Source organism: Mangrovivirga halotolerans (assembly GCF_026241165.1).
Taxonomy (GTDB): Bacteria; Bacteroidota; Bacteroidia; order Cytophagales; family Cyclobacteriaceae; genus Mangrovivirga; species Mangrovivirga halotolerans.
The window spans coordinates 1-57,671 of record NZ_JAPFQN010000013.1; the positions used below are offsets into that span (position 1 = coordinate 1).

Annotated in this window: 53 protein-coding genes (1 of these 53 running past the window's edge); 29 read left to right on the forward strand and 24 right to left on the reverse strand. The window is 36.2% G+C overall.

Annotated features, from left to right (window positions below; all coding sequences use genetic code 11):
- The first annotated feature begins 416 nt into the window (after positions 1–416).
- The gene (locus tag OO013_RS18950; protein WP_266058593.1) at positions 417–1,604 is read left to right on the forward strand and encodes a dipeptidase; all 1,188 of its coding nucleotides are present in this window, start codon (positions 417–419) and stop codon (positions 1,602–1,604) included.
- Positions 1,605–1,657: 53 nt separating this feature from the next.
- Positions 1,658–2,344, forward strand: a complete 687-nt coding sequence (locus OO013_RS18955) for a YceI family protein (protein WP_266058594.1) — start codon at positions 1,658–1,660, stop codon at positions 2,342–2,344.
- Positions 2,345–2,495: 151 nt separating this feature from the next.
- Here the strand turns inward: OO013_RS18955 and OO013_RS18960 are convergent, their stop codons facing one another.
- Both OO013_RS18960 and OO013_RS18965 read right to left on the reverse strand, forming a co-directional pair.
- A complete protein-coding gene (locus tag OO013_RS18960) occupies positions 2,496–3,023 on the reverse strand; it encodes a coiled-coil domain-containing protein (RefSeq protein WP_266058597.1) in 528 nt (175 codons plus the stop codon).
- A gap of 5 nt (positions 3,024–3,028) precedes the next feature.
- The gene (locus OO013_RS18965; RefSeq protein ID WP_266058599.1) at positions 3,029–3,265 is read right to left on the reverse strand and encodes a hypothetical protein; all 237 of its coding nucleotides are present in this window, start codon (positions 3,263–3,265) and stop codon (positions 3,029–3,031) included.
- Positions 3,266–3,385: 120 nt separating this feature from the next.
- Here OO013_RS18965 and OO013_RS18970 point away from each other — a divergent pair, with 120 nt between their 5' ends.
- From OO013_RS18970 to OO013_RS18995, 6 genes are read left to right on the forward strand one after another with little or no spacing between them, the layout of a single operon-like run.
- Complete coding sequence (locus OO013_RS18970; protein ID WP_266058601.1) at positions 3,386–5,368, forward strand: BatA domain-containing protein; 1,983 nt, start codon at positions 3,386–3,388, stop codon at positions 5,366–5,368.
- 10 nt (positions 5,369–5,378) lie between these two features.
- The gene (locus OO013_RS18975; protein ID WP_266058602.1) at positions 5,379–6,650 is read left to right on the forward strand and encodes a dihydroorotase; all 1,272 of its coding nucleotides are present in this window, start codon (positions 5,379–5,381) and stop codon (positions 6,648–6,650) included.
- A 3-nt stretch (positions 6,651–6,653) separates the two neighbouring features.
- Positions 6,654–7,157, forward strand: a complete 504-nt coding sequence (locus OO013_RS18980; RefSeq protein WP_266058604.1) for a DUF4199 domain-containing protein — start codon at positions 6,654–6,656, stop codon at positions 7,155–7,157.
- Positions 7,158–7,182: 25 nt separating this feature from the next.
- Positions 7,183–7,725: a DUF4199 domain-containing protein gene (locus OO013_RS18985; RefSeq protein ID WP_266058606.1), complete on the forward strand. Its 543-nt coding sequence runs from the start codon at positions 7,183–7,185 to the stop codon at positions 7,723–7,725.
- Positions 7,722–8,714 (forward strand): glycosyltransferase family 2 protein, encoded by a 993-nt coding sequence (locus tag OO013_RS18990; protein ID WP_266058607.1) that lies wholly within the window; start codon positions 7,722–7,724, stop codon positions 8,712–8,714. Before OO013_RS18985 ends, OO013_RS18990 begins: the two co-directional genes overlap by 4 nt.
- The gene (locus tag OO013_RS18995; RefSeq protein ID WP_266058608.1) at positions 8,707–9,699 is read left to right on the forward strand and encodes a glycosyltransferase family 2 protein; all 993 of its coding nucleotides are present in this window, start codon (positions 8,707–8,709) and stop codon (positions 9,697–9,699) included. Before OO013_RS18990 ends, OO013_RS18995 begins: the two co-directional genes overlap by 8 nt.
- Positions 9,700–9,702: 3 nt before the next feature.
- Here the strand turns inward: OO013_RS18995 and OO013_RS19000 are convergent, their stop codons facing one another.
- Entirely contained in the window at positions 9,703–10,476 is a 774-nt protein-coding gene (locus tag OO013_RS19000) for a class I SAM-dependent methyltransferase (RefSeq protein ID WP_266058609.1), read from the reverse strand.
- A gap of 96 nt (positions 10,477–10,572) precedes the next feature.
- On the opposite strand from OO013_RS19000, the gene OO013_RS19005 reads away from it, so the two are divergent.
- From OO013_RS19005 to OO013_RS19050, 10 genes are all read left to right on the forward strand, one after another.
- Entirely contained in the window at positions 10,573–11,157 is a 585-nt protein-coding gene (locus tag OO013_RS19005) for a TetR/AcrR family transcriptional regulator (RefSeq protein ID WP_266058610.1), read from the forward strand.
- Position 11,158: 1 nt separating this feature from the next.
- Positions 11,159–11,584 (forward strand): YkvA family protein, encoded by a 426-nt coding sequence (locus tag OO013_RS19010; RefSeq protein WP_266058611.1) that lies wholly within the window; start codon positions 11,159–11,161, stop codon positions 11,582–11,584.
- 64 nt (positions 11,585–11,648) lie between these two features.
- Complete coding sequence (locus OO013_RS19015) at positions 11,649–12,260, forward strand: thioredoxin family protein (protein ID WP_266058612.1); 612 nt, start codon at positions 11,649–11,651, stop codon at positions 12,258–12,260.
- 48 nt (positions 12,261–12,308) lie between these two features.
- Complete coding sequence (locus OO013_RS19020) at positions 12,309–13,334, forward strand: metal-dependent hydrolase (protein WP_266058613.1); 1,026 nt, start codon at positions 12,309–12,311, stop codon at positions 13,332–13,334.
- A 3-nt stretch (positions 13,335–13,337) separates the two neighbouring features.
- A complete protein-coding gene (locus OO013_RS19025) occupies positions 13,338–13,997 on the forward strand; it encodes an NAD-dependent epimerase/dehydratase family protein (protein WP_266058615.1) in 660 nt (219 codons plus the stop codon).
- A gap of 7 nt (positions 13,998–14,004) precedes the next feature.
- Positions 14,005–14,460 carry a D-aminoacyl-tRNA deacylase gene (gene dtd, locus OO013_RS19030; RefSeq protein ID WP_266058617.1) on the forward strand — a complete coding sequence of 152 codons (456 nt, stop codon included), beginning with the start codon at positions 14,005–14,007 and terminating at the stop codon, positions 14,458–14,460.
- Positions 14,461–14,808: a nucleotide pyrophosphohydrolase gene (locus tag OO013_RS19035; RefSeq protein ID WP_266058619.1), complete on the forward strand. Its 348-nt coding sequence runs from the start codon at positions 14,461–14,463 to the stop codon at positions 14,806–14,808. It abuts the gene before it with no gap.
- A gap of 78 nt (positions 14,809–14,886) precedes the next feature.
- Positions 14,887–15,969, forward strand: coding sequence for an efflux RND transporter periplasmic adaptor subunit (locus OO013_RS19040; protein WP_266058621.1), 1,083 nt, complete (start codon positions 14,887–14,889; stop codon positions 15,967–15,969).
- Positions 15,970–15,976: 7 nt separating this feature from the next.
- Positions 15,977–19,036, forward strand: a complete 3,060-nt coding sequence (locus OO013_RS19045) for an efflux RND transporter permease subunit (protein WP_266058622.1) — start codon at positions 15,977–15,979, stop codon at positions 19,034–19,036.
- Positions 19,037–19,047: 11 nt separating this feature from the next.
- A complete protein-coding gene (locus OO013_RS19050; RefSeq protein WP_266058624.1) occupies positions 19,048–20,403 on the forward strand; it encodes a TolC family protein in 1,356 nt (451 codons plus the stop codon).
- Here the strand turns inward: OO013_RS19050 and OO013_RS19055 are convergent.
- The 10 genes from OO013_RS19055 to OO013_RS19100 all read right to left on the reverse strand — a co-directional run bounded on the left by OO013_RS19055 (position 20,396) and on the right by OO013_RS19100 (position 31,675).
- A complete protein-coding gene (locus OO013_RS19055) occupies positions 20,396–21,559 on the reverse strand; it encodes a lycopene cyclase family protein (protein ID WP_266058626.1) in 1,164 nt (387 codons plus the stop codon). The genes OO013_RS19050 and OO013_RS19055 overlap by 8 nt on opposite strands.
- Positions 21,556–22,209 carry a carotenoid biosynthesis protein gene (locus OO013_RS19060; RefSeq protein ID WP_266058628.1) on the reverse strand — a complete coding sequence of 218 codons (654 nt, stop codon included), beginning with the start codon at positions 22,207–22,209 and terminating at the stop codon, positions 21,556–21,558. The genes OO013_RS19055 and OO013_RS19060 overlap by 4 nt, the downstream gene beginning before the upstream one ends.
- A 2-nt stretch (positions 22,210–22,211) precedes the next feature.
- Entirely contained in the window at positions 22,212–23,672 is a 1,461-nt protein-coding gene (gene crtD, locus OO013_RS19065) for a 1-hydroxycarotenoid 3,4-desaturase CrtD (protein WP_266058630.1), read from the reverse strand.
- Between the two features lie 23 nt (positions 23,673–23,695).
- Entirely contained in the window at positions 23,696–24,580 is an 885-nt protein-coding gene (locus OO013_RS19070) for an SDR family oxidoreductase (RefSeq protein WP_266058632.1), read from the reverse strand.
- 246 nt (positions 24,581–24,826) lie between these two features.
- Positions 24,827–25,765 (reverse strand): D-2-hydroxyacid dehydrogenase, encoded by a 939-nt coding sequence (locus OO013_RS19075; protein WP_266058635.1) that lies wholly within the window; start codon positions 25,763–25,765, stop codon positions 24,827–24,829.
- The gene (locus tag OO013_RS19080; RefSeq protein ID WP_266058637.1) at positions 25,758–26,816 is read right to left on the reverse strand and encodes a hypothetical protein; all 1,059 of its coding nucleotides are present in this window, start codon (positions 26,814–26,816) and stop codon (positions 25,758–25,760) included. The genes OO013_RS19075 and OO013_RS19080 overlap by 8 nt, the downstream gene beginning before the upstream one ends.
- 66 nt (positions 26,817–26,882) lie before the next feature.
- Complete coding sequence (locus tag OO013_RS19085; RefSeq protein WP_266058639.1) at positions 26,883–28,229, reverse strand: PhoH family protein; 1,347 nt, start codon at positions 28,227–28,229, stop codon at positions 26,883–26,885.
- An 87-nt stretch (positions 28,230–28,316) separates the two neighbouring features.
- On the reverse strand, positions 28,317–28,991 hold the full coding sequence (locus OO013_RS19090) for an AlbA family DNA-binding domain-containing protein (protein ID WP_266058641.1): 675 nt from the start codon (positions 28,989–28,991) through the stop codon (positions 28,317–28,319).
- A gap of 56 nt (positions 28,992–29,047) precedes the next feature.
- Entirely contained in the window at positions 29,048–30,565 is a 1,518-nt protein-coding gene (locus OO013_RS19095; RefSeq protein ID WP_266058642.1) for a P-loop NTPase family protein, read from the reverse strand.
- Positions 30,566–30,577: 12 nt separating this feature from the next.
- A complete protein-coding gene (locus tag OO013_RS19100) occupies positions 30,578–31,675 on the reverse strand; it encodes a vWA domain-containing protein (protein ID WP_266058643.1) in 1,098 nt (365 codons plus the stop codon).
- 241 nt (positions 31,676–31,916) lie between these two features.
- Here OO013_RS19100 and OO013_RS19105 point away from each other — a divergent pair, with 241 nt between their 5' ends.
- Positions 31,917–32,057, forward strand: a complete 141-nt coding sequence (locus tag OO013_RS19105; protein WP_175402716.1) for a hypothetical protein — start codon at positions 31,917–31,919, stop codon at positions 32,055–32,057.
- Here OO013_RS19105 and OO013_RS19110 read toward each other — a convergent pair.
- The 4 genes from OO013_RS19110 to OO013_RS19125 are packed head-to-tail and all read right to left on the reverse strand — an operon-like array spanning position 32,054 to position 37,641.
- On the reverse strand, positions 32,054–32,875 hold the full coding sequence (locus OO013_RS19110) for a Rossmann-fold NAD(P)-binding domain-containing protein (protein ID WP_266058644.1): 822 nt from the start codon (positions 32,873–32,875) through the stop codon (positions 32,054–32,056). The two genes, OO013_RS19105 and OO013_RS19110, sit on opposite strands and share 4 nt — an antisense overlap.
- On the reverse strand, positions 32,862–33,473 hold the full coding sequence (locus OO013_RS19115; RefSeq protein ID WP_266058646.1) for a sterol desaturase family protein: 612 nt from the start codon (positions 33,471–33,473) through the stop codon (positions 32,862–32,864). Before OO013_RS19115 ends, OO013_RS19110 begins: the two co-directional genes overlap by 14 nt.
- A 30-nt stretch (positions 33,474–33,503) precedes the next feature.
- On the reverse strand, positions 33,504–34,637 hold the full coding sequence (gene bshA / locus OO013_RS19120; protein WP_266058647.1) for an N-acetyl-alpha-D-glucosaminyl L-malate synthase BshA: 1,134 nt from the start codon (positions 34,635–34,637) through the stop codon (positions 33,504–33,506).
- Positions 34,638–34,692: 55 nt separating this feature from the next.
- The gene (locus OO013_RS19125; protein WP_266058648.1) at positions 34,693–37,641 is read right to left on the reverse strand and encodes a serine hydrolase domain-containing protein; all 2,949 of its coding nucleotides are present in this window, start codon (positions 37,639–37,641) and stop codon (positions 34,693–34,695) included.
- A gap of 122 nt (positions 37,642–37,763) precedes the next feature.
- Here OO013_RS19125 and OO013_RS19130 point away from each other — a divergent pair, with 122 nt between their 5' ends.
- Genes OO013_RS19130 through OO013_RS19155 form a run of 6 tightly spaced genes read left to right on the forward strand, consistent with a single transcriptional unit; the run spans position 37,764 to position 45,583 of the window.
- Entirely contained in the window at positions 37,764–38,153 is a 390-nt protein-coding gene (locus OO013_RS19130; protein WP_266058650.1) for a hypothetical protein, read from the forward strand.
- A gap of 2 nt (positions 38,154–38,155) precedes the next feature.
- Entirely contained in the window at positions 38,156–40,057 is a 1,902-nt protein-coding gene (gene mutL, locus OO013_RS19135; RefSeq protein ID WP_266058653.1) for a DNA mismatch repair endonuclease MutL, read from the forward strand.
- A 4-nt stretch (positions 40,058–40,061) separates the two neighbouring features.
- A complete protein-coding gene (locus tag OO013_RS19140) occupies positions 40,062–40,922 on the forward strand; it encodes a rhomboid family intramembrane serine protease (protein WP_266058655.1) in 861 nt (286 codons plus the stop codon).
- Positions 40,923–40,950: 28 nt separating this feature from the next.
- On the forward strand, positions 40,951–41,874 hold the full coding sequence (locus tag OO013_RS19145; RefSeq protein ID WP_369414906.1) for a rhomboid family intramembrane serine protease: 924 nt from the start codon (positions 40,951–40,953) through the stop codon (positions 41,872–41,874).
- A gap of 5 nt (positions 41,875–41,879) precedes the next feature.
- Entirely contained in the window at positions 41,880–43,904 is a 2,025-nt protein-coding gene (gene uvrB, locus OO013_RS19150; RefSeq protein WP_305067257.1) for an excinuclease ABC subunit UvrB, read from the forward strand.
- A 53-nt stretch (positions 43,905–43,957) separates the two neighbouring features.
- Positions 43,958–45,583: an amidase gene (locus OO013_RS19155; protein WP_266058657.1), complete on the forward strand. Its 1,626-nt coding sequence runs from the start codon at positions 43,958–43,960 to the stop codon at positions 45,581–45,583.
- Here the strand turns inward: OO013_RS19155 and OO013_RS19160 are convergent, their stop codons facing one another.
- The gene (locus OO013_RS19160; protein WP_266058660.1) at positions 45,584–46,453 is read right to left on the reverse strand and encodes a glycosyltransferase; all 870 of its coding nucleotides are present in this window, start codon (positions 46,451–46,453) and stop codon (positions 45,584–45,586) included.
- A 1-nt stretch (position 46,454) separates the two neighbouring features.
- Positions 46,455–47,495, reverse strand: a complete 1,041-nt coding sequence (locus OO013_RS19165) for a glycosyltransferase family protein (protein WP_266058662.1) — start codon at positions 47,493–47,495, stop codon at positions 46,455–46,457.
- Positions 47,496–47,739: 244 nt separating this feature from the next.
- On the opposite strand from OO013_RS19165, the gene OO013_RS19170 reads away from it, so the two are divergent.
- Positions 47,740–48,162 carry a hypothetical protein gene (locus tag OO013_RS19170; protein WP_266058664.1) on the forward strand — a complete coding sequence of 141 codons (423 nt, stop codon included), beginning with the start codon at positions 47,740–47,742 and terminating at the stop codon, positions 48,160–48,162.
- Between the two features lie 64 nt (positions 48,163–48,226).
- Here the strand turns inward: OO013_RS19170 and OO013_RS19175 are convergent, their stop codons facing one another.
- From OO013_RS19175 to OO013_RS19195, 5 genes are all read right to left on the reverse strand, one after another.
- A complete protein-coding gene (locus OO013_RS19175; RefSeq protein WP_266058666.1) occupies positions 48,227–49,768 on the reverse strand; it encodes a YifB family Mg chelatase-like AAA ATPase in 1,542 nt (513 codons plus the stop codon).
- 349 nt (positions 49,769–50,117) lie between these two features.
- Positions 50,118–50,696: a D-sedoheptulose 7-phosphate isomerase gene (lpcA, locus tag OO013_RS19180; protein ID WP_266058668.1), complete on the reverse strand. Its 579-nt coding sequence runs from the start codon at positions 50,694–50,696 to the stop codon at positions 50,118–50,120.
- 12 nt (positions 50,697–50,708) lie between these two features.
- Positions 50,709–51,032, reverse strand: a complete 324-nt coding sequence (locus OO013_RS19185) for a hypothetical protein (protein ID WP_266058671.1) — start codon at positions 51,030–51,032, stop codon at positions 50,709–50,711.
- 86 nt (positions 51,033–51,118) lie between these two features.
- Positions 51,119–52,963, reverse strand: coding sequence for an ABC transporter ATP-binding protein (locus tag OO013_RS19190; protein ID WP_266058673.1), 1,845 nt, complete (start codon positions 52,961–52,963; stop codon positions 51,119–51,121).
- A 47-nt stretch (positions 52,964–53,010) separates the two neighbouring features.
- Positions 53,011–54,687, reverse strand: a complete 1,677-nt coding sequence (locus tag OO013_RS19195; RefSeq protein WP_266058675.1) for a hypothetical protein — start codon at positions 54,685–54,687, stop codon at positions 53,011–53,013.
- A gap of 148 nt (positions 54,688–54,835) precedes the next feature.
- Between OO013_RS19195 and OO013_RS19200 the strand changes: the two genes are divergently transcribed.
- The 3 genes from OO013_RS19200 to OO013_RS19210 all read left to right on the forward strand — a co-directional run.
- Positions 54,836–55,081, forward strand: coding sequence for a type B 50S ribosomal protein L31 (locus OO013_RS19200; RefSeq protein WP_137089775.1), 246 nt, complete (start codon positions 54,836–54,838; stop codon positions 55,079–55,081).
- A gap of 108 nt (positions 55,082–55,189) precedes the next feature.
- A complete protein-coding gene (locus tag OO013_RS19205) occupies positions 55,190–57,232 on the forward strand; it encodes a PAS domain-containing sensor histidine kinase (RefSeq protein WP_266058679.1) in 2,043 nt (680 codons plus the stop codon).
- Between the two features lie 124 nt (positions 57,233–57,356).
- On the forward strand, positions 57,357–57,671 hold the start of the coding sequence (locus tag OO013_RS19210; protein ID WP_266058680.1) for an ATP-binding response regulator. 1,116 nt of this gene lie beyond the right edge of the window; the window shows 315 of its 1,431 coding nt (coding positions 1–315); its start codon is at positions 57,357–57,359; the stop codon falls past the right edge of the window.

The window sequence follows — 57,671 nt, forward strand, 5'->3', positions numbered from 1 at the left end:
AAAGAAGTTAAGCCCCTCAGCGCTGATGGTACTGCAGTTAAATGTGGGAGAGTAGGTCATCGCCATTTTATTATTATAACCCTGACATCGTTAGATCGTCAGGGTTTTTTTATGCCTGAACCCTACTAAGACAACTGCCCCTCCACACTCACTCCATAGTCCTGCACTCTTCAAACTTCACTCACTCATTCTCCTTCCGTTACCTGATTCATAGAATTTGATAATTTTCTTATCTACTAGAAAGTTAAATATTGATAAGACCCGGGGATTGCTGTTTTATTATTTACTATGTGGCAATGCTTTCTTTTATAGTCAATATTTACTTCAATTATAGATTAATTAATCTTTACCGTATTTGATCCTTGCTCGATCAATTATTATTATGGTTAATAATTTGTCATTAACTATTAATAATTATGAGATATTTTTCAATCGGTCTTTTGACTCTGTTTCTTTTATCATGTAATTCTTCTGACAATAAAGATGATAATAACCGTCTTGATACGACTACAGTGTCAAAGGATCAACTAGGAAATGAACTATTGATAGTTGATACGCATATAGACCTTCCCTACAGGTTGTCGTTTGAATCCGGGCCTGTTGATGTAACAAAAGACCTTTCTAAAGGACACTTTGATTATGTAAAGGCTAGAAAGGGTGGTCTTAATGTAGCTTTTATGTCTATATACACTCCCCCTTCAACTGCTGGTAAGAATGGATTTATTTTAGCTAATGATTTAATCGACCTGGTTGATAGTCTCGGTAATAAGTTTCCGGATAAATTTAAAGTTGTCAATAGCCCTGAGCAAATTGAGGATAACTTTAAAAAGGATATCATTTATTTACCTCTGGGGATGGAAAATGGTTCGCCCATTAATAATAACTTGGAAAATCTAGATCATTTTTATGAGCGTGGAATAAGATATATTACCTTATGTCATTTTAAATCAAATGAAATTTGTGATAGTAGTACTGATACCGATCAGCCAAATAATGGGTTAAGTGATTTTGGTATTCAGGTCGTTAAAAGAATGAATGAACTGGGCATCATGGTTGATGTCAGTCATGTTTCTGATAAAACTATATCCGATGTGCTTAAAATTTCTACAGATCCCATTATAGCTTCTCATTCAGGTTGCAGAGCTCTAACACCATCATTTCCTCGAAATTTACCAGATTCACTTATTATGAGGATAAAGGATAATGGAGGTGTAGTAATGATCAACTTTGGCAGTATTTTTTTAAATAAAGAAGCTTCTTCAAATTTTATGAAAATATTTAATGAATTAGAGGAACGTAATATTGAAGCTGGATCCAAAGAAGCACAGCAATTAATGGCAGAGTTAATAAAAAAATATCCAGTTAAAAGTAAAGTCTCTGATATTCTTGACCATATAGATCATGTCGTAGAAATTGCCGGAATAGATTATGTAGGATTTGGGTCTGACTTTGATGGAGTAACAAGCTTACCAGATAATATTAATAGTGTTGCAGATTATTCCCTTATACTAGAGGGCTTGAAAGAACGAGGATATTCAAATGAAGAAATATCCAAGATAGCTGGAGGGAACTTAATGAGAGTCTGGAAACAAGTTTCTAATTAATTTAATCAATAGGTTTAGTTTATATTGATTAAATTAATATAAACTAAATCTCCATGATAGCTCATTCTAGAACTACCTTGCGGTCCATAGAAAATATTTCTTTTCAAAAGTTATTTTCATTCCTGGTATTATTTAGCGCAAACCTTATTGTTGCACAATCCAATGGTGATGATGATTCACAACCATTTTTACTCGATATAAAGCTATTAGAAGAAAGTAGTCTTGGAATCTTTGTTGAGACCAATGTGAATAGTTTTGTCTGTGAATTTCAGGATGAGAATACTTATAACAAAACTCTATTTAAAGGAATCATAGAAAACGGAGGTACAGATGTTACCTTCAGGCATGGCATTATTAATTTACCTGTGGTCAAGTTTGATTGTGGTAAAAACATGATGAATAATGACTTCAGGGAATTGTTGAAGTCAGAAAAGTACCCTAATATCAAACTTGAATTTTTAAAAGCTATTTGGTACGATAGGAAAAATCTGAATGCTGAGGCTGATAACGGAGAAGAACTGGGCTATTTTTTAGTTAATTTAACTGTTGCAGGTAAGACACAACAAGAAAAGGTTAATATTTATACTACTGAAACTAAACCTGGTCAATTAAAATGCACAGGGAAGATTAAAATAAATATGAAAGAATTTGGTTTGGAACCACCAGTCAAATTTTTGGGTACTGTTAAGGTTAAGGAACATATTGAGATTAGGTTTAATCTTCACTTTATTAGGCTATAGATTTTAGCACTGTTTATATGTAAATTCAATAGTGGATTCATTATCTGTTTTTTAATGACTTTTATCTAATAATTCTATGGGCCCCATAAGTTTTAAAAAAAAAGTTCAACCAAACTGATGGTCGAACCTTTTTCTTGATTCTTGATAAAAACTAATTTTTAAAAACCTCTTTTTTAGATTTTCTTATTTCTTCAATAGTTTCTTCTGTTTTCTTAATTTCTTCACTAGAAGTATTGGTGTCATCTGGAGACTCATTTAAAACTTTTTTCCTTTCTTCCAGCTTTTCCTTAAGAGATTTGATTCGCCTGTCAACAGTTTCTATTTCTTCTTCTTTCTGTTCATATTCACGATCAGAAATTTCTCTACTTCGTTTTTTTCTTTCAAGAATCTCTCTTGCTTCTTCTATGTTATCTTCAGTTTCTTTTATTTCTCTCTCTGCTTCATCGATTTCTTTTAAAGCTTTAGCTCTTGCCTGGGCTGCACGTTGTTGTCCAAATTCACGACCACTCAGATCACCCTTGTTTTTACCGTAAGCATTTCCATTATTGGATTTATCCTTTTTATCTTTCTTTTCAGTTTTGTCTTCAAATTTTTTTGACTTCCCTTTACCTTGTGCCAGACCATCTGAAACAGATAATGCCGTTATAAGAAGTATCAAAATAAGTATTCTATTTTTCATAATTATTAGTTATTTAAATCTTCTAAAATTTCATTTGATTTTTCCTTGAGATCAGTCGCCTCTTCAGAAATTTGTGCAGCAACTGAATCAATCTCATTTATTTCAGTTATAGAATCCTGAGAAATCGAAATCTCCTGTTCTGTTTTTACTGAATCTTCTGAGTCTTCTTCAGTTTCTGTCTGTGTGTTACAAGCAAAAATTAAGCTCAAAATTAAAGCACTTAAAAAAATATTCTTTTTCATAAAGCTATGTTTTTATTTCAAGGTGTAAACATTTAATTTAAATTGCAAAAAGGTGTTATTTCACTTTGGTTTTCTGATGTAAGATTTAATTACATAGAGCGAAAAATCGCGATCCGAAATATGCAATTTTTATATCCTGCAGTCTTATGGTTTTTATTTGCCTTATCAATACCGGTGATAATTCATCTCTTTTCATTTAGGAGAGCTAAACGATTAAATTTTAGTAGCTTAAAAAACCTAAGGCTGGTAAAAAATCATTCTGATACTAAAAATAATTTGAAAAGGTACCTTATTCTATTATCGAGGATCCTTTTCCTTCTCTTGTTAATTCTTTGCTTTGCAGGACCCTATATTCCATCTGAAACCGATAGAAGAAAAAGTGAAAGTGTCGTAATATTTGTTGATAATTCACCATCGATGACTATTGAAAGCGATGACGGTATTCCTCTAATCGATAGAGCTGTAGGGCTTGGCAATCAGATTGTTCAAAAATATGATCCAAATACAGAATTTTATATAATTACTTCCGACCAACCCTTTAATAGATATAACAACCTTGGCAAAGAAGCAGCATTAAAATTTTTATCCTCTATTCAGGTCTCGGGGAAAACTGTAAAAATATCATCCCTGTTAATTTCCCTTGAAGATCCAGAAGTAAAAGATTCAGACATTTATCTTATTTCTGATTTTCAAAATCAATTCTTAGATACACAAGCGGGGATTGATAATCAGAATTTTATTTTCATGCCTCTTAAATATGGTCCGGTTGCAAATATTTCCATTGATAGCCTGTATTTAAATGAACCGGTAGGAGGAATAGCCGATGAAATAAAAATGAATGTGGATATTACCAATTACGGGAATGAAAGCAAGGAAAATATTCCGGTAAGAGTTGAGTTAAATGGTAGCCAGGTGGGGGTGACAGAAGTAAATCTTAATGCTAAAGCGACAGAAACCATTACTTTTGATATTAAAACCAAATTACAGGATATTAATAAAGGAAGAGTCGTTGTAGAAGATCTCCCAGTTAGTTTTGACAATGAGTTTTTCTGGTCCTTAAATAAACTATCTACAGTAAGCGTAAGTGTAATATCCGAAAAGAATAAGTCTGTGTTCGATGCTTTGTTTGCTGATAATCAATTGTTTAATTACAATTATTTTTCGTTTGGCAATATAGATTATCAGAATATAAATTATGCAGACTTACTGATTATAAACGGGGTTACTGAAATATCTACTTCTTTATTATCTTCTATAAGATCAAGATTATCAGATGGTGGCTCTGTATTAATTGTTGGGGGGTATATTCAGGGAGCTTCTTCACAGGTACGGCAATTTTTGTCACAATATGGGTTTAAACAAGTAAATATTAATGAAAAGGTCTCTGTAGAAAAGAAATCGTTCACTAATCCTTTTATGGAAGGAGTATTTGAAAATATTCCTGACAATCTTGATGTCCCATGGGTAAAACCTAAATTGAGATGGAGGGCTGCTGAACCTATTATTACTTTGAATAATGGGATGACGCTTTTTGGAAGAGCTGAACTTCAGAAACCAATATATTTTTTAAGTTCCTCTTTGGTAGATTCAGTCACAAATATTCATAATCATGGGTTGTTTTTACCTCTGTTATATAAAACGGCATTCTATAGCAGTAACACTATTCAAAATTTATATTACAAAATAGAAGCAACAGATGAAGGCATAACATTTGACTGGCAATCTGAAAAAGATGATATCTTAAAATTATCAAATGGAGAAAATGTTATAATTCCTGAAGTGAGATATAGTGCAAACTCTGCTTCAATCTTTCTTCCTTTGGAAGCTGAAATTAACCCTGGCCATTATGAAGTTGTATCAGGAACCGAACTGATCAGAATTTTAGCTTTAAATTTAGGAGGTGAAGAAAGTAATTTAGAACAAATTACCTCTGATTCATTAAAAGTTATTTATCCTGATCATGAAGTGCTGACTAATCCTGATGTTTCTGAAGTCAGGGCCACAATTGATCGAATGGATTATGGCCAGGATATCTGGCAATGGTTTTTAATAGGATCTTTAATATTTTTGCTTATTGAAATCATATTAATTAGAATGATTTAAATTTACCAGCATGAATTGGCTTATAAAATCAGCATTTTTAGTTTGCCCGGGCCACGAATATCACCGGAAAGAAATAGATGTTTTAATTAGTAACGGAAAAATTAAAGAATTAGGGGATAACATATCCACTCCTTCTGAAATAAAAGTTATCGACGCGAAAGATTCCCTTCTTTTTCCTGGCCTCGTTGATCTTAGAGCTGACTTGTGTGATCCTGGCCTAGAGCATAAAGAAACTTTAACATCAGGAAGAGAAGCGGCCGTTGCCGGTGGATTTACCCATGTGATGGTTATCCCAAATACCAAACCTCCTGTCCAGACTAAAAATGATGTTAAATATATTCTGGGTGGTAATAGTTCTTCCTTAGTTCAGTTATATCCTATGACAAGCATTTCCAGAGACCTCGAAGGGGAAGAACTTACGGAAATGCTGGATCTTTATACTGCTGGAGCTAAAGTATTTGGTGATGGTGATAAACCAATTTGGAATACCGATATTTTGGTTAAGTCCTTACAATATCTTCAAAAAGTTGATGCATTATTAGTTAATAAACCTTGTGATCAATGGTTGTCCAAATTTGGCCAGATGCATGAAGGTGTGAACAGTACGCGCCTGGGAATGAAGGGCATTCCTGTTTTGGCGGAAACATTAATGATAAGGCGTGATATTGAACTGCTCAAATATGCGGGTGGTAAACTGCACTTTTCAACAATATCGAGTAAAGAAAGTGTTAAGCTTATCAAAGAAGCTAAAAAAGAAGGCCTTAATATTACTTGTGATGTTGCCATTCATAATTTACTTTACACCGATGAAAAAAATATGATGTTTGATTCTAATTTCAAGGTTGATCCCCCTTTGAGAACAGAGGAAGACAGAAAAGCCTTGATAAAAGGAGTCAAAGAAGGAGTAATAGATTGCATCGTTACTGATCATCATCCTCATGACCCGGAGTCAAAAGATTTGGAATATGACCTTGCTGACTTTGGTATCACTGGTCTTCAAACTGCGATTTCAGAAGCATGGAGTTTAAAAGCAGACATTGGAGAAGATAAAATCATTGATGCAATGTCATTAAACCCCAGAATTCTTATGGGGCTTGAAGATATAAAGATTCAGAAAGGAGAAGTTGCTGATCTAACATTGTTTGACCCTGAAAAGGTTTGGGAATATAGCGATCGAACAAATAAGAGTAATAGCCATAATCACCCCAGGTTTGGAGAAAACATAAAGGGGAAAGTAAGAGCAGTCATTTTAGGGAACAATATTTTTCAGGATCAAGATTAAAAGATGATAAAATTAGCGTTAAGATACGGAGCCTTTGCAATCCTGATCACTATAATTTCATTTACCGTACTATTTTATACTGATCAAAAGCCTTTTATAAATTTTAATACCATTTTTATTGATGGATTATCGTTTTTAGTCTTGATCGGTGTTGCTACTTATGAATTTAGAAAATACAGGCAAGGGGGAGAATTGAGGTTCTGGCAGGGAATGTCTATGGGTATGATAATCTATGTAATGGCTGCAATCGGGTTTTCAGCTTTTCTTTATTTGTTTATGGCCTATATTGAACCTGAAGCTTTAATGAATTATAAAAAGGAATCCATTGATTTTTATAACAGAACAGCTGAAATGTACCCAGATAAATATTCCCCGGAAAGAAGAGAAACAGATCTGGCAAACATTAAAGAAGTTTCAATAAGTGGAATAGTTTTTAAAGAGGGAATAAAAAAGTTATTACTAGGATTGCTAGTGACCCCAATTATTGCAATTTTTATGAGAAAATAATAATCTAAACCAAACCAATTAAACAATGAAGGATACTTTTATTTCAGAAGGCGTAAAAGACGGTGTAATTATCGGTCTTATTTTTACATTATTGACAGTTATAATCTATGTTGTAGATATCAATTTCTTTGGTGGTCTATGGTATGGGCTTGGAGTATTTGTTTTATACTTAATCTTATTAATCATATTTAATAGCAGATTCAGAAACGGAATCGGAGGATACTGGAGTTTTGGTGAAGCGTTTAAATATAATTTTTTCCTGTTATTAACAGGAGGTATTATAAATACTATTGTAGGGATATTATTATTTGTGGTTATAGATCCTAATGCTTCCCAAATAATCGCTGAAAATGCAGTAGAAAATACAATTAGTATCGTTGAAAAAATGGGCGGTGATGTTAGTGAGATAGAAGGCCAACTTGACGAAACTTATGACAACACGATTGAGCAATTTACTTTAGCAGGGCAACTGAAAAGTTTTGGTATTGCAATTTTAGTTTATGCTGTAATAGGAGCTATATTTGCAGCCATATTTAAAAAGAAAAAACCTCAGGAGGAATATATATGATAAATGGAAAGGATATAGATGTATCCTTAATTATCCCAGCTTACAATGAATCAGAATCTCTTCCCGAACTCATTGAGTGGATCGATAGGGTGAATGAGGCAAATAATCTGGAATATGAAGTTATTATAATCGATGATGGCTCCAGTGATAATTCCTGGGCTGTCATCGAAGAATTATCCGATAAAAATGATTCTGTAAAAGGAATCAAATTCAATAGAAACTACGGTAAATCAGCGGCATTAGATACCGGTTTCAAAGCAGCGATGGGTGAAGTGGTAATTACCATGGACGCTGATCTTCAGGATAGTCCTGATGAAATCCCTGCCCTTGTATCCATGATTCGTGATGAAGGATTTGACCTTGTGTCAGGATGGAAGAAAAAGCGGCATGACCCGATATCTAAAACTATCCCTTCGAAGTTTTTTAATGCTGTAACGGCTAAAATCTCTAAAATCAAACTCCACGATTTTAATTGTGGTCTGAAAGCTTACAAAAATGAAGTGGTAAAATCACTTGAGGTTTATGGGGAAATGCATCGTTATATTCCTGTCATAGCTAAATGGAAAGGCTATAATAAAATAGGGGAAAAGATAGTAGAACACCGGGCCAGGAAATATGGAGAAACCAAATTTGGTCTAGAGAGGTTTGTAAATGGATTTTTAGATCTTCTTTCCATTACTTTCGTGATGAAGTACAAAAAAAGACCCATGCATTTTTTTGGAACCATGGGGACTTTATCATTTATGGCTGGATTTTTTATTACTTGCTGGGTGATTTTTGAAAAGCTTTACACAGTCTGGTTTACTCATAAAGTGGCAAGAGCTGTGACAGATCAACCACTATTTTTCCTGGCTTTAATAGCCCTTGTAATTGGAGTACAGTTATTTTTAGCCGGCTTTTTAGGAGAAATGATCACCCAAACAGACCAGTATAAAAATGATTATTTGATTTCAGAGAAAAAAGGATTTGAAGAGCGAGAAAATGTCTGAAGGTAACAGGTTCTATTCTCTAATTATCCCGGTTTACAACAGACCTGGAGAAGTTGATGAATTGTTAGAAAGCCTAACGCATCAGGAATATTCTAATTTTGAAGTTCTGGTTATTGAAGATGGTTCATCTGAGCCTTGTAATAAGATAATAGAAAAGTATTCAGATAAGTTGGATCTGAAATATTTTGTTAAGGAAAATGAAGGTCAGGGATTTACAAGAAACTATGCCTACGAAAGAGCTTCCGGAGATTATTTTATAGTCTTTGATTCAGATTGCATAATCCCTTCACACTATTTAAAAACTGTTGACGACCACCTGAATAATAACTGGCTGGATGCATTTGGTGGTCCGGACAAATCTCATCCTTCATTCACGGATGTGCAAAAAGCCATTTCCTATTCGATGACTTCTCCATATACCACAGGAGGAATTAGAGGAAGTAAACAACATGCCGGGACATTCCATCCCAGAAGTTTTAATATGGGGATTTCAGCAGATGTTTGGAAAAAAACAAAAGGGTATGTAATTACCAGGATGGGCGAAGATATTGAATTTAGCATTCGTATTATAAAAGCTGGATTTAAAGTCGGGTTGATCGAAGATGCTTTTGTCTATCATAAACGCAGAACTGACTTTAGACAATTTTATAAGCAATTATTCTTTTTTGGGCGTGCAAGAGTTAATATCGGAAGATTCTATCCAGGAGAGATTAAGATTTTCCATTTATTTCCTGTAGCCTTTTATCTAGGAATACTTACCTGGTTGATCGTTTTCCCATGGTTTTTACCTAATCTTTTCATTTTTGGAGCAGGAATGATACTGGCATATTATTTATTAATATTTACGGACTCATACTTTAAAAATGAAAAAAGTCTGAGTATTGCATCCAAATCAGTGGTTGCTTCTTTTATTCAACTATTTGCATACGGGAATGGCTTTTTTGTTGAATGGATAAAGTTTATCAAAAAACCATATAGTGGTTAATAATTATTCCGGTTTTGTACAGAGGTAAATAATCTCTTCTTTCGGAAGCGCATATCTTTCAACTTTTTCCTGATCGAGTTGTTTTGGATAAGGTATTTCTTTTACTTCAAATCCACCTTTTTCCAATCTTTCACCATAATCTAATCCATAAATACGGTAATGGTCTGATTGTTTAAAATGCTCTTCACGATCTTTTGGATCGGTGATTTCAGGATCTTCATAGGTATTTTGCATGTTCATATCCTGAGGTGATTGTAAAATTGCCCATCCTCCAGGTTTTAAAACCCTGTATACCTCTTTCATGGCATGAATATCATCAGGAATATGTTCCATTACATGGTTGCAAAAAACCATATCAAAGGAATTTTCCTCAAAAGGAATTTCATTGATATCCATTTTTACCTTAGCAAGAGGAGATTCCAAATCACCGGTGATATATTCAAGTGATTCAATCTTTTCAAATCTATCTATAAAGCATAATTCAGGAGCAATATGTAAAAGCTTAGCTTCTTTGGTAAAAAAATCAGTTTCGTTTTTAAGGTATAACCATAATAACCTGTGTCTTTCTAAGGCAAGGCAATTAGGACATAATGCATTTTTCCTAGGGGGCTTTCTGCCATAAGGCACAAACTCCCTGAAATTTGAATCGCAAACAGGGCAAGTTACATTATTACCGATATAAAAAACCTTCATCATTCTTAGTGCAAAATGACTGAAAAGCTGAAGATGTTTTCTCGGTACTTTTCTTATGACAAAACTGATAATGTGTTTAACCATTCTACAAAAATATAAATCAATGAATTATTATGTGGGTTTTCATTGTTATTTTTATTTCTTTTATTCTTTATTTTGTTTATAAAACAAGATCTGGTTATGATTAGGGATGCAGGTATATCAAAAAGAGATAATGTAATCAAGCAAGCTACCAGGCTATTCAGAGAAAAGGGGTATGCCTCTGCTTCTATGCGCGACCTTGCTAAAAAATTAGGTATTGAAGCAGCAAGTTTGTATTCGCATATTAAATCCAAAGAAGAAATTTTACAACATATCTGCTTTGAGAAGGCTGATGCATTTAATGAGAAATTGGAAGAGCTAGAGCAAATCGACAATAATAATGAAAAAAGGCTCGAGCAATTTTTGATAGGTCACATAGAAGTATTACTTTCTGATACCGACAGTAGTGCTGTGTTTTTGAATGAATGGAAGCATTTAAGCGAGCCGCATTACTCAAGGCTCAATAAAATGAAAGATGAATATGAGTCTAAACTTGTTGATATATACAGGGCAGGTAAAGTAGAAGGGAAATTCATCGACCTTAATGAAAAATTGAGTGTTTTGACCATGCTATCTTCTGTCAACTGGGTGATCAACTGGTACAGACCAACAGGAACTTTAAACCCGCATGAACTGGCCAGGGCTTTAGCTCACAGGATCATACATGGAATAATGACCAAATAATATGGATGTAAACGAAATACTTGACTCGAGTGCAATGAAGCTTGCAAAAAAGCAGGCCACTAAAATAGCATCAAGCAGAAATAAATCAGCACGGCTCGCAGGTCTTGCTTTTAGCAAGCTGGATAAGGGCATATTAAATAAAAAAACCTTCAAGGCTATAAAAGGAGATTTTCTTGCTGCACTGAGAATGATTAAAGCTTATGCTAAAAAAGAATATAAGAAAATCCCAACAAAATCTCTGATCGGAATTTTAGCGGGAATGGTATATTTCGTAATGCCTATTGATTTTATACCGGACTTTATTCCACTGGTAGGGTTTGCCGATGATATTGCCTTGCTCGCATGGATTTTCTCTAATTTTAAGCATGATATTGATGAATATCGTGCCTGGGAACAAGGTCATGAGTACGTCAATCCAACTAATTAAATATTAATTTACCTAACCTTTTTTATTACTTTGAGTATATAAGCTGTAAATACTTGTTTAAACAATGGAAGAGTTAAGAGTAATTAACGAGCAGCTTATAAAAAACGCAATGTCATTTGAAGAGTATTTTGAATTATCAAAAAAACTCGTCGATGAAAAGCGTACTACCGGACAAAATCAATCAGAAGGTATGATTGAATATACCAGGTTAAATTTCAGTCGTCTAAAAAAATGGATCAGGACAGGTGAACTGGATGATAAATTAAAAAGCACTTTATCAAAAGTAGATAGTTCAGTAATCTGGTTGGTCTTAGTTGAGCCATGGTGTGGTGATGTAGCTCAAAACTTGCCATTTATCTACAAAGCAGCTGAATTAAATTCAAACATTAATCTCAGAATAATTTTAAGAGATGAAAATCTTGAGGTGATGGATGAATACCTCACAAGTGGTGGAAGATCTATTCCTAAAATGATTGCTTTAGATAATGATTTTAAAGAATTGGCTACTTGGGGTCCACGTCCAAAAACTGTACAAAGAATGTTGGAAAAAGGGAAAGCCAGTGATGATTTTGATTATCAGGCTTTTTCAATTTCTGCTCACACATGGTATGCCCAAAATAAAGGAAAAGAAATATCAGCGGAGCTTAATGATTTTGTAGGCGAACAACTTAAATAGATTGTTAATTAAATTTTTATAACCGTCATAATTTTGACGGTTTTTTTTATGGATTCACTCACACAAGCATTGTTAGGTGCAACAGTTGGAGAAGCTGTGCTGGGAAATAAGATAGGTCGTAAAGCTTCTATTTTGGGTGCTCTTGGTGGAACATTGCCCGATCTGGATGTATTAATTCAATCATCAATGTCGACGGTTGATGGAGTTCTTTTTCACCGGGGACCCTCTCATAGTATAACCTTTGCACTAATCGCCTCAATGCTTTTCAGCTGGCTGGCTCTTAAATTGCAAAAGAAAACTTCAGTTTCTTATCAGAATTGGTTCATATTTTTCTTTCTGGTAATATTTACGCATCCATTGCTTGATGCTTTTACTAATTATGGGACTGAAATTTTCTGGCCGTTTCTTGATGCACGAGTTGCGTGGAAGACGATCTTTGTTATAGATCCTTTATATTCAATCTGGTTATTAATTGCAGTTGTATTTCTGCTTTTTTATGGTAAGACAAATAATATCAGGAAGAGAGTAGCAATGTGGGCACTAGTGCTTTCTTCTTCGTACTTGTTACTCACCGTTTATCATAAATACCATGTTGATAAAAATGTAACTGGATATCTTGAACATAGAAATGAATCTTATGATCGGATCATGACTGTTCCTTCGCCTCTTTGTAATTGGTTATGGACAGTAGTTATTGATAAGGGGGATCACTATGAGGCTGGCTATTTCAGCATGATGATTGCTGAACAGGATTTTAGAGATGTTATAATTCCTAAAAATGCTCCTGCGGATTGGATGGTGAATGAAGAAGAGTTGAGAGGGGTAAAGCATTTTGCAAATGATTGGCTTCAATACAAAAAAGAAGAAGGTGGTAAAATGATTGTAAATGATATTCGGTTTGGGCCAATGCTTGGATGGTATAATCCTGAATCAGGATTTATTTTTTCATTTGAATTTAAAAAAAGCGAAAACGGAGTTATTGTAAAACAAAACGACAGAGAACCTGAAGGAAATATAAAAGAAGAGTTGGGTAAATTGTGGAGTAGAATATGGTCGACTGATATAAATAAATGATTTATGGCTAAGAAAACTGCTTTAATACTTGGTTCAACCGGCTTAGTCGGTGAAAAACTTTTAAATATATTAATTGCTGATAATCGATACAAAAAAGTAATATCGATAGTAAGAAGACCTTCTGGTAATAAGAATGAAAAACTACAAGAAGTAATCATTGATTTTAATCAGTTGGCCAAAGAATTAAAGAAATATTACGCCGATGATATCTTTTGCTGTCTGGGAACTACAATTAAAAAAGCTGGTTCTCAGGAAAAGTTTATCGAAGTGGATTACGATTATCCCATGGTTGCTGCAAACGCGTTAAAGCGATCCGGCTCAATGCAACATTATTTAATTATTACTGCACTAGGGGCAAATCCCGAATCAAAAATATTTTATAACAGGGTTAAGGGTGAGGTTGAAAGAGACCTGAAAAGGGTAAATTATGCCTCAACATCTATATTCAGACCATCGTTACTGTTAGGTAACAGGGATGAAAGCAGGCTGGGAGAGGATATTTTTAAGGGGTTTTCAAAAATATTCGGATGGATATTTTCTGGGCCATTGAAAAAATATAAGCCTGTTAAAGCAGAAAAAGTAGCAAGGGCAATGCATAGTCGTGCTCAGCAAAATGTGGAGGGAATTGAGATAATAGAATCAGAACAAATACAGAAATATTAATTTTTTTATGAGAGCAACAATCCAAAGAGTAAGTGAATCCAGTGTAAAAGTTAACGGAAAAGTTATCGGAGAAATAGGAAATGGGCTCATGGTTCTTTTAGGAATTGAACAAGCGGATAACACTGAAGATATAGAATGGCTAGTCAGGAAAATATCTAATCTGAGAATTTTTGATGATGAGGATGGAGTAATGAATAAAAGTCTGATAGATGTAAGTGGAGAGATACTACTCATTAGCCAGTTTACTTTACATGCTTCTTACAAAAAAGGAAACAGACCATCATATATAAAAGCTGCCAAACCTGACCAATCTGTGCCGTTATATGAAGAAAGTATTGAAGCATTCAAAAAGGTGTTGGGAAGTGATAAAGTTGAGACTGGCGAATTTGGAGCTGATATGAAAGTTTCTTTAGTGAATGACGGACCAGTCACTATAAATATGGATACAAAAAATAAGGAATAGATGGCAGATCAAAAGAAAAATTTATCCTTAAAAGAAGTTCAGGAGGATGTTGATTCATGGATAAAAGAATATGGAGTCAGATATTTCAATGAGCTAACCAACATGGCTATTCTAACTGAAGAGGTAGGAGAATTAGCCAGAATTATTTCACGAAGATATGGTGAGCAATCTGAAAAGGAATCTGATAAAAACAAAGATCTCGGTGATGAGATGGCAGATATATTATGGGTTTTAGCCTGTCTTGCCAATCAAACAGGGATAGATCTGGAGAAAGCTTTTAGAAAAAATATTGAAAAAAAGACGAAAAGAGATAAAAACCGGCATAAGTCCAATCAAAAATTGTTATAACAATAATCTTTTTGTCATTAAATCTCGTTACTGAGAATTGTATAATGATATTAATCAAGCTCGGACAGCTCAACAGTTATGAGTAAAACATTCAAGAGAACCATTGCAGTGATTATAATTATCGTTCTTGCAGTGGTATTTATAATATTTCAGAAAGACATAATTTCAGGAAATAAAACTAGCCAACCAGAATTAAAGGCTGGTTCATCCACATCGAGAGCAGCACGCAAAATTCCAGTTAAATATATAATCGCAGAAGAAAAATTATTTAATAATCAGATTGCTGTAACTGGGAAGATACTAGCTAACGAATCAGTAGAGTTAAGAGTTGAAAGAGGCGGGAAAGTTGACCGAATCCTTTTTAAAGAAGGCGATTATGTTAGAAAGGGACAATTGTTATTGGCAACAAATGTTGATGATCTCAAAGCGCAGCTATCCAAAGCTCAATATAATCTTAAACTGAAGGAGCAAACAGAATATCGTCAGGATGAGCTTCTCAAACGTGAAGCAATCAGCCAGGAAGAATACGACCTTGCATTAACGGAATTAAATACAGCAATTGCTGATGTACAATTGTTAAAGGCTGAAATAGCTAAGTCAGAAGTAAGGGCTCCATTTAGTGGATATATCGGGTTAAGATACATTAGTGAAGGAAGTTATATTTCCCCAACAACTCCCATAGCTAGTCTTTATAGTTTAAACCCTGCAAAAATTGAGTTCGCACTTCCTGCAAAATATATTGGCACACTAAGGAAGGGCCAAAGTGTAGATTTTACCGTTGAAGTATCAGATAAGACATTCGAGGGAGAAGTTTATGCAATTGAGCCCGGCGTAGATCCTGCAACCGGAGCTACGACTGTGAGAGCAATTGCTTCCAATGAAAATAAAGAGTTAAGACCGGGACAGTTTACCAGGGTAAATATTATTCTTGAAGCCAGAGAAAATGCAATTTTGGTTCCTAACCAGGCAGTAATACCAGAGCTTGACGGACATAAAGTGTATGTTGTGGAAAATGGCAAAGCATCAGTTCAGAAAGTCAATATAGGTATTAGAACTCCAACCGAAATAGAAATCATGTCAGGTTTGGACGAAGGAGACAGCGTGATCACCACAGGTTTATTACAAATCAATGAAGGCACTCCTCTGGAGTTGAAAAACTAAATTTTTTATGGCTAGTCTTTCGAGTATAAGTATAAACAGACCAGTACTAGCGATTGTGATGTCTTTGATGATTATCATATTCGGTGTGATCGGGTTTAATCTTTTGGGGGTACGGGAATATCCAAGTGTTGATCCTCCAATCATTACAGTTTCAACCAACTATGTAGGAGCTAATGCAGAAGTGATCGAATCTCAGATTACCGAGCCTTTGGAAGAGGAGATCAATGGAATTTCCGGTATAAAAAAATTAACATCTGTAAGCCGTGATGGAAGAAGTACAATCACAGTTGAATTCGAATTAGGAGAAGACCTGGAGGCTGCTGCTAACGACGTGAGGGACAGAGTTGCACGGGCGAGAAGAAATATTCCTGCAGATGCTGATCCACCAACAGTTATTAAAGCAGATGCAGATAGCGAGCCGATAGTGTTTTTGAATCTGAAAAGTGATGAGAGATCCTTATTGGAATTATCTCAAATAGCTGAAACGACTTTTAAAGAACGCTTTCAAACTATCCCTGGAGTAAGTCAGGTAGACATTTGGGGAGAGAAAAAGTACTCAATGCGCCTTTGGATGGACCCCGATAAACTTTCAGCTTATAATATTACCCCTCTGGATGTTTATAGTGCTGTAAGTGAGCAAAACGTTGAACTACCATCAGGTAGGGTAGAAGGTGTTTTCTCTGAATTATCAGTAAGAACATTGGGACGATTAACCACTCCAGAGGACTACAATGACCTTATTGTAAAAGAAACTGAAAACTACATTATTAAGTTCCGCGATATCGGCCATGCAGAGCTTGGACCAGAGAATGAGCGAACTATTTTAAAAAGAGACGGAATCCCAATGGTAGGGGTTGTTTTAAGACCTCAGCCGGGTTCAAATAATATTGAGATCATCGATGAATTTTATGATCGTTTGCAATCTCTAAGGAAAGATATTCCTGAAGATATCGAATTGGGTATTGGGTTTGATGTAACTGATTATATACGTGAATCGATAAATGAAGTAGAGCAAACTATTGCTGTTGCTTTTACACTGGTTTTTGCCATTATATTTTTCTTTTTACGAGACTGGCGTACTACTATTATTCCTGTAATAACCATCCCTATTTCCCTTATCGGTACATTTTTCGTTATGTATGCCGCTGGCTTCTCTATTAATGTATTGACACTTTTAGGGATTGTCCTTGCTATTGGTCTGGTGGTGGATGATACTATTGTTGTACTTGAAAACATTTATAAAAAGATCGAGGATGGAAAAGCACCTTTAGAAGCAGGCTTTGAAGGGGCTAAGGAAATTTTCTTTGCTGTAATCTCAACTACAGTGGCTCTTGCAGCGGTGTTCCTTCCTGTAATATTCCTTCAGGGATTAACTGGAAGGTTATTTAGAGAGTTTGGGGTAGTAGTAGCATCCTCGGTGATCATTTCTTCCTTTGTAGCGCTGACTCTGGCACCAATGCTCTGCACCAAACTATTAAAGAAAAGGGAGGAAAAAGGATATTTTTACCGTAAAACTGAGAAGTTTTTTGTTGGGCTTAACAGATTATATAATCGTTCACTGGAATGGTTTATGAAATTCCGGTGGTTAGCTTTTCCATTTGTTATTCTTCTTGGAGGAATAGTTTATTATTTATTTACGAGTCTTCCATCTGAACTGGCTCCTTATGAAGACCGGAATGGATTCAGAATTTTTGCGGCCGGGCCTGAAGGAACCACCTTTGAATACATGGATAATTATGTTGATGAGGTGATTGATCTGGTTGAAGAAGAAATTCCAGAAACTGAAGCAATAATATCGGTAACCTCCCCTGGATTTGGCGCAACATCGTCAGTGAACTCAGCCTTTTGGCGGGTAATACTGGTCGATCCGGAAAACAGGGAAAGAAGCCAGCAAGAGATTGTTGATAGCTTTACCCCAAAGGTGAGTCAGCTTACAGCTGCCCGTCCTTTTGTATCTCAGGAACAATCAATAGGTGGTCGCGGTGGAGGTCAGCCAATTCAATATGTAATTCAGGCAGGAGATGTTTACCAGCTTAAAGAAGTAATCGAAGAATTTGTTAATAAGGCCAAACAAAGGAAGGAGTTTGTGTACGTTGATGTGAATTTGAAATTCAACAAGCCTGAATTAACTGTTATGATAGACAGGGAACGAGCACAAACGTTGGGTGTCTCTGTAAGAGATATCGCTCAAACACTATCTCTTGCTTTTTCTGGTCAGCGCTTTGGCTATTTCATAATGGAAGGAAAGCAGTATCAGATCATCGGTCAGATGAGTGAGCAAAACAGAAATGAACCAGTTGATCTTAGAACCTTATATATAAGAAACAACAAAGGTGAATTGATCTTATTAGATAACCTGATTCGTGTAGAAGAAAGTGCTACACCACCTCAGTTATTCAGATTTAATCGTTACGCGTCAGCTACTGTTTCTGCATCTTTAGCTCCTGGGGTTACAATAGATAAAGGAATTGATGCGATGGATGAAATTAAAGCAGATGTGCTTGATGAACGATTTACAACAAGCCTTGATGGTCAGTCTCTTGAGTTTATGGAAAGCTCAAATAGCCTGATTTTTGCTTTTCTTTTTGCTTTAGTGTTGATCTACCTTGTCTTAGCAGCGCAGTTTGAGAGTTTTAGTGATCCATTGGTAATACTATTTACAGTGCCATTGGCAATGGCCGGGGCACTGCTAGCCTTATGGTTATTTGGTGAAACTTTGAATATTTTCAGTCAGATAGGAATAATTATGCTTATCGGTCTGGTTACAAAAAACGGTATATTGATCGTGGAATTTGCTAATCAGAAAAAAGCTCTTGGTATGGGTGTGAAAGAAGCGATTATTGAAGCAGCAGAAGACAGGTTCAGACCGATTCTAATGACTTCGCTTTCTACAATTTTAGGAATACTACCTATTGCCCTTGCTTTAGGAGCCGGGTCTGAAAGCCGGGTCTCAATGGGTATTGCTGTGATCGGCGGAATGATCTTTTCAACGGTCCTTACACTTTATATTATTCCAGCGATCTATTCATACCTTACTGGGAAAGAAGCCAGAGTTTCCAGAATGTAAATTAAATGAAGATGAAAAAAGTCACATTAACCTTAATACTCTTTAGCTTTCTAGCCCTTTCTGCTATGGCACAGGAAAGGTATGCTATAATTGATTCAACAGATTTTGAAGAATTATCATTGAGTGAAGCAGTAAGGATAGGGTTGGAAAATAATTATAATCTTAAAATAGAAGATAATTACCGTGCGATCGCGTCTAATAATGTGACATTGGGAAATGCCGGATTCTTACCTACTGTTGATGGTAATGCCAGCATGTTGTGGAGTAATGAAGATGTTGAACAGCAATTCGTTAGTGGTGATTCTCAATCCAGAGATGGAGCCAGAAGTAATACTATTAATGCCAGCGTGGATGCTGAATGGATAATTTTTGATGGGCTTGGTATGTTTAAAAGGTATGATCAGCTCCAGCAACAGGAATTAACAGCAACTTATAATTGGAAAAATAGTGTAGAGACAACTTTATATCAGATTGCTGAAGCTTATTATAATTTAAGATATTCAGCTGAACAACTTCGTGTTTTAAAGGAAACGATGGCGATTAGCCGTGCCCGAATCAGAATCGCTTCAGACAAATATGATGTAGGTAAGACATCAAAAACGGAATTACTAACCGCAGAGACTGACTATAATGCTGATAGTTCAGCATATATTAATCAACTCAACCGGGTTCAGCAAGCGGCTATAGATATCAACCTGCTTCTTGGGCAAAGTACAGATCATCAGTATTATGCTTCAGATTCTATCAATGAGATTTCTCTGTATTCGTATGAAAGTTTAAGGGAAGAAGTATTGAAAAATAATAGTATGCTCAAACAGGCTGAATCTAATAAAGCCAGTACTACCTATAATGTCGATATTGTACGGTCAGAAAGATTTCCAAGGATTACAGCTTTTGGGAGTTATGGATATAGCAGGTTAGAGTCGCAAGCAGGATTTTTACTAAGTAATCAGTCAACAGGATTTAATTATGGCCTCCGTGCCACAATCCCAATTTTCAATGGGTTGAATATTAATCGACGAGAGCAGAATGCAAAGATTGAGCAAAATAATGCTGAGTTGAGCTATCAACAAATAAAGCTGGAAGTAATAGCAGATTTTGACCGTACTTATAGCTCATATCAAAGAGCGCTGGGGCTTATCGAATTGGAAATGGATAATACCTCAATTGCAAATGAAAATATTGCCATTGCATTTGACCGTTATAAACTGGGAAGATCAACTTTTCTTGAATTAAGAGAAGCTCAAAAAAATTTAGAGGATGCGAGATTAAGATTGTTGGATGCAGCTTTTGCAGCTAAAATATTAGAAATACGGTTAAAGAGACTTAGTGGAAATATTCTCGAGGAGAGGGAGAGTATCAACTAAGAAAATTCCTGTAGAAAATTCTTTTTAACACCGATTTTAAAAATGGGATTTGAGGACTGCTAAGCATTATTTTAAGTTCTTCTGAGATACTGGTTCTTTCATCCAGAAAATCAAAGATTTTTACCGGGTCATTTTTTCTAAAAAGAGAACTGAAGATTTCTCCTCCTTTTTCATTTTTATCAAACAACACATCTATAAGTAGCATATCGTAATATCTAAACCGATTTTCATTCGTTTGGATATCTTTACATTTTCCCTCCAGGTATTTCACAATATTTGCAGTATCCTCATTTATACGCTTAAATGTAAAGCCTGTCGATGCTTTGGTGCTGCCTCCCTGAGTGCCGATATTTATGATTTTATGATCGGTTACTTTTTCAAATGGAAAAGTTGTCATAGGGATGGCACCTTTTTCTTTTTCAATAATTGAATATTCCTTTATTTCTAAATCACTGGCTATATACTTTTCGATTTCTTGTTCATATTCTTCCTCATCTAATAATTCAGGAGAAAATAGAGTGTATTCTACGAGGGCTTTATTTTTCGAGAATGGTAGAACATACATAAAACGGGTATTCCCTTTTTGAGCAACAGAAAAATCCATAAATGTTACTGATGAATCATCAAACTTTTCTTCCTCTGTTTCAATGACCCAACCTATGAAATGCTGTAATAGGAGGGGGTATTTTTTATTTCTTTTAACTTCTGAAAAATCAGGTATACTATTGAAAATTATGTCTGCTTCAATTCTTATGTCATCAATAGTTGTTACCTCTGCTATATTTTGATCAGCTTTTAATGATTTAATTTTTGCATTTAGAAATTCAATATTAGAGTTATCACGAATCTTTGATTTAACGTGTTTATAAAAATCAATTCCCCGGATCATTTTATATCTGTAGGGATTTAAGTTAAACTTGAGTGAGGAACTGGAATCTTTGAATATTGCTTTTTCCCAGGATTTGTAAATAATTTCATCCCAGGGACCTGTTCCTTTTTCCCAAAAGCACCAGGTTCGATCATTTTCTGATTTATCGCTTTTATCAATTATCAGTACAGATTTGTTCTTCAGAACAGGGTTTTCAAGTATACTATTGACAAGAACGAGACCAGCAGCACCTCCACCTGCAATGATGAAATCATAATGCTTTTTCATGCAACAACATTTAGAATAACAAAAAATAGTGTTTGAATGACCAATACATTATTCGCCACGTAAAAATTCTTACTGAAATTTGATTTTTGAAAGATAATCTGAGCTAAAAAGGAGATAGAAAACCATCCTATATAATTTTGAACCTGAGCAACCCCTGCATCAAAAAACCAAAAGTCAACTTTTGGAGCGACCGGTTCAATAAACAAATCTATTCCCGTCATTATGATTGCTCCCGTTATGGCCTTGATCCACGGGTTTATTATCATATAACTGGTTAATACTGCACTACAATAAGTTAATATAGCCCAGTTAATACCGATTATTGGAGGGACTCCGCCAATTTTTGGACCTAAGTTATTTCCGTAGTGGTAGTCTCCGAAAATCAAGCCATAATTTACTCCTAAGTATTCGGCAATAAAACCAATGACAAATGCAGAACTTAAACATATAAAGGTTACCCTGTCTTTTCTGGGCAATGCATAAATAATTATAGCAGTAGTCAATAGTATAGTGAAGGGTGTCAGATCAAGAAATAATTCTCTCCAAGGAGACATAATTCCAAAAACCCCTGCAATGTGAACCAGGTACAAGAAGTAAATGATAAACCTGAGTTGATTACTTTTCTTTATTTCTTCTTCTTGAGCTTTCATTTTTAAACCAATGATGAAACAATTTTAGCACTTTGCAAACACAAAGGAATTCCACCACCGGGATGGACACTTCCTCCACAGAAGTAAAGATTTTTGATTTTGCTTGAAAAATTAGGGTGACGTAGAAAAGCAGCATTTCGGTCATTACTACCTGCACCATAAAGAGCTCCCATATAAGAACTCGTTTTCGATTCAATTGTAATGGGAGTTAGCATTTCTTCGGTTTCGATCAGCTTTTCAATATCGGCATCCAAAAATTTATTTAACCGGCTGATAATTCTCTTTTTTGTAATAGAAATCATTTCATCCCAATTCTGACCTGAGTTAGGAGGTACATTAACCATCACAAACCAATTTTCGCACCCTTCAGGAGCATGTTCAGGATCCTCTTTTGAAGTGATGTTAATATATATCGTTGGGTCATCAGGAACCTTTTTATGATCAAAAATATCAGTAAATTCCTTTTTGTAATTTCCTGAAAAGAAAATGTTGTGAAGGTCGAGCTCAGGGAATTGTTTTCTAATGCCCCAGTAGTAGATCAGAGCAGAACTTGATCGCTCCTGGGATAAAGTTTTTTCAGGTGCTTTCTGGTCAGGCATCAGTTTTCTATATGTTGGGACAATATCCATATTGGACACAACCAGATCTGCAGAGTGTTCTTCATTTTTCGTTATAATTCCTTCAACTACGCCGTTTTTGCATATAATTCTATCAACAGGACTGTTGAAGTTGAATTTCACTCCTTTTTTCTTCGCCAAAGCATATAGAGAGTCAGTAATAGAATACATTCCACCTTCCGGATAAAAAGTCCCCACATTGAATTCCAGGTGTGGAATCATCGACATAATTCCAGGTGTTTTATAAGGGGAAGAGCCATTGTATGTAGCGTACCGATTAAATAACTGCACTAATCTGGGATCTTTAAAGTGATGCCTGTTTACTTCGTCAAGTGTATCAAACAAGTCGAGGTTATTAGCGCTGGCTATTGCCTTAAGTGTATTAAAGTTTAAAAAAGAATTAACCTTATGAAGTGATCTTTCAAGGAAAAGAGGAGATGTTAATTCGTATTTCCTCTTGCTTTTGTCGAGGTATTCCAGAACTGATTTAGCATTGATTTTAAAGACCTCGGTTATTTCATTAATAAATTTATCTTGATCATCCCAGGCAGTAAACTTAGTACCATCATTAAAAAAATATTGGCAATGGATATTCTTCTTGTAGTATTTGAAATTTTCATCTGGTTTTTCTCCTGATATTTCAAACAGTTCATCTACTAAAGACGGCAATGTGAATAAAGAAGGGCCGGCATCAAATGTATAACCATTTGATTCAAGTCTTGAAAGTTTACCGCCAGGAGATTCATTAGCTTCAAATACGCTTACATCGTAATTTTTAGCTTTAAGCCTAATAGCTGTTGCTAGTCCCGCGATACCCGAACCAATAATAATTGCATTTTTTGACATAATTTCGAAACGAATTTATTGACTCATTGTTTCAGGGAAGCTTTCCTGGAATATTCTTCAAGGGTTATTGAAGGTTTCCCCAATTCTTTCCAGGTTGTTTCAGATTCAAATTTTTCAGGGTATTTATTCAGGGCGGTAATGATCTTATATATATAATTCATTTTAGCAGAGAACAGCGATAAGAACCACAACAGTCCGATTGGCATTTTCTTTATACTAAGGTCTTTTTCAGGATAATTTTTTTTGAAAATCTCAGCGGCCTGATCTGCAGTAAATGCTTCCAGGCCCTGTACTGGGTAGTGTTTATTCTCGTTAAGAAGTTTTTTAAAAGAGTATGCAACTTGTTTTCCATAATCCTCACCTGCTATGAAATACATCGGATATTTTGATTCCCCGGCAAGCATGATCTTATCATCTTGAACGTAGTCACCTTTATCAAAATTTTCCATAAACGAAGATGGGTAAAAAATAGTGAAGGGGATGCCACAAGTTTTAATGGAATTAACAGCATCTTCTTTAATATCAAAAACCCACCAATGAAATCCAGAAGATTGGTTGTGGTTTTTAACCAGCGAAGAGCAAAGAGCAATTCGCTGAATATTTGCGATCTTTGATTTCTTTATGATACTTTTTAAGCCCTCTCTTTCAGCGAGCCATTGATTCTTTTTATCCTCTGGTTTTACACTGAGATTCATATAAACTCCTTGAGCACCTACGAGGGTATTTTCTATATCTTGTTCATTTTTTAGATTACCTGTTATGAACTCAACGGAATGAGGAAGTAATCTTTTGGCTTTTTCAATATCCCTGACTAATGCCCGGACATGAAACCCTTCATTAATTAACTCTTTGACTACCGGGACACCGAGCATACCAGTTGCCCCAAAAACTGCGATAGTTTTGATCATAATTTTTCCTTTGCAGGAAGTTATCGCTAAAATATTATATTATCAACTAAGGACGAATGTTAAGAAGAGCAATAAAAAAAGCCTTCTGAAAATTCTGCAGTATGAAGAGAAGTTTACCAATATTTTATAACCTGGTAAGAATTTGTTTCAGAAGGCCTTCGTTAAATCTAAACCTAATTAAATGTAGGATATTTTTAATTCTTACACATCACCTTAATAGGGGGATATTTAGATGGTTTTTATACCTTATTTGCTTGATAGATAGGTTTTAAGATTTTCAATGCTCATTTCCATAATTCTTTTTCTTGACTCATATGCGGCCCAGGCCATGTGGGGTGTAATAATTATATTATCTAATTCTAAAAGAGGATGATCTATTTGTGGAGGCTCATTTTGCAGGACATCAAGTGCAGCTCCTGAAATATCTCCTTTCTCCAAAGCTATTTTTAAATCTTGTTCATTAATGAGTCCTCCGCGAGACGTGTTTATCAGGATAGCGGAATCTTTCATTTTTTCAAAAGTGCTATTGTCAAAACACTCTTTATTTTGATCTGTCAGGGGAGCATGTAACGAGATAATATCACTTTGAGAAATAAGTTTTTCAAAACTTACGAATTCGTGATTAGTTTCCTTTTTTGATCTGGAATGGTATATAACTTTCATTCCTAAAGATTCGCCTATCTTTGCTGTTCGCTGACCAATGTTACCATAGCCATATATTCCCAGGGTTTTATCTTTTAATTCAATAACAGATCCGATAGTATATGAAAAGTCACTTTGAGAAGCCCATTCATTTCTTCGGACACTAAGATCATGACCTGCAACTTTATTAGTTATTGCAAGCAATAGAGCTATCGCATGTTGTGCAACACAGTAGGTGCCATAACCAGGAGTGTTTTTTACTTCAATATTATTTTTTTGGCAATAATCAAGATCAATGTTATTTACTCCAGTAGCAGTTACAGCTATGAATTTAAGCTCAGGTAATTTTCGTAGAATGTCTTTTGTGAGTTTAGTTTTATTAACTACAAGGACTTCGGCATTTCTACATTTAGAAACGACTTCTTCTTCAGGCAAGTGATCATACACAGTAATGTCACCAAATTCTTTCCATGCATTCCAGTCGAGATCTCCAGGATTTAAAGCCCTTCCATCTGTTACTACAATATTTAAGTTATTAGTCATATTCGTTATAGGAGTGGAATACGAATTTACATGATCTGAAAAAGAAAAGTATGGTCGTAAGAAAAAGAATCATAGTAGCTGCAACCAAAGCCTGATGTTTTGGTTCATAATACCTGATATCATCCCTTTTTTTGATCAATTTGAAAAAAGGCTGCTGATCAAAAAGAAAAACATCAAAAAAGAATTTAGTTCTGTCAAGAAACTCATTGAAAAAGATCTTTGTATTGATTTTTCCCTGAACCGAAACGCTTAAAGGAAGTATTTCATAATACCTTGCCATAATCACAAGTTTATCGAGCAGATATTTATTCCCTACGAATATCACTCGTTTATTTCGGTTATAATCAATAAAGTTAATTAAACCATCATAGAGAGTTTTATCATTCCGGTTAACTGTAATATATCTTTCCCGAACTCCGGTTTGTCTCGAGATTTCTTTTAAAGCATAATTGGTAAATGTTGAATCTGTTAGAGAGTCGCTCATGATATAATAGTATTTTACATGACCACTATCGTAAACATTTACGGCTGCATCGACTATTGATCTTATATTATGCCATGTTTCCTCATCAGTTTCACCAAGGCCTTTTTTTATGGTAACCACAGTAGGATACCGTCCACCCTGCAGTTCTTTGTATTCGTAACTTTTTTTGACTTCATATGCCATTAAAATGAGATTACAAAAAATAAGAATTGCTCCGAGAGTTAATGTGGAAGCAGCTAATTTATGCAATAGCCAAAAACCAATTCTTTTCGACTTTTTATTAGTAAGAATATATTTTTTAAAAAATAATTCAGTGAAAATCGAAATGATAGACCATAATAAAGTGATCCCACTTAAAATCGCTACTATGGCAAGATTGTTCCATGAATCGGCATGATCCGAATATTCAGAAATTCCTGACCAGATAGTAAAATCATCTACCATTTCTGCAGGGACAGTGGAAATAGTATCACTGGAATAGAGAATCACCAGAAGTAAAAACGTAGTGGTGAGGATAAATACCAGGTTGACGAAAAAATTTAAAGCTATTTTGGGCAGATTGGACATCTGACTATTAAAATTAAAAATATGTTTACGCTAAAATATAACTTTTTATTTAAAATGTTTAATAAATCATAGCAACTCATTTGCCAGATTGGCAAGTTCTGACCTTTCTCCTTTTTCAAGAGTAACATGAGCATATAAAGGATGATCTTTTAAACGATCGATCAGGTAACTCATGCCATTACTTTGAGAATCAAGGTACGGAGTGTCAATCTGCCTGATATCACCAGTGAATATTATTTTGGTGTTTTCTCCGGCCCTGGTAATTATGGTTTTTATCTCATGCGGAGTCAGGTTTTGAGCCTCATCGATTATAAAAATAATGTTCGAAAATGATCTTCCACGAATATATGCCAGCGGGGTGATCATAAGCTTTTCTTTGTTAACCATTTCAGTGATCCGGATAAATTCCTTATCTGTTTCATTCCATTGATTTTGAATGAATTTTAGATTATCCCACAAGGGTTCCATATAAGGGTTTAACTTACTTTTAATATCGCCCGGTAAGTATCCAATGTCTTTGTTTGATAAAGGTACGATAGGTCTGGCCAGGTAAATCTGTTTAAATTCTCTTCTTGATTCTAATGCGGCCGCCAGTGCTAAAAGCGTTTTCCCGGTACCAGCGATTCCCTGGATGGATACAAGCTTTATTTCCGGATTAAGGATAGCATGTACAGCGAAAGTCTGCTCTGCATTTCTCGGCTTAATACCATAAACAGGTCGTTTTTCAACTTTTTCCAGGCATTTAGTTTCTGCATTGAAATAGCATAAAACAGAGCCTGAATCACTTTTTAATATCGAAAACTCATTATCCACAGGTTTCTTTTCAAAGATATCTTCCCATGGTATATGTTCATTTTGATGAAGAGCATCGATGAATTTATTGTCTATATTTTCATAGGCTTTTTTTCCTGTGTATAAAGTATTGAGGTTGGATACTTTTCCTGTTTCATAGTCTTCTGCGACAAGCTCCAGTGATTTGGCTTTAAGCCTTAAGTTGATATCCTTGGTAATAAATATTACTTGCTTATCGGTTTCTGACTCCTGCAGTTTTAAAGCAGCATTTAATATTTGATGGTCGTGCTTATTATCATTAAAGATCCTAAGTGCATTAATCTTACTATCAAGGTCCATGAGCACTTTAAACTTTCCCTTTTTAGAACTTTTCCCCGGTTGCAGAGGTATCCATTCATCCAGCTTATGGCCTTTGGCGAGTTTATCAAGTAATCGAATGAATTCCCTTGCTTCAAAATTTAAGGAATCATTGCCTTTTTTGAAATTATCCAGTTCTTCCAGAACGGTGATTGGAATTGCCACATCATGTTCTTCAAAATGCATGATTGCGTCATGAGCATAGAGGATTACAGATGTATCAAGAACAAATACTTTTTTAGGAGAAGGTTTCTTTTTAGCCATATGGAAAGGTTAATTGTGTAAATCAATAGCTTTCCATTTAAGATAGAAAAAGAGGTAGTAAAAGTATATTAATAATTTATCTTTTTTTTATTTAAGAGCTTTCTCATCTGCCAGTTTTTGGTCTGCTAATTTGAAAACATCCTCTTTATCAGATGGATAGACCTCGAGGACGCCTGCCAGAACAAGAGTTACTAAAATTTTAGAGGCTGGGACTTTTGGTAAACCGGCTTCTCTCATATATTCTCTCAGCGTGATCTCATTGAATTCAGCTAAATAATTCAATAAAATTCGTTCATTCTCACCATACTCAAACCATACCTCATTTTGTCGGCTTTGTTGTCGGATTATTTCAAGAACTTCTCTGCTGGCCTGAATGCTACGATCATCAACTCTTACATATGCTTTTCCGAATTTTTGTCCGGGTTTCTCAAGAGCATAGTGAGGTTTTTTATTACTTTCCTGGATATCATAGGAAAGAATAGTTTTTTGATCTCTGGTGATAATAGTTTCCAGTGTAAATGAAAGCTGTGGGCGAATTAGCTTTTTGATAGCTCCTTCCATTTCGTAAATATCTTCCTCAGGATATTTTAGACCACTGATCTCCTTTTCATCTGAGACTCCAATAAGTACCTTTCCTCCATTGGAATTAGCAAATGCTACCATTTCCCGAACAATTTTCTCAGGATGGTTTACCTTCTTTTTAAATTCAATATGCTGACCTTCTCCCTGTCGGACAAGGTTTTTTAACGTCTTAAAGTCCATTTTTTAGTATTACCAGGTACTCAAAAGAGATTGCAAATCTAAAGCAATAAGATCAATTAAATATCGTCATCTTCAAATTTATCAAAATCATCAATACTAAACATACTGCTCAGTAGATCTCCAAAGGAATGACCTCCAATTAGTTGTTTTTTACTTAGCATACTATATTCAGCCAACCCATGTAGAGCGAATTCCATGAACAGGTATTTTTCAATGTCACTAATATCCTTGATATTGTCTTCGATCAGTTTGTTGAGTCCGGGCACTTTTTCAAGTGTTTCTTTATAATCTTTTCGTGAAGCATTGATCAGCAGATCAATCTTATTTCCACCTCCAAACCATTCGGTAAGTGATTTGTACGGATTACCTTCTTTTAATTTTCTCGTCTGTTCAGGATCAGGAAAATACTCGGTAAACTGAGTTCTGATGGCTTTACCAATCAGGTTCTGTGCTACTATTCCCGGACCTTCCTGTTCTCCTTCGTAAACAAGCTCGACCTTCCCTGTGATTGAAGGTATTATTCCCGACAGATCTCCGATTCTGGCTGTAACCTGATCTTCACCCGATTTTAAACGTCTTAATTCTGCAGTGCTTACCAGATTTTCAAATGCGGTGATAGTCAATCTTGCACTAACCCCACTTTTTACATCTACATATTCACTTTGTCTTGCCTCTACCGCTACTTGCTCCACCAGGTCTTTGATTAGCTCAGGAATGACCACATTTTGTTGCTGATCCTCTGAAAGCTTAGCCTCCTGTGCAGTAATATGCTTGCTTATATCTATTGATTTAGGATAGTGTGTGATAATCTGGCTGCCAATTCGATCTTTTAATGGTGTTACGATACTTCCCCTATTGGTGTAATCTTCAGGGTTAGCAGTAAAAACAAATTGAATATCAAGGGGTAATCGTAGTTTAAAGCCCCTTATTTGTATATCCCCTTCCTGAAGGATGTTAAACAAAGAAACTTGTATCCTTGCCTGGAGGTCAGGAAGCTCATTTATTACGAAAATACCTCTGTGGGATCTTGGGATTATACCAAAATGGATTACGCGTTCGTCGGAATAGGGTAATTTTAGTGAAGCTGCTTTGATTGGATCGACATCACCGATCAAGTCAGCGACAGATACATCCGGTGTAGCTAATTTTTCGCTATAGCGATCTTCTCTGTTTAACCAGAATATTGGAGTTTCATCACCATTCTCTTTTATTAAATCTTTTGCTTTTCTGCTTAGTGGCTGCAGGGGGTCGTCATTCATTTCACTACCAGCCACTACAGGTATCCATGGATCGAGCAGTTTGACCATTTGCCTGGCGATTTTTGTTTTTGCCTGTCCTCTAAGGCCAAGCAGATTTATATTATGTCGGGATAAAATTGCACGTTCGATCTCAGGGATCACTGTTTCTTCGTAACCCCAAATACCTTCAAATACATCTTCCTTGTTTCTGAGCTTTGCAATCAGGTTTGCACGAAGCTCATCTTTTATTGAACGAGGTTGATATCCGGCTTTTTTAAGTTCGCCAAGTGTGTTTATTTTCAATAGCTCATCTTGAGCAAGATCGAAATACGACATAATGGAATTTTTTTAAAACTGTTTACGTTTATTTCTTCTATAGTCTTCAAAAATCAGATCTCCCAATCCCTTTAGACTTGAGTAATATGCATTACCCTGATTTGCTATTGTAAATTCTCTGACAAACTCCTGAAGCCAGGGGTCTGAAGCGATCATGAAGGTAGTGATTGGGATATTTATTTTTCTACATTGAACAGCAAGGTCCAGGGTTTTATTCAGGATTTTTTTATCCAGACCAAAACTATTTTTATAGTATTTGACACCAACTTTCAGGCAGGTAGGTTTGCCGTCGGTGATCATAAAAATTTGTTTATTCCTGTTTTTCCTTCTTCTGAGAATGTCCATTGCCAACTCCAATCCGGCAACAGTATTGGTATGGTATGGACCAACCTGAAGATAGGGGAGATCTTTAATTTCAATTTGCCATGCATCATTACCGAATACGATAATATCAAGGGTATCCTTTTTATATTTGGTTGTGATTAGCTCGGCAAGTGCCATTGCCACCTTCTTAGCAGGGGTAATTCGATCTTCACCGTACAATATCATTGAATGTGATATATCGATCATAAGTACAGTGGAGGTCTGTGTTTTATATTCATTTTCCACTACTTCTAGATCACCTTCAGTTAGCATGATATCACCGAATCCGTGATTTATTTGTGCATTTCTGAACGATCCGGTGAAATCTATTTGATCGGGGGTGTCGCCAAATCTGAATTCCCTTCTGTCCGTTCCTCTTTCATCTCCCTGACCACTATGGGGCGTATGGTGATTACCACTACCACTTTTTTTCAATTTCCCGAAAATTTCCTCCAGGGCATTTTTTCTTATTGATTGTTCTGATTTACCAGTTAATTCAATTTTACCTGATTGATTATCTTCGGTGATGTATCCATTTTTCTTGAGATCTTCTATAAAATCACCCATACCATAGTCATCATCGGTGAGATTATGATGCTTATCAAGATTATTCATCCAATTAAGGGCTTCAGAAACATCACCGGAGGTATAGACCATCAATTCTAAAAAGATCTTTAAAAGTTGATCGAATTTTTTTCCCCCTTGCTGAGGATCTGGTTTGTAGTCAGAAAATCGATATCCTAGCATAAACTATTGCTTTACTTAGATTAAACTAATAAAAAACTTAATAGTTACAACGGGATAATTAATATTCTAAAAATGTTTAAAAAGCACAAAAACCTTATATCTATTTGGAAAAAGTATAATATTCCTTTAATTAGAATATATTTTTTAACATTTTAGCGTTTTAATTACGACGTAAATAAAAATTTTTGTTTAATTCCTGTCTCATAAATTAGGTTGAGACCAACGACAAATACCTTAAGAAATGAAAAGAGTTAAAAAAGTAGTAGCTTTCAGTGCAGCAGTAGCGTTATTTTTTGTAAGCATGAGTTGTACTCAATATACTTGCCCTACTTATACAAAAGTAGATACTGAGAAGTCAGTAGAGAAAACTGTTGATGCTTAATTAGACCAAAATCTATTAGGATCAGGGTGTTTGAACCTGAAATCCCATTCATTCATAAGTTTTTCACCGGAGATCGTGCGACTTTCAGGAGTTAATTTTTTACCTGCAGGTGGCAGGTCGACTGATTTGCTATGAGCACTATTTTGCAATACCTCATGTTTTTGAGGGTGTTCTGGAGCAACTACATTATAGATCCCCCGATGATCTTTTTGAATGCCTTCTACAATAACATCAATCACATCATCACGGTGAACATAGTTTACAGGAGTTGGATCGATATCTAATATCTCTTTCTTTAAGTAGTATTTAGCCAGGTATCTGTCGTAGCCCATCAATCCTCCTAACCTCAGTATTAAATTGTTATCAAAATTCTCTTGTATAAGTGTCTCCGCAGAACTGATGGTTTTTTGTTTTTCTGAATTGAGTTCGAAGGAACTATTCTCAGTCCAAGATCCTTCTTGATGGGGGTAAATGCCTATTGAGCTAAGTAAAATTATTTTATTTAAACGTGGGCTGAAAAGTCTGGATTGTTTTATAATCTCCTGAAGTGATTTAAGATATTGATCTCCTTTACCCGATTTTGTTCCAGCAGGAATCGAAATGACAAGTACATCATTATTTGTAAAAAAGCGTTCATTCACCTCTTGAGGTAAATTCATTAAATAGGGAGAAATCCCGGAATCCTTGAGGTTATTTATTTTTGTCTCATGTCTTACCGAGCCTTTAACCTGGAAATTAAGTTTAGTCAGCTTTACACCCAGGGGAAAACCTGTCCATCCACAGCCAGCTATTGCTATAACAGGATTATTTTTTATCAACTGTACCGAAAATATGATCCCAGAAAGGAGAGGTCACTCCAAAATTAACTTTATCGTTATAGTGATGAACAAGGTGGTGTTTCCACCAGATCTTAAGAAAGTTTTTCGGTGGCTTGTAAATATGAGTAATGGCATGGATTACCAGGTATCCTGCGTATGCCATTAGAAAACCTGCTAGAAATGAAAAACTATAATCATTTAAGATCAGTCTGAATAACAGGAATAATACCACAGCAGTAATTACACTCATAATTGGTGGCATTGCCAAAAAGGACTTTTGTTTAGGATATTCGTGATGAAACGTATGTCCTTCTTTTAATATAGATTCAGTTTTAGCATGGTAGACTTCTTTGTGAACTACATATTCTACCAGGGTGAAAACAAAAACACCCACAAGAAATAAACCTATTGTGGTAAGAGCTGGAATGGAAGTAGTACTCGCTGCATAAACCAATAAACCGATCGAAATAATTACAAAAATCGATATTGGTACAGCAATGTGAGATTTCCTTAGTCGTTCGAGAATTGGATTATCGAACATCTTTGCAGATTGCTGGTTGTCATCCAACTTTCTACCGGTTTTAGCATTATCATTCATGCAGTGGTGATTGATTGATGTATTACAAATTTATACAGCAGTTTTTTTATTCAAAAACCGTTTATAAAAAGATTCGTATTTTGGCAATATATTTTTTATTTCGAATTCTTTCGCTCTTTTAAGAGCATTCTTTTTAAAGAGACCTAAATTTTTTGGGTCAAGAATTTCGAGAGCCTTTCCGGTCATGGCTTCAATATCTCCAACATCACATGTAAATCCGGTAACACCATTTATATTTAACTCTGGCAATCCACCTGCATTTGTACTTAAAACTGGTACTTCACAAGCCATTGCTTCTAATGCAGCCAGACCAAAACTTTCTTTTTCACTAGGCATTATGAAAAGATCTGCTACAGATAGTATTTCTTCAACTGCATCTAACTTTCCTAAGAACCTGATATCATTACAAGCTCCCAATTCCCTGCATAAGCTTTCTGTATTTGTTCTTTCCGGTCCGTCTCCTACTAATAATAACTTTGATGGAACAACTTTCCTAATATTGTTGAATATTTTAACTACATCCTGTACTCTTTTTACTTTCCTGAAATTGGAAGTATGAATTATTAACGCTTCATTTTCTGGACATATTGCTTTTCTGAAATGATCTTTTTTCTGCTTTTTAAATCTCTCAAGATCAATGAAGTTAGGGATGACTTCTATGTCTTTAGTAATGTTAAAATGTGCGTAGGTATCTTCCTTCAGGTCTTCAGAAACGGCAGTAATTCCATCCGACTGATTAATTGAAAAGGTAACCACAGGTTCGTATGTAGGATCTTTACCCACAAGTGTTATATCGGTACCATGTAGTGTAGTAATCACAGGGATATTGATTCCCTCTGTTGCTAAAATCTGCTTGGCCATATATGCAGCAGATGCATGAGGAATAGCATAATGCACATGTAGAATGTCCAAATTTTCGTATTTAACGACATTCACAAGCTTACTTGCTAACGCAAGTTCATACGGTGGATATTGAAATAGAGGATATGTTTGTATATCGACTTCGTGATAAAATAAATTTTCATTGAAGAAGTCTAAGCGGGTAGGTTGCGAATAAGTTATAAAGTGAACATTATGACCTTCCTGTGCCAGTGCTTTACCCAGTTCGGTCGCAACTACGCCACTACCGCCATAGGTTGGGTAACATACAATTCCAATATTCATGTTTTACGTTTTTTACAATAAACTTCAAAATTGCCTGTTAGGTTACAACAATTTTTCAGCTTTTGAACTTTTCATATGAGAATATTGACTCATAAATGACATCCTGAATCCGTGTTCTGATATCGTTACGCATTAAGGTCCAGTTAGATGCGTCAGGATAAATTCGGTTACTTAAAAATATATAAACAAGATCAAATTCCGGGTCTACCCATACCGTTGTTCCTGTAAACCCGTTGTGACCGTATGTTTCTAAAGAGCAATATCGTGAAGTTGGTGAATATTTATCATCGTCGGCAGGTTTATCCCAACCAAGTCCTCTTCGATTATCTTCAAAATGGGTGCTAGTGAATTCATCTATAGTAGACTGACTTAGATACCGATTTCCGCCATAAACACCTCCATTTAAATTCATTTGCAATATCACTGCTAGTTCCTGTGCAGTAGAAAACAATCCCGCATGCCCGGCAACACCTCCCATTAATGCTGCCCCTTCATCATGGACTAGCCCATGAATCTGGGTTTGCCTGAATTTTCCATCGTAAGCGGTTGGGGCAATTATTTCCTTATTTAATATAGTTGACGCTATATATTTAGTAGTCCCCAGACCCATTGGGGTATAAAAGTTCTGGTAAAGGAAATCTTCAATAGGCTGATTAATTATTGTTTCTACCAACCGGTGCATGAATATAAATGTAAGGTCACTATACTTATAATCATACCTGCCGTTTTTTTTCTTACGCATATCTGACTGCACTGTCCATTGCCAAACGCTGTCAGGTAAAGATTTATGACCATAAATCCTGTCTGATATCAATAATGGGAATTCTTCATTGGGTCGGTCAGTATAAAGTTGCGGGATCAACTTATTATTATCCATTGTTTTTACCCAATAAGGAATATAAGATTTGAGTCCTGCTTGATGAGATAAAAGATCCTTTATGATAATGTCTTCCTTGTTGGTGTCTTTTAACTCGGGTAAATATTTTGATAATTTGGCGTTAATATCTATTAACCCATAATCGTTGAGTAGCATTACCGCCTGAAGGGTAGCGACAACTTTGGTGACAGAAGCAATGTCATAAACAGTTTCGGTGGTAACTGGCGTTAAGGAGTCATAGGTCATATAACCATATGCCTTCTCGTAAACGATTTTACCATTTTTTGCTACTAATACCTGGCATCCAGGAGTTGCCTGAGTTTGAATTGCTTCTTCTGCAATGTCATCTATTTTTGTTAATACCCTCGAATCCATCCCGGCGTTTTCAGGGATATCAAACCCCAGTCTATTGAGGGTTGTGGAATTCATTCCAATTCCCTGTCTGAACTTCGAAGAAGCAGTTACTGGTAAACGTCCTTCGGCTTCAATTGCTCCAAATATTATTTGCGGAGCTATTTCCTGGGTAATGGAATTATTTTCATATGCACATAGTACGCTTTCAAAATCTTCAAAAAGCCTAAGAGAATATGGAGTGCCAAAAACTGTCAGGATCACCTTAGTTTCTTTCGCAATACTTTTAATTAATTCCAGGTGGTCAGGGTAAACGCCAAAATTAGACCGACTTCTGTCGTTTATGTCATGGTAGCCTATAATCACCAGGTCATATTGAGAAAGTTCATTCTTTAATCCATTATAAAGAGTATTTCCTCTGCCATTTTCAGGTAATTGATAATGGTCTACCTGTGCATACTTTGATAAATATTTTTGAAAAGTATTTTCTCTTGAAGGGCCAACTACCAGGGAAGCGATCTTTTTATTTTCGAGTTGTTTTACAGGAATGCTACCTTTATCATTTGCAGCTACTGTCATTGCTCCGGAATAAATTCTTCTACGAACCTTGATAGCTTCACTGCTAAAAAGTTTCATTTCAAGGTTTTCCTTGTTTGCTGGCTTGTAATCATTTAATCCAACCAGATATTTTGCTTTCAGAATTTTCTTTACACTATAATTAATTCGTTCTTCTGAAAGCTTACCCTTTTTTATTGCCTCTTTGATCTTTTCAACGCCAGTGTTGACATCTTCTGAGAACAAAAGAACATCATTTCCAGCCTGAAGGGCTTTAACTTCAACTTCACCCGGTTGATAGAACTTAGCGACTCCCTGCATGTTAAGAGCGTCGGTAATGATCAATCCGTTGAATTTTAATTCTTCTTTGAGAAGGTTAGTTACAGTATTTTTAGAGAGGGTAGTTGGAGTATTGAGAGAAGCTTCCAGTTCGGGTACTTGTAAATGAGCAACCATAACACCCTGAGCACCTTCATTGATCAATAATTTAAACGGAAACAGTTCCACGCTGTCCAGACGGTACATATTATGTTTTATGACAGGAAGGGTCAGATGTGAGTCTTTATCAGTATCGCCATGTCCCGGAAAGTGCTTGGCAGTAGCAATAATCTGGTTATCCTGAAGACCTTTCATATAGGTCATGCTTTTAAGTGCAACATTAACTCTGTCTTCACCAAAAGCTCTTTTGCCAATAACCGGGTTATCGGGATTGTTGTTAATATCTGAAACGGGAGCGAAATTTATATGAACACCAACGGCCTGGCACTGATGAGCAATTTCTGCACCCATATCGTATATATGTTGATTTTGACGTAAAGCACCAATAGTCATTTGCATAGGAAAAGTGAAAGTCGAATCGAGGCGCATACTGAGGCCCCATTCGTAATCAGCCCCTACAAGTAAGGGCACATCTGCTTTTTCCTGTAACCGGTTAAGCATATTGATTTGTCTTCCAGGACCACCCTGCATGGTTATCAGTCCACCGATATGATTCTCTTCGACCAGTTTATCAAGAAGTTGTTGATGATTTTGTCCCTTGTTGGAATAGGCTGCTACCATGAAAAGCTGGCCAATCCTTTGATCGGGAGAAAGACTGTTAAAAACACTGTCAACCCATTTATTCTGAGCCTCAACATCATCAGCGGCAAGAGGGTCTTGTGCTTTTGCGAAAAAAATAGTTAGCAGACTTAATAAAAAATACAATTGGAACTTTTTGCTCATGGTGGCGTTTTACAAATTATGTATTCAACAAATTAAAAACTAGATTTGCATTTTGTGAATTTAGTTAATTGAAATCGTAGAAGAGAAATCTTTTACCTAAATTTATTATCTAACGTAAGTGTTTGGAAAGGATTATGGCAAATATCCCTTTTTTTGGAAAGAAAAAGCCTAGATATAAGCGTTTTGACTATCAGCCCCGTATATACGACCCTGTAAAGGAAAGGATAGAAAATAAACGAAAACAGTATCTGGCAGACCTTCAGAATCCTCATGTTTCTAAAGACCCTGAAGACAGAAAAGCCTTCAGGCAGCAACTTGAGGAGAATTTGAGAAGGCATAAGCGGAATGAATTGAAAGCTCAAACATTACGTTGGGTGATCGTTTTATTATTTATTGGCGTGGGTTACGCCTGGTTAGAATGGGGCAATATTGTTTTTTATTATTTAGGATGGTCAGCCATTCCTATTTATCTTATTTACAGATTTAGAAACATTTTTAAAAGTAAAGAATAAGCATGTCAGATGTAATTCAACTGCTTCCAGATGCAATAGCAAATCAGATTGCAGCAGGTGAAGTAGTTCAGCGTCCCTCATCGGTGGTAAAAGAGCTTCTTGAAAATTCTATCGATGCCGGAGCAGATCATATCACTCTTTATATCAAAGATGCAGGCCGGGCCCTGATCCAGGTGACCGACAATGGGTGTGGTATGTCTGGTACTGACGCAAGAATGAGTTTTGAAAGACATGCCACCTCAAAGATCCGTCAATCCAATGATCTTTTTAATATTAAAACAATGGGTTTTCGCGGTGAAGCGATGGCATCGATAGCTGCAGTGGCACAGGTTGAAATGAAAACCAGGCCTGAAGGAGAAGAGCTGGGAACCATAATTAGTATTGATGGATCGGAAGTTAAAAAGCAAGAGCCGGTAGCTTGTCCCGAGGGTACGACTACTTCGGTTAAGAACCTGTTTTTTAATGTTCCTGCCAGGAGGAATTTCCTTAAATCCAATGCAGTTGAGATGAAGCATATTATCGAAGAATTTCAACGCATTGCTTTGGCTCATTTTGATAAAACATTTGTGTTGTATCAAAATGATATGGAACTATTTAACTTGGCAGAAGGCAAGCTTTCACAACGAATAGTGGGGATTTTCGGAAAAAAGTACCAGCAGCAACTGGCAGCCTGTGAAGCTGAAACTGAATTTGTATCTGTCAAAGGATATATTGGCAGGCCGGAGAGTGCCAAAAAGACCCGTGGTGACCAGTACTTTTTTGTAAATAACCGATTTATTAAAAGTCCTTATCTGAATCATGCAGTTACCAGGGCTTTTGAGCAACTCATTCCGGAAGGAAGTTTTCCTTTTTTTGTACTGTTTATGGATATAGATCCAAAACATATTGATATAAACGTACATCCAACGAAAACAGAAATAAAATTTGACGACGAAAGGGCAGTCTATGCAGTGATTCATGCTGCAGTTAAGCAAGCGTTAGGTCTGCACAATTTTAGTCCATCGCTTGATTTTGAAACTGATGTGAATTTTGATGCTGCCGCAGAACAAAGAAGTTCGGGAACAAGAACTTTTTCTTCGGGTATAAATAATTTTCAGGGCAACAGGCCCACCACCAGAGAAAGTAATAATCTTAAAAACTGGGACAAATTATTTGATTCAGCTCAATCAGAGGCCATTCCGAAACTGACAGATGAGGAAAGAAAACTGCAAGGCGATCTGAGAAGCTCTGCATTAAATTTTGAAGAATTTGAGGAGGAAGAACAAAATGAAGAATCAGCCTCCCTAACATTTGAAAGCAAAGCTTCATCAAATTGGAATCAAAGTGAAGAGAAATATGAAGGGGCCTCAACATTTCAGCTCCATAATCAATATATAATCACCCAGGTCAGATCTGGCATGATGTTGATCGATCAGCAGGCTGCTCACGAAAGGATATTGTTTGAGAAGTATATTGTATCTGCCGAGTCAGGTAATGCAGGTAGTCAGCAATCATTATTTCCACAGACGATTGAATTAAGTCCTGGTGATTTTTCACTTTACCTTGATCTTGAAGATGAAATATTAAAGCTTGGATTTGAAGTAGAGGTATTTGGGAAAAATGCATTAATTATCAGGGGCATTCCTTCAGATCTGGCAGACCGAAGCGAAAAAGATATTTTTGAGGGGTTGCTTGAGCAGTATAAACATTATCAATCAGACCTTGATTTACCTGTTAGAGAGAAGCTTGCGCGGTCGCTTGCAAAAAGATCTTGTGTAAAAAAAGGTAAAGTGATGCAAAAAGAAGAATGCGAATCCTTAATTAATCAGCTTTTTGCCTGCAAAAATCCTAATTTCACCCCGGATGGAAAGACAGTCTTCAGACTTCTTTCCCTTGAAGAGATAGCACAATTGTTAAACAGATAAATATATGTTTGGACGATTAACACCAGTTGTTAAGAACCTTTTACTGATCAATATATTGATCTTTATATTGGCTAATGTAATCAATTCATATTTTGGAGCTGATATAAATAATTTTTTAGGGCTTTACTATGTCAGGTCTGAGTATTTTGAGCCTTTTCAATTTGTGACGTACATGTTTACTCATGCGTATGCAGACCCTAGAGGAGGTTTTTATCTTTGGCACCTCTTCGGAAATATGCTTGCTCTTTTCATTTTCGGGCCAAATCTTGAGAGAACCTGGGGCGCGAAAAACTTTTTGATCTACTACATGGTATGTGGTCTTGGTGCCGGTTTAATACAAACAGCTGTTATGTATGCAGAGGTAAGACCCATCGAAGAAGGTTATAATGATTTCATCAGTCAGCCAACCCCCGAAAACTTTGATTATTTTGTTCAGGAAAATGTGACCCTGGATTATTATGTTCAGGATATGGGGAATGGTTATGGTAGAAAAATAGATCGGGTAAATATTTTTGACCTAAAAAATGAATGGTCGGAAAACCCAGATAATCTACAATTAAGACAAACTGCTATAAACGTCGCCAGAATTGTTTATGAAAGGTATGCTGACATACCTACTGTCGGAGCTTCCGGAGCTATTTTTGGTATTTTACTTGCTTTTGGGATGCTTTTCCCGAATGTGGTTTTAATGTTGTTATTTCCACCTATACCGATAAAGGCAAAGTATTTTGTCATGTTTTATGGGGCATATGAGTTATATTCAGTATTCCAAGCGGCTCCAAATGACAATGTTGCTCATTTTGCTCACTTAGGAGGTATGCTATTTGGTTTTATTATGATCAAATACTGGAATCGATACGTATAAAAATATAGTTAATAAGATTTTAAGATAAATGTTGAATTCATTTGTAGACGATTTTAAAAATGCCTGGAATCGGCCTAATAATGCCGTGATGCAGTTGATATTCATCAATGTCATCGTTTTTTTGGCTATGGCAGTGGTGACGGTTATCACTAATTTATCAGGATTTGGAGAATTTGGTAATACATTTCTCGTTGAGCTTTTTTATATCCCGGGATCATTTTCGGAATTTATTACTCGTCCGTGGACAATAATAACTTACGCTTTTGCTCATAACCTCAGTGATATCTTCCATATTCTGTTTAATATGCTTTTTCTATATTGGTTTGGAAGATTGATAACAGAGTACCTGGGAAGTGACAGAGTTATCAGTATTTATGTAAATGGAGCGATATTTGGCGCGGTACTATATCTACTCGCATATAATTTTGTCCCTTTCTACATTGAAAGAACTCCAATTCTGGGAATGATAGGAGCATCTGCTGCAGTAAATGCCATCATGGTTGGAGCAGCAACTCTTTTACCTAATTATACATTTCACCTACTCTTTTTAGGCCCCGTACGAATTAAATATATCGCTGCTTTTTTTGTGGTGGTATCATTTATTGGGTCGGTAGGAGATAATGCTGGAGGAAACGTGGCTCACCTTGGAGGTGCATTTATGGGATGGTTATATGTGAGCCAATTACAAAAAGGCACTGATCTGGGGAGATGGGTATATGCTATAATTTCATTTTTCAGGGGCTTATTTAAACCGAAACCAAAAATCAAAGTCACATATAAGAAATCGGGATCCAAATCTTCCGGGAATAAGCAAACTTCTTCAGCTTCAACATCCTCAGGGAAAGCATCCCAGGAAGAAATAGACAGAATTTTGGATAAAATATCTGAAAAAGGGTATAGTTCTCTTTCCAAAGAAGAAAAACAAAAGTTATTTGACGCCAGTAAGAAATAATTTTCATGTCATTTAAGCTACAATCTCAATATGAGCCCACAGGTGACCAGCCAAAAGCTATTAAAGAACTCACCGAGGGTATTAATAATAATGAACCTGCACAGGTGTTATTAGGTGTTACCGGATCGGGTAAAACTTTTACAGTAGCCAATGTTATTCAGAATGTAGATAAACCGACACTTGTATTATCACATAATAAAACCCTGGCAGCACAGCTATATGGTGAACTAAAGCAGTTTTTTCCAGATAATGCAGTTGAGTACTTTATATCCTATTATGATTATTACCAACCCGAAGCTTTCAATCCTGGCACGAACGTTTATATAGAAAAAGACCTATCGATAAACGATGAAATTGAAAAGCTAAGGCTGAGTGCTACATCGGCTTTATTATCCGGTCGAAGGGATGTTATTGTTGTGGCATCCGTGAGTTGTATTTATGGTATTGGTAATCCGGATGAATTTGGAAAAAATGTCATCAAAATATCGGTAGGAGACAGGATTCCAAGAAGCCAGTTTCTATATGCACTAGTCGATATTTTATATGCCCGTTCTGAGACTGAGTTTACCCACGGCAAATTTAGAGTAAAAGGAGATACAGTAGACATTTTTGTGGCCTATGCTGATTTTGCATACAGGATAATATTCTGGGGAGATGAAATTGAAGAAATACATCGTGTCGATCCCGAAACAGGGAAAAAGATTGCCTCAGAAAACCGGATCACCATCTTTCCTGCCAACCTATTTGTGACCGGGAAAGATGTACTTCAGCAGGCTATTAATGAGATTCAGGATGACATGGTCAAGCAAGTCAATTACTTTGAACGTGAAGGCCGCTTCCTGGAAGCCAAAAGATTAAAAGAAAGAACGGAGTTTGACCTAGAGATGATCAGGGAGCTCGGATATTGTTCAGGAATTGAAAACTATTCGAGATATTTTGACAGAAGAAAGCCGGGAAGCAGACCTTTCTGTCTTTTAGATTATTTTCCTGATGATTACATGATGGTCATTGACGAAAGTCATGTTACCATCCCCCAGGTAAGAGCGATGTGGGGAGGTGACCGATCCCGAAAAGTTAATCTGGTAGAGCATGGATTCCGTTTGCCTTCAGCAATGGATAACAGGCCTTTAGATTTTAATGAATTCGAAACGATGATCAACCAGGTTCTTTATGTCAGCGCTACTCCTGGAGATTATGAATTGCAAAAATCTGAAGGAGTTATAGTTGAACAGTTGATTAGACCTACTGGGCTTCTTGATCCGAAAATTGATGTCAGACCAAGTGGTGACCAGATTGATGATCTTTTACATGAGATCATCGACCGCATCCGGATGAAAGACCGGATATTGGTCACGACCTTAACAAAAAGAATGGCCGAAGAACTGACTTTATTTTTGGAAAGGGCAAATATTAAATGCCGCTATATTCATTCAGAGGTGAAGCCACTTGATCGCGTTGAAATTTTAAGAGAATTACGTTTGGGCATTTTTGATGTGCTGGTAGGGGTAAACCTGTTGCGAGAAGGACTTGACCTTCCTGAGGTTTCACTTGTGGCCATACTGGATGCTGATAAAGAAGGATTTCTTAGAAATCAGCGTAGTCTTGTTCAGACAATTGGCCGGGCAGCTAGAAATGTCAATGGAAAGGTGATAATGTATGCTGATAAGATTACTGCGAGCATGCAGTTGGCAATTGATGAAACCGATAGAAGAAGAAGTGTTCAGCAAGAGTATAATGAAAAACATGGCATTACACCACAAACTGTCGGACGAGAACGGGAACAAGTTTTAAGTTCTACTAAAGTTGCTGACGCTAAAAAAGGCACTAAAAAATATTATTCTGGCCCAGAGGAGACATCAGTAGCAGCAGATCCTGTTGTTCAGTATATGAATAAGGAACAACTTGAAAAGCAAAAGAATGCAACTATGAAAAAGATGGAAAAAGCTGCTAAAGATCTGGATTTTATGGAGGCAGCACGACTCCGGGATGAAATGATGGAGCTTGAAAAATTACTTGCTGAAAAGAAATAATGTTGGTTGAGTTCGATTTTCTAACTATTTTAAAGAAAATCGAAATTCTAATCATGAAAAGACGTAATTTTTTAAAGAATAGCCTCTCAGGATCAGTTGTTGCCGGAGCTTTAAGCATACTTCCAGGTAGCAACATTTTAGCCTCTGATATCCAAAAACCTAATACCTCTAAGAATAAATATAATAATTTTGAATTTCTCGAATGGGATATCGCCCGTATGCGGCGGTCGATGGAAAGTGGTGATTTAACTTCTTATAAGCTAACAAAAGCATATTTGAAGCGCATTGAAGAGTTAAACCATACGGGCCCAGATTTAAAAGCGGTTATAGCTGTTAATCCAAAAGCTGAAGATCAGGCCAGGCAAAGAGATGCAGAAAGAGTTGCGGGCAAAACAAAAGGCCCTATGCATGGCATCCCGGTTTTGATCAAAGATAATATTAATACCGCAGGAATGCCTACGACCGCGGGATCATTGGCTTTGAGTAATCATACCCCCGGAAATGCTTTTATTATTAATAAGCTCGAGGAGGCCGGTGCCGTTATTCTTGGTAAAGCAAACTTGAGTGAATGGGCCAACTTCAGATCTGTAAGGTCTTCCTCAGGATGGAGTGGAGTAGGCGGACAGTGTAAAAATCCTTATTCCCTGGATCGTTCTCCATGTGGTTCAAGCAGTGGTAGCGGAGTTGCAGTTGCAGCAAATATGTGTGCAGTAGCTATTGGTACAGAGACCAATGGTTCCATAATATGCCCTTCGGGTATAAATGGGGTAGTTGGAATCAAGCCAACTGTTGGATTATGGAGTAGGGAGGGGATTATTCCAATTTCTCATACTCAGGATACAGCAGGACCAATTGCCAGAACAGTTTCTGATGCAGTAGCATTACTGGCAGCCTGTATGGGTAAAGACCCTAATGATCCAGCAACTCAGGAAATGGCTATTGATATGAATTTTGATGATGCCCTTGATGAACTTTCATTAAAAGATGCTCGATTAGGAGTGGCTAAAAATTATATGGGTAAACATAAAGAAGTGGATGCTGCCATGGAAAAGTCAATCCTGGCCATACAGGAGGCTGGAGCACAAATAATAGAGATCGACAATATCCTGGGTGATGATATTGATGATGCGGAAATGACGGTTTTGCTTTATGAATTTAAAGATGGATTGAATAGATATTTGAAAACCTATGATGCCCCGTATAAATCACTTGCTGAACTGATTGAATACAATAAAAAGAACGAATCATCTGAATTAAAGTGGTTTGGCCAGGAGATCTTTGAAATGGCAGAGAAAAAAGGGTCGTTAAATGATCAGGAATATTTAGATGCACTGGTTAAGATCCGGACAAACACTCAGAAAAAAGGCATAGATAAATATATGGAAGAGCATGATCTGGATGCGATAGTAATGCCGACCAATGCTCCGGCCTGGACCATCGATCTTCTTCTTGGAGATCATGGGTATGCAGGCTCATCAGGAGCTGCAGCGATGTCAGGGTATCCAAATATTACAGTTCCTTCCGGAGATATTCATGGCATGCCTGTTGGAATTTCTTTTGTAGGTCGAGCCTGGTCAGAGAAGAAACTTATCGGTTTGGCTTACGCTTTTGAACAACTAACCAATAAGCGTATGATACCACAATATCGAGAGTCAGTAAGTGCTCAGTCAGAAGAATGATTAGTTAAGAAGGTTATAATTTCGATATTCCCAAATATGATAGCCGGTTGTTTTTCTTATGAATTGCTTAAACTTTTCTTTGAAAGATAACCGGCTATATGAAAGATCGTGTTCAAACTTCCAGTTCTTTTGGTTAATCCTATTTTGCATGACTTTGGGATGTGATCCTATAAAGCGATCAAGTGCATCAATTCTTGAATAATCATATCCTTCATCGGTAACATGCTGCTCTTTGGCTTCCTCCCCCCTGTAGAGCTTGACAAAGTTTTCTCTTTTTGCAAGCATTTTTTTGGGCTCTTTAACCCAGCCATAGTGATAGATATACGCATCGACCAGTTTGACATTCAGTTTTTCATTGTCATTTTTTCGAAAGCCCTGGGCATCTTTAAAAGAATAAATTGAAGGGTCGTTTTTAATAATCCTGATTTCCCTGCGATACCAATTAGAAGAAGTGCCTATATAGTCATAAGAAGCATAAAAATGAAGATAATTAAATAACAAACCATCTACTTTGGGATTATCTTTCCATTTCTGCATTGCCTTTTGGACTTCAGGAATATATTTTTCATGCATTACTTCATCACCCTGAATATAAAAACACCAGTCGCTATCTTTTGATATATGTTTGAATGCTTTATTTGTTTCCGCTGCCAGTACTTTACCTCCTGCTGCCAGAGATTGATCCCATACGGTATCTATGATCTTTATTTTAGGGTCTATATTTTCAATAAGTTTCCTGGTTTCATCTTCTGAATCGCCTACTGCTACGACAACCTCATCACATAAAGGAAGGATAGATTTTATTGCTTCTTCGATGGGATAATCAAATTTTATAGCATTTTTTATGAAGGTAAAACCCGAAACTTTCATATTATTTTATTTTTAATTTTTTCATTGCTTTAAGCAACATTGCTGCCGAATGCCTGAAATGATGATCACGTTCAATTTTTTTCTTAGCCATATGTCCGACCATTTGCCCCATTTCGGGATCGTTTTTTAATTCAAGGATCATTGAAGCAATTCTTTCAGCTGAATTTTCTACTGCAAGTATATCCCTGCCAGGTGTAAATACCTCTTTTAATGCTAATGAATTTTTAGAAATTATTGGCTTTCGGCATGCAGCATATTTATAAAGGTCTTTTGGAATACCCAGATTGGATTTTTTAGAATTACCGAATATGCCCAGACAAACAGAAGAATAGTTGATCAGCAAGTTAAGTTCCTTTTCATCCTCATAATTAATCAGGTTAACATTTCTGATTTCATTATCAGTCATGTATTTAATGATTTTAGTTTGCTCACTATTAATTCCGGTAAGGTCAAATCTGATATTTTGACCTTTCAGACTGGCAGCAACATCTAGAATTAACAAAATGCTGTCCAGAGGGACATTTTCTATAAGGGTAAATACCCTGAAAAACTCATCAGGTAATAAATCCTTCAGTGGATGATAGATTGAAGTGTCTATTCCAAATGGGACTACAGAGATCTTTCTTGCTTTGACTCCCATTTTTTGCATGAAATATCTTTTATATTGCTTTGTTTCAGTAAATACCAGGTCAGCATATTTAAAAGCCCTGTAATCTTTATAATAATGTTTTGCTGCCCTGGGAGTATAAGGAATTACTTGTTTTTCATCATAAACCTTTGTCAGAAAATTTGAGATTTCCGGATCAAATAACACCGGGGCAAAACTTATTTTTTTTATCTGCTTTACATTTGAATGAGTAAATCCTGGCAGGAAAACAGCGTCAACATTGTGTGATAGCAAGGCAATCTTTTTAGCAAGCTCTACCTTTAAAGATCTGTATGGTAGTTCTATAACTTTGATGCCCAGTAGTTTTAGTCCCTTTATCAGGTTTTTTGTTTTTTCATGATCTTTATGATAAGCTCCAGTAACAAGTATTTTCATTGACTATCATTTGGGTTATAAATTCAATGATCCGGAATTCGATCAGTAATAATATAATACTTTTAATTGAGGATGGCTCTTTTTATTAAGTACTTGGAGCACTTTTTTCTATAAATAATTCAAAATGAATTTAGATGAATCCTATTAAAAATTATTTCACAATAAATATTCAGAAAACCCTTACAAGAAATGTGAAATGTTGAGAGTAAAATATATTTTGCAATTGGATTAAATCAAAACAGTCATGAAAAGAATTTTATTTTTTGGGTTATTTTTATATTTAGGTTTATCTTCATCTAATGCTCAAAATACTGGTTCATGGATGCTGCATGGAGGGCTTGATATCTATAAAACAGATAATTATGGATTATTTGAAAAAGCCCAGATAGGATTGGAAGCTGATTATTTTATCAGAGACAATTTTTCTGTTTCAGGAGGTGTTGAGATCTGGAGAAATACTACACGTTTAGCATTGGGGATGAGGTTTTATCCTGTTCAACCTGTCTATATAAGATTCAGAGGGTTGATCGGTGATAATTCAGATGCGAACCTTGGTTTTGGTTATGCACACCCTATTAGTGGAAATCTGAAATGGGATTTTATTGGTGACTATTATTTTGATCAGGGAGAATTTGCAATTCGAACAGGATTAAGTGTGATTCTATAAGATAATTTATTAAGATATTTTTAAACCGGCCATTGGCCGGTTTTTTTATGTTATTATATATTTACTATACTCCAATTCCCATCATCCTATCCAGCGATCGATACTGAATTGCCTCTGCTAAATGGGCTGGTTTAATGGTTTCACTTTGATCAAGATCAGCGATAGTTCTGGCTACTTTTAATATTCTGTCATATGCCCTGGCAGAAAGGCCTAATCTTTCCATTGCAGATTTTAATAATTCTTTTCCGGTTTCATCTACACGACACATTTTTTTGATTAGTTGTGATGGCATCATCGCATTATTATGGATGCCTTCCATATCTTTAAACCTGTCCAATTGAATATGCCTGGCCAGGAGGACTCTCTCGCGAATTGATTGACTGCTTTCTGCTTTACGCTGGGCGGTCATTTCGTCAAACGATACAGGAGTAACTTCGATATGAAGATCAATCCTGTCAAGAAGAGGTCCGCTGACTTTGTTTAGATATCGTTGAACTGCCATTTCAGAGTCCGGGTGCTCTTCTTCAGGATTGTAAAAGTCACCCGACGGGCTTGGGTTCATCGAGGCTATAAGCATAAAGTTAGCCGGAAAATCTACCGTAGCCCTGGCCCTGGAAATAGTTACCGTTCTTTCTTCCAATGGCTGCCTCATGACTTCCAAAACAGTTCTTTTGAACTCCGGAAGTTCATCGAGGAACAAAACACCATTATGAGCCAAAGAAATCTCACCCGGTTGGGGATGACCACCACCACCGACCAAAGCTACGTCACTAATAGTATGATGGGGGGACCTGAACGGACGGCTATTGAGCAATGAAGTTTTTTCTCCAAGCTTTCCGGCAACAGAATGAATTTTTGTTGTCTCGAGTGCTTCACTCATGGTCATTGGAGGTAGAATAGATGGTAATCTTTTGGCCAGCATGGTTTTACCTGATCCCGGAGGGCCTACCATGAGAACATTATGTCCACCGGCAGCAGCGATTTCCATTCCTCGCTTTATGTTTTCCTGACCCTGAACATCTGAAAAGTCTACGCCATATTCATTGTTATTTGTGAAATAAGCTTCATTTGGGTCTACTTCAATCGGTTCTATCTTTTCATAACCTTCAATGTGATCGATAGCCTGCCTGAGAGATTTCACAGGTAATACTTCGATGCCTTCTACAATCGAAGCTTCATGAGAATTTGCTTCGGGAAGCATGAAATATTTGAAGCCTTCATTTCTGGCCTGGATGCAAATCGGGAGAGCACCTTTTATTGGTCTCAAGGAACCATCGAGAGCCAGTTCACCCATTATCAGGTAATCTTCCAGTTTATCAGCAATTATTTGTCCTGAGGATTTCAACATTCCCATAGCGATAGTCAGGTCATAGGAAGAGCCTTCCTTTCGAATATCCGCTGGTGCCAGGTTCACAACGACTCGCTGCCTGGGAAAGTAATAGCCATTGTATTTAAGTGCGGCTTCTACTCTTTGTTCACTTTCTTTTACAGCATTGTCGGGGAGCCCGACCATAAAAAATTTATTTCCTTTCATTACGCTCACCTCGATCGTAATGGTAACGGCTTCCACGCCGTGGACGGCGCTGCCATAACATCTTGATAACATGTGTATTGGTTTTGGTTGTATAGTAAATTCCTTACTGAATGCTAATTAACAAGATATTTTTAAATAAAGAAAATAAATCTGAGGAAGGTTACGGAAGGGAGTATATAAAATCGCTAGTATTTTTTCGATCTTTTATTTTTAAGATAGCGGAATCTCAAAACGAGGAAAATTAAACCTAAAATTATGGATGCTTCAATGATCATTCCTGAGGTTGTAGATAAAAATTCCGGTAGATAACATAAGCTGGTAATGCACATGGTGATAGATGTTATGGGATGAATACCTATAAAAAGAAAAAAGCCTGACAATGTCAAGCTTTCTTAATGTTAGTTATTCTACTGGGGGCTATTTACCCGGCAGCCATTACCTTCTCTATCTTTTGAATCAATATATGAATGATCTTGATGTGGATTTCCTGAATTCGATCTGCATAGCCTTGATGAGGTACTCTGATCTCAATATCCGCTTCCTCAGCCAGTTTGCCTCCGGTATTACCACTTAAAATGATCACCTTCATCCCTTTTACTTTTGCTGCTTTTGCTGCTTCGATGACATTTTTGGAATTGCCACTGGTAGAGATTCCCAGAAGGATGTCATTTTTTTGACCTAATCCTTCCACAAATCGTGAAAAAATAAACTCGAACCCATAATCATTACCTACGCAGCTTATATGACTGGGATCAGAAATTGCAATTGCTGCCATGGCAGGGCGGTTATCCCGATATCTTCCTGATAGCTCCTCTGCAAAGTGCATGGCATCGCAATGAGATCCTCCATTACCACAACTGATTATTTTACCTCCATTTTTCAGGCTGTCAGACATCAGATTAGCGGCTTCAGCAATTTTATTGAGTAAGTCCTCGTTAGATAATACCTTCTGTAAAGTATGTAAGGCTTCTTCCAGCTCTTTTTTAATATCTTCGACCACTTATAATAATGATTATTGATTTTTTGTATCTGAATCAGAATTCCCCTGGCTTTTTACCTGCTTAGATTCTTCAGCCAGATCAAACATCTTGGCTTTTAATTCTGTTTTTTCTTTATCCAGCTTAGAGATCTTTTTATGTTGATCCTGCCAGAATTTTAAAAACAAAACGATATTAACCAGGAACAAAACCAATCCAAGATAAGCACCCGGTTTGAACAGGTAATCATATTTAAGAAGGTTTAAAAAACTATCACCTGTAGCTATTGTAGCAGCTATAATTACCGCTATATGAAATAGCAGGTAAACAATAAAAAATCCGATAGTAAATTTTTTCATCGTAATTAAATGCTTCAGTTCTGTGGTCAATATACTATCATATCGGTTAAGTTACCACCGATAGCTTAAGATTTTACTAGTTTTGATTATTCATGGAGACTCTGCATCTCAATTAATTTAGCATATAAACCCTTCTGTTCCAGCAAAGATTCATGATTGCCTCTTTCTATAATTTGACCTCTTTCAATAACAAGAATCTCATCAGCATGCTTAATCGTACTCAGGCGGTGAGCGATGACTAGAGAAGTTCTGTTTTTCATCAGGTTTGTAAGCGCTTCCTGAACCAGCTTTTCACTTTCTGCATCCAGAGCTGAAGTGGCCTCGTCAAGAATTAAAACAGGAGGGTTTTTTAGAATTGCCCTTGCGATGCTTAATCGTTGCCTTTGTCCACCTGATAGCTTTGTTCCTCGCTCACCTATGTTAGACTGGTATCCTTCATCAAGTTTTTCAATGAATTCATGGGCGTTAGCGATCCTAGCTGCAGCAATCACATCTTGCTCACTGACGTTGCTCATACCAAAAGCAATGTTGTTGAATACCGTGTCATTGAATAAAATCGATTCCTGGGTAACTATTCCCATTTGGGTTCTAAGACTTTCAACATCTATATTTCTAAGATCATTGCCATCTAGAGTAATTTTACCGTAAGTAGGATCATAAAATCTAGGTAAGAGATCGGCAAGTGTAGATTTCCCACCGCCTGAAGGCCCTACTAAAGCTACAGTCTGGCCTTTTTTGATAGTAAACGATATATTGTCGATGACCTTTTCGGTATCATAGGCAAAAGACACTTCATCATATATTATCTGATCGGAAAAAGCACCTATTTCGATAGCCTCAGGATTATTCTTAACTTCATTTTCAGTATCCATTAAATCAAAGATCCGATCTGCAGATACCAGCCCTCTCTGCAATCCTGTGATTGAATTACTCAAAGCTTTTAAAGGGGTCAGAATCTGGCTGAAAATTGCAAGGAAGCCAAATAATCCGGGAGGAGTTAATTCTCCTGTATCCTCAAAAATTAGTTGACCACCAATGTAGATCAACAGGGCTACTGTTGAAACTCCTAAAAATTCTGACATTGGACTTGACAGGTTATATCTTTTGCTGAAATTCCAGCTAAAACCTGCATACCTGTTAATTTCTCCCTGAAATTTTTTATTGATATATCCATTCGCGTTAAAAGCTTTTACCACCCTCATGCCTGATAAGGATTCATCCAGGATATTTGATATTCTTCCCAGGGTAGATTGGGTTCCTTTTGCCTGTTTTTTTAGTGCCTTAGATATTGTGCTAATAAGAATTCCTGATAAAGGAAGAATGATGAGGCTATATAATGTGAGTTTTACAGAAATGCCAAATAATGCTATAAAATATGCTATTATGAGGACTGGTTCTTTAAAAAACACTTTTACCGAATTCACAATGCTGTTTTCAACTTCTTGCACATCAGTGGTGATTTTTGACATGATATCACCTTTGTGTTCATTAGTAAAAAAACCGATATGGAGCTTAGTGACAGCTTTAAAAACAGCCGATCTGAAATTTGTGATTACATTAACTTTGGCTTTTTCAAGAGAAACCTGGGATAGGTACCTGAATAGATTTGAAAGAAATACAGAAGCAATTAATAAAGTACAAACATACTGAAGGGCACGAAGTTTCCCCACTGTATTTATATAATGTATTAAATTATAATAAAATTGACCTTTAAAAAATTCGATCAGGCCCACCTCTCCCCAAATTGGTTTAGTTTGATATTCACTGAGCTTTTGAGGATCAATTTGGTTGAATAAAACCTCCAGAATAGGCATTATCGAAAGCAAATTGAATAAGGAAAAAAGAGTATAAAGTATAGTACTGACGATAAAAACCGGAATAATTAAATTAATCGGTTTAGCGTATTTAAAAAGCCTCTTTAATGTCTTCATTCAGTATTTTTGTCAATTCAGGGCTGCAAGTTACATTTTTTAGTTCGCTAAAACAGGTTATTCTGTCTTGCAATGTTCCATCTCACACCAACGGATAGCCAATTTTCATTGAATTCCCCTAAAATTTCGTTTTCCTGGTTACGGATAGTATACCCTAAATCTATAAAAAGGTTGTTTTTTGGCATATAAGTTAAGAGAGCTTCACCTATAAACAATGAGTTGTTTACTCCCTGGCCTGTTTCGTTATCATAATTTTGTTCCCTGGTAATATTTGGTTTTAAAATATCACCTCCCCAGTTTCCACCATCTTCATCTGATCCATAATCAGAAATAATTCCGGTGAGAGTTAGGTCCAATCGAGGAATGATCTTATATCTTGCAATACCTATTAGTTCGGTAAAGTTTGCCCCTCTTGGGTGAGCAAGTGGCTGGCCATAATGGCTAAAGCTTCCATAGCTATCTTTGTGTGAATACATATAGGGTCTTGCCGTATTAAACTCGCCCTGTAGATCTAAATAAGGTATTCCGAATGCGTCAATATATTTCATTCCAACCTGGACAGCGTTTTTATTTGCCCACCATCCGTTATTATCAGTGTATTCACTTAATACAAATTCATCCAGAGATAATTGGCCATAAAATGAAAAGTGGTTTAAGAAATTCCATTTCCAGTCTAGCCCAAGTAAAACATTATCCTGACTACCTTCATTTTGTTCGATTGCACGGTAAAAAATAATCGGGTTTAAATAACCCAGTTCGATATTGGCACTAGCAGAATCTTCATAAATCACAACAGATTCAAATAATCCGATATTCAACGATTTGCCTATATCAATACCGATTCTATGCTGGGCAAGGTATTTTTTAGGATACCTGCCACTACCTGTTAACCCGCTTTGATTACCTTCAATATCTGCTGTTAGCTCAGCAAAAATATTAGTGTAATTAACTTTTCCCACTTCAGTTTCAAGCTTTAAAAAAAGCATCGGCGCAGAGAAATCTGAAAGAATCATACTTCGATATCCGTTTCCGATAAAAAGCCTGTCGTGACCAAATTGAAGATTGATCATATCTTTTACGAGATCAAAACTTATATAACCCCGAGCTTCAAAAAAGTCAACCCCGGTATCTTTAAATTCTTTCCAGAATCCCTGATTAGGAACTACAATATTTTCGTTGATGTATCGATTAATATATGATGGGTATCGGGCTTGATTTTCTGTCAGAGAGGTGAAAAAGGCTACTTTATTACCAATACGACCTCTTACTTTAACACCTCGTGTATTAATAAACAATGAGCCATCAGTTTCGGTGTTCTGATTCATGTAAGCCAGATGCAGGATCGGGTTGACATGCAGATCATACTTTTTTCCTTTATCATACCAGAAATCTCCTGGTGTTTTATAAAGAAAATTAAAAAGAGGTTTATCAGATTCCGGCGCGTCTTCTGAAATGTATTCCCAGTTGTTATAAAGTAATAGACTTGCAGCGATATCACTTTTTTCTGTAGAGTCAGCAACCATGTCATAATAGGCGGTATCGATTTTATCTCTACGATAAGTTTTCATTGTTGAATGAAAGCCCGGGTATTGTTTTCCGGTTCTGATTTCAAACCGATCTATCAGGTGGTGTTGATAGTTTCTTCGATCCAATCTTATACTTTGAGCCTTAATTGATAATGATAAAAAGAGAAAAGTCAGTGAAAAGAAAAATACCTGCCTCATATTTGTTATTTTTGCGTGTGTAAAAGTAATAATAGCACAATTAAAATTTAATAATACTAAATCTTTGTTTTATTTGGTAAACAAAGTTCATGTAGTTATCTTTGTGCCTCATTTTGAAAAAGGAAAGTAATTTAAAGCTTATATAATAATGAAAAAAGATATTCATCCGGACTATAGAGAAGTAGTTTTTCAGGACACATCGAGTGATTATTCATTCATGACCAAATCTACTATCAAGACCAACGATACAATTAAGTGGGAAGACGGTAACGAATATCCGTTGGTAAAGGTTGAAGTTTCATCTGCTTCGCATCCTTTCTACACTGGTAAGAAATTGTTCGTGGATACTGCAGGACGTGTTGAGAAATTCAACAAACGTTACAAAAAGAAATAATCTTTTTGATAAAGAAATTGAAGCCTTCGTTAGAAATAACGAGGGCTTTTTTTATTTAAGTCCTTTTGTATTGTGTTGATGTTATTATATTAAAGAAAAAAACATCCTATGAATGATCGGGCAACACATGAGTATCAGATTTATTCAAATGCAATAAGAAGGATACACGAGGCATTCACAAAGAACGTAAATGATCCGGAAAGGCAAGTTGAAGAGCTTTTGTTAATAGGGACACACCTTTTCGGGATGGAAAATGCTTCTTATGTAGAGATTATTGATGATTCTATTTTTATTAGAAAAATTGTCTCCACAAAAGAGGATAAACCCGAAGCTCCGCAAAAAATATTACCCTATAAAGATTCGATGGCTGAAGAGTCAATGAAATCAGATGAAATCACCATCTTTTCTGATCTCAAATCTGAAAAAATACCTGAAAAATATAAAGTTTACCTCCAAAATGATATTCGGTGCTTCATTCATAAGCCGGTTACAGTTTTTGGTCAAAGAAAAGGGTTGATTAGTTGGTCGGGTTCCCATGCTTTAAAATCTGTTTTGCTCGAAGATCACTTAAGAGATATCATTCTGTTAATATCCAATTCTATAGGCAAGGTGATTGAATTGAAAACCTCATCCGAAAGCAGGCAGCAATATCGTAAAGAGCTACAAAAACAGATGGAACAATATTTGGCTTCAGAAGAGCTCAATCAAATGGGGGTGTGGTACAGAGATCTCAAAACTAATGTTGTCACTTCTTCTAAAGGTGCGCTCAAAGCAGCTGGTGTTGATCCGGTTACTAATAAATCATTAAATCTTGATCAAGCTTTACGATTAGTCCACCCTGATGATATTAAAGAGATTGTAGAAAAAAGAAAGGAATCCTATAAAACGGGTAAAGCGTATAGTTCTGAATTTCGCATAGTAAATAATGGTGTTGAGGTTTGGGTTTTAATGAAAGGTGAACCTGTTTTTGATGAATCAGGTGAAGTGGTTGCGGTGCGGGGAACACTTCAGAATATTGATGAAGAAAAAAAGTTGAAGCAGGAGAGAGACAGGTATAAGTCTCTGTTGGAGGAATTCGTGAGGAGTAATCCTGTACCTGTAGCAATGTTTGACACCGAAATGCACTACATCATGGTTAGTAAAAGGTGGCTCGAGGATTATGATGTTGATGAATCCATTATAGGTAAAAATCATTATGAGGTAGTTCCGGGAGTGAAAGATGATTGGAAAAAAAGACATCAGGAAGCTTTAAGGGGTAAGAGAATGAATAAAGATAATGACTTTTTCCAATGGCCTGATGGTAACATTTCTTATATCTCATGGGCTGTAGGCCCATGGTATTATCCTGACAATGAGATTGGTGGGATTATTCTTTATGCTGAGGATGTGACGGAGCTTAAAAAAAACGAGTTGAAAATTGCTGAAATGGCTAACCAACTTTCTGAGTATTCCAGACAGCTTGAAAAAAGTAATACGGAGCTGGAAAATTTCGCTTCACTGATAGGTCATGATCTTCAGGAACCTCTCAGGAAAATAAAAGCCTTTGGTGATATGCTTAAGAGAAAGAATGAAGAGATTTTTGATGACCAGAGCAGAGAATTACTAGATAGAATGGTCGATGCTTCTGGAAGGATGCAGGATTTAGTTAATAAGCTTCTGGAGGATAGCAGGAGATCGTCAGGTGAAAAACGAAGAATGGTTGATGCCTCTTTTGTTATAAATAATGTGTTGGATGATCTCGAATTAGCAATTAGTGAATCAGAAGCAAAAATAAATATTGGTCTTGCTGCTAATATATATGGATCCTACCAGGAACTATACCGGCTATTCCAAAATGTCATTTCAAACTCTCTAAAGTATCGGGAAAAGAGCAGAAGGCTTATCATCGATGTAAATCAAGAGATAGCCGACGATAAATTAAAAATTAAAGTTTCCGATAATGGCATTGGGATAGATGTAAGTAATAATAATGCCCTTTTTGAATTTTTCACACGTGGTAAGAAAGACTCGGGAGTGCAAGGGTACGGCATTGGTTTAGCAGCGTGTGGTAAAATAATGGATAGTCTTGGAGGTGAAATTAGAATTTTACCACGTGAAAATGAAGGAACAATAGTTGAGTTGACGTTTGATAAATTTAAGTTGAAAAAATAATGCTGCTATTTTTGCAAAATTAATCTAAACCTTACATCAGCCTTAAATATTATATTTCCTCGTTATTTACCCATTTATAAATCATAATAACTGATTAATTTGAGGATGAAATCAAATTGCATACATGTCAACTAAAATTCTTCTTATTGATGATGACTACGAAGATTTTTTAATCATTCAAGACCTTCTTCAATCATCGAAACTAAAAGACTTTGAATTATCCTGGAATGACAATTCTTCGGATGCACTGGAGTCATTTTGCGAAAACCGGTATGATGTTTACCTTCTTGATTACAGGATTGGGGAACAAAATGGATTGACTGTGTTAAAAGATGCAATAGATTGTGGGTGTACGAATCCCATCATTCTGTTAACAGGATATTCAAATGAAATGCTGGAAAAAGAGGCAATTAATGCAGGTGCGGCTGATTATTTATTA

What these genes read in the sequence shown, in the direction of transcription:
- OO013_RS18955 (WP_266058594.1), top strand. Translation starts at nt 1,658, where the DNA reads ATGATAGCTCATTCTAGAACTACCTTGCGGTCCATAGAAAATATTTCT.
- OO013_RS19005 (WP_266058610.1), top strand. Translation starts at nt 10,573, where the DNA reads ATGATTAGGGATGCAGGTATATCAAAAAGAGATAATGTAATCAAGCAA.
- OO013_RS19155 (WP_266058657.1), top strand. Translation starts at nt 43,958, where the DNA reads ATGAAAAGACGTAATTTTTTAAAGAATAGCCTCTCAGGATCAGTTGTT.
- OO013_RS19050 (WP_266058624.1), top strand. Translation starts at nt 19,048, where the DNA reads ATGAAAAAAGTCACATTAACCTTAATACTCTTTAGCTTTCTAGCCCTT.
- OO013_RS18980 (WP_266058604.1), top strand. Translation starts at nt 6,654, where the DNA reads ATGATAAAATTAGCGTTAAGATACGGAGCCTTTGCAATCCTGATCACT.
- OO013_RS18960 (WP_266058597.1), bottom strand. Translation starts at nt 3,023, where the DNA reads ATGAAAAATAGAATACTTATTTTGATACTTCTTATAACGGCATTATCT.
- OO013_RS19080 (WP_266058637.1), bottom strand. Translation starts at nt 26,816, where the DNA reads ATGTCCAATCTGCCCAAAATAGCTTTAAATTTTTTCGTCAACCTGGTA.
- OO013_RS19200 (WP_137089775.1), top strand. Translation starts at nt 54,836, where the DNA reads ATGAAAAAAGATATTCATCCGGACTATAGAGAAGTAGTTTTTCAGGAC.
- OO013_RS18975 (WP_266058602.1), top strand. Translation starts at nt 5,379, where the DNA reads ATGAATTGGCTTATAAAATCAGCATTTTTAGTTTGCCCGGGCCACGAA.
- OO013_RS19100 (WP_266058643.1), bottom strand. Translation starts at nt 31,675, where the DNA reads ATGCTAGGATATCGATTTTCTGACTACAAACCAGATCCTCAGCAAGGG.
- OO013_RS19190 (WP_266058673.1), bottom strand. Translation starts at nt 52,963, where the DNA reads ATGAAGACATTAAAGAGGCTTTTTAAATACGCTAAACCGATTAATTTA.
- OO013_RS19205 (WP_266058679.1), top strand. Translation starts at nt 55,190, where the DNA reads ATGAATGATCGGGCAACACATGAGTATCAGATTTATTCAAATGCAATA.
- OO013_RS18965 (WP_266058599.1), bottom strand. Translation starts at nt 3,265, where the DNA reads ATGAAAAAGAATATTTTTTTAAGTGCTTTAATTTTGAGCTTAATTTTT.
- OO013_RS19095 (WP_266058642.1), bottom strand. Translation starts at nt 30,565, where the DNA reads ATGTCGTATTTCGATCTTGCTCAAGATGAGCTATTGAAAATAAACACA.
- OO013_RS19020 (WP_266058613.1), top strand. Translation starts at nt 12,309, where the DNA reads ATGGATTCACTCACACAAGCATTGTTAGGTGCAACAGTTGGAGAAGCT.
- OO013_RS19070 (WP_266058632.1), bottom strand. Translation starts at nt 24,580, where the DNA reads ATGATCAAAACTATCGCAGTTTTTGGGGCAACTGGTATGCTCGGTGTC.
- OO013_RS19090 (WP_266058641.1), bottom strand. Translation starts at nt 28,991, where the DNA reads ATGGACTTTAAGACGTTAAAAAACCTTGTCCGACAGGGAGAAGGTCAG.
- OO013_RS19035 (WP_266058619.1), top strand. Translation starts at nt 14,461, where the DNA reads ATGGCAGATCAAAAGAAAAATTTATCCTTAAAAGAAGTTCAGGAGGAT.
- bshA (WP_266058647.1), bottom strand. Translation starts at nt 34,637, where the DNA reads ATGAATATTGGAATTGTATGTTACCCAACCTATGGCGGTAGTGGCGTA.
- OO013_RS19060 (WP_266058628.1), bottom strand. Translation starts at nt 22,209, where the DNA reads ATGAAAGCTCAAGAAGAAGAAATAAAGAAAAGTAATCAACTCAGGTTT.
- OO013_RS18985 (WP_266058606.1), top strand. Translation starts at nt 7,183, where the DNA reads ATGAAGGATACTTTTATTTCAGAAGGCGTAAAAGACGGTGTAATTATC.
- OO013_RS19115 (WP_266058646.1), bottom strand. Translation starts at nt 33,473, where the DNA reads ATGAATGATAATGCTAAAACCGGTAGAAAGTTGGATGACAACCAGCAA.
- OO013_RS19000 (WP_266058609.1), bottom strand. Translation starts at nt 10,476, where the DNA reads ATGGTTAAACACATTATCAGTTTTGTCATAAGAAAAGTACCGAGAAAA.
- OO013_RS19055 (WP_266058626.1), bottom strand. Translation starts at nt 21,559, where the DNA reads ATGAAAAAGCATTATGATTTCATCATTGCAGGTGGAGGTGCTGCTGGT.
- mutL (WP_266058653.1), top strand. Translation starts at nt 38,156, where the DNA reads ATGTCAGATGTAATTCAACTGCTTCCAGATGCAATAGCAAATCAGATT.
- OO013_RS19140 (WP_266058655.1), top strand. Translation starts at nt 40,062, where the DNA reads ATGTTTGGACGATTAACACCAGTTGTTAAGAACCTTTTACTGATCAAT.
- OO013_RS18950 (WP_266058593.1), top strand. Translation starts at nt 417, where the DNA reads ATGAGATATTTTTCAATCGGTCTTTTGACTCTGTTTCTTTTATCATGT.
- OO013_RS19075 (WP_266058635.1), bottom strand. Translation starts at nt 25,765, where the DNA reads ATGACTAATAACTTAAATATTGTAGTAACAGATGGAAGGGCTTTAAAT.
- OO013_RS18970 (WP_266058601.1), top strand. Translation starts at nt 3,386, where the DNA reads ATGCAATTTTTATATCCTGCAGTCTTATGGTTTTTATTTGCCTTATCA.
- OO013_RS19105 (WP_175402716.1), top strand. Translation starts at nt 31,917, where the DNA reads ATGAAAAGAGTTAAAAAAGTAGTAGCTTTCAGTGCAGCAGTAGCGTTA.
- OO013_RS18990 (WP_266058607.1), top strand. Translation starts at nt 7,722, where the DNA reads ATGATAAATGGAAAGGATATAGATGTATCCTTAATTATCCCAGCTTAC.
- OO013_RS19085 (WP_266058639.1), bottom strand. Translation starts at nt 28,229, where the DNA reads ATGGCTAAAAAGAAACCTTCTCCTAAAAAAGTATTTGTTCTTGATACA.
- OO013_RS19040 (WP_266058621.1), top strand. Translation starts at nt 14,887, where the DNA reads ATGAGTAAAACATTCAAGAGAACCATTGCAGTGATTATAATTATCGTT.
- crtD (WP_266058630.1), bottom strand. Translation starts at nt 23,672, where the DNA reads ATGTCAAAAAATGCAATTATTATTGGTTCGGGTATCGCGGGACTAGCA.
- OO013_RS19145 (WP_369414906.1), top strand. Translation starts at nt 40,951, where the DNA reads ATGTTGAATTCATTTGTAGACGATTTTAAAAATGCCTGGAATCGGCCT.
- OO013_RS19170 (WP_266058664.1), top strand. Translation starts at nt 47,740, where the DNA reads ATGAAAAGAATTTTATTTTTTGGGTTATTTTTATATTTAGGTTTATCT.
- OO013_RS19195 (WP_266058675.1), bottom strand. Translation starts at nt 54,687, where the DNA reads ATGAGGCAGGTATTTTTCTTTTCACTGACTTTTCTCTTTTTATCATTA.
- OO013_RS19125 (WP_266058648.1), bottom strand. Translation starts at nt 37,641, where the DNA reads ATGAGCAAAAAGTTCCAATTGTATTTTTTATTAAGTCTGCTAACTATT.
- OO013_RS19165 (WP_266058662.1), bottom strand. Translation starts at nt 47,495, where the DNA reads ATGAAAATACTTGTTACTGGAGCTTATCATAAAGATCATGAAAAAACA.
- OO013_RS19160 (WP_266058660.1), bottom strand. Translation starts at nt 46,453, where the DNA reads ATGAAAGTTTCGGGTTTTACCTTCATAAAAAATGCTATAAAATTTGAT.
- OO013_RS19025 (WP_266058615.1), top strand. Translation starts at nt 13,338, where the DNA reads ATGGCTAAGAAAACTGCTTTAATACTTGGTTCAACCGGCTTAGTCGGT.
- OO013_RS18995 (WP_266058608.1), top strand. Translation starts at nt 8,707, where the DNA reads ATGTCTGAAGGTAACAGGTTCTATTCTCTAATTATCCCGGTTTACAAC.
- OO013_RS19045 (WP_266058622.1), top strand. Translation starts at nt 15,977, where the DNA reads ATGGCTAGTCTTTCGAGTATAAGTATAAACAGACCAGTACTAGCGATT.
- OO013_RS19185 (WP_266058671.1), bottom strand. Translation starts at nt 51,032, where the DNA reads ATGAAAAAATTTACTATCGGATTTTTTATTGTTTACCTGCTATTTCAT.
- OO013_RS19015 (WP_266058612.1), top strand. Translation starts at nt 11,649, where the DNA reads ATGGAAGAGTTAAGAGTAATTAACGAGCAGCTTATAAAAAACGCAATG.
- OO013_RS19010 (WP_266058611.1), top strand. Translation starts at nt 11,159, where the DNA reads ATGGATGTAAACGAAATACTTGACTCGAGTGCAATGAAGCTTGCAAAA.
- uvrB (WP_305067257.1), top strand. Translation starts at nt 41,880, where the DNA reads ATGTCATTTAAGCTACAATCTCAATATGAGCCCACAGGTGACCAGCCA.
- OO013_RS19175 (WP_266058666.1), bottom strand. Translation starts at nt 49,768, where the DNA reads ATGTTATCAAGATGTTATGGCAGCGCCGTCCACGGCGTGGAAGCCGTT.
- dtd (WP_266058617.1), top strand. Translation starts at nt 14,005, where the DNA reads ATGAGAGCAACAATCCAAAGAGTAAGTGAATCCAGTGTAAAAGTTAAC.